The following is a 44,315-nucleotide window of genomic DNA, read 5'->3' as shown; positions in this document are numbered from 1 at the left end:
GTCCATGGCCTTGGCCTTGCCCACTGCGCGCGGCAGCCTCTGCGTGCCGCCGGCACCGGGGATGATGCCCAGCTTGATTTCGGGTTGCCCGAATCTGGCGTTGTCGGCGGCGATGATGAAGTCGCACATCATCGCCAGTTCACAGCCGCCGCCCAAGGCAAAGCCGCTGACCGCCGCAATGACGGGCTTGCGGATTGAGCGAATCTGTTCCCAGTTGCGTGTGATGTAGTTGCCTTTGTACGCGTCGGCAAAGGTGAAGTTGGCCATGGCGCCAATGTCGGCCCCGGCGGCAAACGCCTTTTCGCTGCCGGTAATGATCATGCAGCCAATGGCAGGGTTGGCATCAAAGGCTTTGAGGGCGGCACCCAGCTCGTCCATCAACTGGTCGTTCAGCGCATTGAGTTGCTTGGGGCGGTTCAGTGTGACCACGCCGACTTTATCGGCTTCGATGCGGACCGTGATCAGTTCGTAATTCATGGGGTTCTCCGGATTTTTGCTAGAGAGCCACTATACCCAAGGGAAATCGTGGCGGGGGAGATGGCAAATTGCAGCGCTAACCAAGGCATTCGTCGCCACCCGTCACCTTTTGCGTGACAGCAGCGCGCGCCGCAGTTCAAGGGGCGCTGAGCCACTGGTCAAGCAGTTTGCTGTCACGCGCCACCAGCCGCCAGGTGGTGACCGACTTGGGCAGCGTCAGTGACAGTTTCAACAGGCGTTTGTCGCGAGCCACCAGCGCGCCAATCTTTGTGGCCGGTCCCGCATAAAGCAGTAGATCGTCCAGCTTGGTCAGACGCCAACTGGAGGCCGTCTTGCCGGTGCCGGTCTCCAGGCCCAGCCATTCGTCTCCCGCCGCGAAACCGGCGCGTTCGGCAGCACCGCCGCGCAAAACAATTTTGATCTGAATCCCAGCGCTCTCGGCCACGCGCACACCCAAGCGCTGGGCGAGCTGGGCCGGTTCTTCCAGCACCGCGATGCCTTGCCCCTCCAGCAGCGGCTTGAGCGGCAGGTGGGTGGTACTGTGAACCCAGCGCGCTAACTCCTTGGCAAAAGACCGACCAGAGAGTTCCGCCAGCACGGTGGACAAGTCGCTCTCAGTCATCGGCCCGCCCTGGCAACGCAGCCACAGGGCACGCATCACCGCGTCGAGCGTGGTCCGTCCTTCCTGGCGCAGCGTCAGGTCGAGGCACAGGGCGACCAGGGCGCCCTTGGTGTAGTAACTGACGGTGGCATTGGGCGTGTTTTCGTCCGGCCGGTAGTACTTCACCCAGGCGTCGAAGCTGGCTTGTGCCACGGTCTGCACCTCACGCCCGGGTGTCTGCAGCACCTGGTTGATGGTTTTGGTGAGCAGTTTCAGGTAGGTGGTGTCATCAATCAGTCCGCTGCGTCGCAGCAGCAGGTCGTCGTAATAGCTGGTAAAGCCTTCAAAGAACCAGAGCAGTTGCGTGTAGTTTTCACTGGCGTAGTCGTAACGGGCAAACTCGGCCGGACGCAGCCGCTTGACGTTCCAGGTATGAAAATACTCGTGGCTGATGAGGCCCAGCAGCGTGGTGTAGCCCTCGTTTTGTCGGGTTTTTGTCTCTGTCGACTTACCGGTACTGGGTGCGAGCGCCGGGTTGCCGAGGCGCGGCAGATCTTTGCGGGTGCAGATCAGCGCGGTCGAGTTGCGGTGCTCGAGGCCGCCATAGCCGTCGTCCACGGCGTTGAGCATGAAGAGATAGGTCATGTGGGGTGGCCTGACGCGTGAGCGGGCATCGGTCTTGGCACCATGCCAAAAATTGATTTCAGCTTCGCAAATCAATTTCGTGTCGGCCAGCAGCCGGGCGCCGTCAAAACTGGGGGGTGCACCCGTTACCACAAAACGGTGCGTTATGCCGCTCGCCACAAAAGAGCCACGCCAGAACTGGCCCATCTCCACAGGGCAATCCACCAGTTCATCGTAGTTGGCGGCGAGGTAAGTGCCAAAGCCGTTTTTCGTGGTTTTTTTTGGCGTCAATCCGGTCGCCACCTGCCAGCCGGAAACTGCCTTGTCCCCCACCAGCTCCAGCGCGTGGACAGACGCTTCCTGGCCTTCAACCTGCAGGAACATGCTGGTGCCGTTGAAGAAGCCGCGGGACGCGTCCAGCCAGGCGGTGCGTACCGAATTGTCAAAGGCGTAAATCTCGTAACTCAGGACCAGTGGCTGGTCGGTCGCGCAGGCGGCTTGCCAACTGCATTTGTCGGTCTGCGTCAGTTCAAGCGTTTTGCCGCCTTGATGCGCCCGCAGCCGCTGCAGATTCTTGGAAAACTCGCGCACCAGATAGCTGCCCGGAATCCAGACCGGCAGACTCACACGCTGCAAGGCGGCGGGCCGCGCGATGGTCAGTGTGACCTGAAACAGATGGGCCTGCAGGTCCTGCACCCGCACTGTGTAGCCGACCGCAGCGGCTGCCATCAGTTCTTGGCCGCTGTCAGATGTTTTTCAACTTCCGCCGTGCTAATCGCACCTGGCACTCGGGAGCCGTCGACAAAGATCAAGGTGGGGGTACCTGTAATCTTGTATTTGCGACCGATTTCGAGGTTGCGTGCGATGGCCGCGGTATCGCAAGTCGCCACGGCGGGCAACTGGTCACGCACCATCCAGTCTTGCCAGACTTTGCCTTTGTCTTTGGCACACCAGATGTGCTTGGATTTGTCGTTCGAGTCAGCGCTGAGAATGGGGTAGAGGAACATGTGAATCGTCACGTTGTCCACTTTTTGCAAGTCCTGTTCGAAGCGCTTGCAATAGCCACAGTTCGGGTCTTCAAAGACGGCCAGCTGGCGCTTGCCATTACCCCGCACGATGGTGAATGCGTCCTTGACCGGCAAGGCGTAGAAACTGATGGCGGTCAACTTGTCCACGCGCTCTTCGGTCAGGTTGCGGCGCTGTTGGGTGTCAATCAGATGGCCTTCAATCAAAAAATTTCCCTTGGCATCGGTGTAGAAGATTTCCGTGCCGTTGACGCGAACCTCAAACAGGCCCGGCATCGGGCTTTTGGTGACTTCGTCGATTTTTTGAAGTTGCGGAATCCGCTCGCTCAGATTTTTGCGAATGGTGGCCTCCTGGGCTGCGGCGTTCAAAGTCGCCGCCACCGCGGTGGCGAGCAACACCGTCTTCGTCAGTTTCATCATCATCATCATCTTCTTCTTCATCCATTCAATCATTAAAAACCCATGGCTTGCCGTGCAACCCATTGCTTGATCAGGCCACTGCGTTCAAACCCGTTCATGCCCCAGTTGCGCATCGCCTGCCAAGGCGCGCTACTCTGCGAAAACAACTGCTGCAGGCCATCCATCGTGGCGCCCATGGTCAGCACCTCCGCCTTGCGTGACCGTTCGTAGCGCCGCAGCAGCTTTTCATCCCCCACCGGACGCCAGTACTCGCGCTCGCGCAGAATCGCCGCCAGCGCCGCGACATCGCCCAGCCCCAAATTCAGGCCTTGCCCGGCCAGCGGATGCACATTGTGTGCGGCGTCGCCTGCCAAGGCCCAGGCCGTGCCCGCGTGGGTTCCTGCCCAACTGGCCGCATGCGCCATTTGCAGCGGCCACGCACCTCGCTTGCTGGTCAGGGTGAGTTTGCCCAGGCAACCCGCACTCGCAGCTTCCAGCTTTTCGCAAAACTCGGCGGGGCTGGTCTCCAGCAGAGATTGAGCCCGGCTCTCATCAACAGACCAGACAATAGCGACAGAGTTCCCTTGCGGCCCTCCCATCGGCAAAAAAGCCAGGATGTCGCCTTGCGAAAACCACTGGCGCGCGGTTTGGCCATGGGGACGTTCGCACGTCAGACGGGCTGCGATGGCTTTTTGGGCGTAGGGCGTGACATCAAAATCAATGCCGAACTCGGCGCGCGTGCTGCTGGCCTTGCCCTCGCAGATCACCGTCAAGGCGGCGGGTTGGGGGCTGTCCAGCAGTTCGATTTGTGGCTGAAAGCGCACTGCTTCGGCCAGCTGGGCTTCGAGCACCGGCACGTCGACGATCCAGGTCAAGCCGGGAACCTTGAGCTCGGTGGCGCAGAAGTTCACTTCGCCACCGTCGTCGCCCTTGACCTGCATGGCCAGGACTTCGGTCGCGTGCAGCACATCGGGCCAGCAGCGCAGCGACTCAAGCAAGGCGCGGGATTTGGCGTTCAGGGCATAGGCCCGCACGTCGCCAGTCTCCGGTGAAACAGCGCTGGCAGCCGGTGGCGCGGGCGACACCAGGCCAACGTGCAGGCGCTCGCGTGCCAGCAGCAGGGCCAGCGTGCGACCCACAATGCCGCTGCCGCGTATGCAAATATCAAAGGGTTGAGTCATGGCCGGGATTGTAGAAGGCAGGGCAAAATCCACTTTACTTACTTGTCTGGAGACCACGCCGTGAACGCAAGCCCCTTACCCGTTGGCGATGTCAGTGCCATGATCGCCCGTCTCTTCGTGTACCCGGTCAAGTCGTGTGCCGGGGTCGAGCTGCAGCAAGCGCTTCTGACGGAAACTGGTCTGGCGCTGGACCGCGCCTGGATGGTGGTCGATGCGAGGGGCGAATTCGTGACGCAACGCGAGCGCTCGCGTCTCGCGCTGGTGCGACCCCAGCTCAAAACCAAGGAACTGGTGCTGCGCGCGCCCGGCATGCTCGCCTTGCACATGGCGCTGGATGCCGTGGCGCAGCCGGCCATGGTCAAGGTCTGGGACGACGTGGTGCCCGCTTACGACATGGGGGACGTGGCGGCGCAGTGGTTCACGGATTTTCTTTCACTCTCTGAAGACGGCACACCGGCGCCGAATGCAGCGCGCTACCGGCTGGTGCGCTTTGATCCGCAGCACCGGCGTCTGTCCAGCTTGAAATGGACCGGCGGTGTGCAGGCGCTCAACCAGTTCAGCGACGGCTACCCCGTGTTGGTGATCAGCGAAGCCTCGCTGGCGTTCTTGAATGACAAGCTGATCGCCGCTGGCCACGGCGCGGTGGGCATCGAGCGTTTTCGACCCAATCTGGTCTTGTCGGGGCTGCAGGCGCACGACGAGGATCGGCTGGCGTTGATGCGCATTGACGCGGGCGAAGTACCCGTGCTGCTGAAGCCGGTCAAGCCTTGCCCGCGTTGCCCGATCCCGAATATCGATCCGGTGACGGCCTTGAGCAGCCCCGAAGTGAGCGACACCTTGCAGACGTACCGGCAGGATGCCCGCGTGGCAGGTGCGGTGACCTTTGGCATGAATGTGATTGTGGTGGGCGGTGTCGGCGCGGTTCTGCGCGTCGGGCAGGCGCTCTCGGCGGACTTTGATTTTGGCTGAATCCGGGGCAAACTGACGCATCGCATACACTCAGCGGCTTGTTTTTTAAGGTTTGCGGGACAGACCGTCGTTACGCGACGCGTCAGCGCTGTCCCCAACTGTCTAGGAATTTTCATGAGTTTGAAGTGTGGCATTGTGGGCTTGCCCAACGTCGGTAAATCGACTCTATTTAACGCCTTGACGAAGGCCGGCATCGCGGCCGAAAACTATCCTTTTTGCACCATCGAGCCCAATGTGGGCATCGTGGAAGTGCCGGACGCACGGCTCGATGCGCTCTCCGCCATCGTCAAGCCGCAAAAGGTGCAACGCGCGATCGTCGAGTTTGTGGACATTGCCGGCTTGGTGGCTGGCGCCAGCACCGGCGAGGGCCTGGGCAACAAGTTTTTGGCCCACATCCGCGAAACCGACGCCACCCTCAACGTGGTGCGCTGTTTTGAAGATGACAACGTGATCCACGTGGCCGGCAAGGTCGACCCGATCTCCGACATCGAAGTGATCCAGACCGAGTTGTGCCTGGCGGATCTGACGGCGGTTGAAAAGGCCTTGCATCGCGTCACCAAGACCGCGCGTTCGGGTGACAAGGAATCCATCAAGCTGGTGGCGATTCTGGAAAAATGCCAGGCCGCGCTGAACGAAGCGAAACCGGTGCGCACGCTGGACTTCAGCAAGGAAGAGCTGCCGCTGCTGACGCAGTTTTTTCTGATCACCGCCAAGCCCGCCATGTTCGTGGCCAACGTGGCCGAAGACGGCTTTGAGAACAACCCCTTCCTGGACCGCCTGACGGCCTACGCCGCCGCGCAGAACGCGCCGGTGGTGGCGATCTGCGCCAAGATGGAGGCCGAGATGGCCGACATGGAAGAGGACGATAAAAAGATGTTCCTCAGCGAGATTGGTCAAAGCGAACCCGGCCTGAACCGCCTGATCGTGGCCGCCTACAAGCTACTGGGTTTGCAAACCTACTTCACGGCCGGTGTCAAGGAAGTGCGGGCCTGGACCATCCACGTCGGGGATACCGGTCCGCAGGCGGCCGGCGTGATCCACACCGATTTTGAGAAGGGCTACATCCGTGCCCAGACCATCGCCTTTGACGACTTCATTACCTTCAAGGGTGAGCAGGGCGCCAAAGACGCTGGCAAGATGCGCAGCGAAGGCAAGGAATACGTCGTCAAGGACGGCGATGTGATGAACTTCCTGTTCAGCTCCTGATTTATAAGAAATAGGGCTGTAGCCCCCGTGGAATATGCGCAAGCAGCTACTAAATTAATAGCGATGCAAGCGTCGACGAGAGCGTTGCGCTAGCTGCCAAACAGGCCCACGAGCGATGAAGTCATCACCAGGTAGCGGCCAAACTTGCCAATCGCCATGTAGATCAGGCAGGGCCAGAACGGCAGTTTGAGCCAGCCGGCCACGGCACACAGCGGGTCGCCGACGACGGGTAACCAGGCCAGCAAGCAGGCTTTGGGGCCGATGCGTTCCAGCCAGTCCAGCGCCCTGAGATGGTGCTTGGCGTGCTGGTGCCGTTCGACAACTTTGTGCGAAGCCAGGCCCATGGCCCAGGTTACCGCGCCGCCCAGGGTGTTGCCGAGGGTGGCGACCCCGATCGCCGACCAAAAAAGTTCCGGATTGAGTTTGACCAGTCCGAAAACCACGGGCTCGGAACCCAGCGGCAGCAGCGTGGCAGAAATGAATGACACCACGAACACCGTGCTCAAACCGAATTTCGGCAGTGCGAGCAGTACGAGCAGGTGTTCGATCCAGGCGTCCATGGGTGGGTGAGTATAGGTTTGCGTTTCAATTGCTGAAATATTGGGCAGTTAGAATCATCAGCTGGCGTTCTGCCTCCCCAAATTCCAACACCTCGTTCCAACCCGCTCCTTCGATCTGTTCGCATGAACATCGGCCCCTTTATCCTCGCAAATTCTTTCTTTGTTGCACCGATGGCGGGTGTGACGGATCGGCCTTTCCGCCAGCTTTGTAAAAAGCTGGGGGCCGGGTATGCGGTCAGCGAGATGGTCACCAGCCGGCCGGACTTGTGGAACACGCTCAAGACCTCCCGCCGCGCCAACCATGAGGGCGAGCCCGGCCCGATCGCGGTGCAGATCGCCGGCACCGAGCCGCTGATGATGGGCGAAGCAGCGGCCTACAACATCGACCGCGGCGCGCAGATCATTGACATCAACATGGGCTGCCCGGCCAAGAAAGTGTGCAACAAGTGGGCCGGCTCCGCGCTCATGCAGGATGAGACCCTGGCCTTGTCGATTGTGGCGGCGGTGGTGGCGGTCTGCGCACCGCGCGGTGTGCCGGTCACGCTCAAAATGCGCACGGGCTGGTGTCAGTCGCAAAAAAATGCGGTGGTGCTGGCGCGTGCCGCCGAGCGTGCCGGCGTGCAGATGATCACGGTGCACGGGCGCACCCGCGAGCAAGGCTATGGCGGGCAGGCGGAGTACGACACCATTGCCGCGGTCAAGGCGGCGGTGGGCGTGCCGGTGGTGGCCAATGGCGATATCGATACGCCCGAGAAAGCGCGCCAGGTGCTGGCGGCGACCCAAGCCGACGCCGTGATGATCGGCCGGGCGGCGCAGGGTCGGCCCTGGATTTTTCGCGAGATGGCCCATTTCATGGCAACCGGCACCCAGCTAGCGCCGCCGCTGGTGGCCGAGGTCAAGCACTTGTTGCTGGACCACCTGCAAGACCATTACGCCCTGTACGGCGAGTTCTCGGGGGTGCGGACCGCGCGCAAGCACATTGGCTGGTACGTGAAATCCTTGCCGGGCGGCGAGGATTTCCGGGCGCGCATGAATTTAATCGAGGACTGTGGCCGACAGGCGAGCGCCGTGGCTGATTTTTTTGACGGCTTGAACGAACAGTCGGATCGCATTCCGAAGCTCGTTGCGAATAGTTTGGCAGATGATAAGAAACAACAAAGAGAGACAGCAGCATGAGTAAAAAGCACATCGAAGAATGCGTGCGCACCAGTCTGGAAGGCTACCTCAGGGATTTGCGGGGAACCGAGCCTGATGGCATGTACGACATGATGGTCAATGTGGTGGAAAAACCCCTGCTTGAAGTGGTCATGAACCATGCTGACAACAACCAGTCCAAAGCGGCCCAATGGCTGGGCCTGAACCGCAACACCTTGCGCAAAAAATTGCTTGAGCACAAGCTGATCAAGTAGCCAGAATGTGGCCGGTGGCGGCCATGACCTCATTCACTGACTTTTTAGATTGAACCCATGAACGCACTCCTATCCGTCTCCGACAAAACCGGCATCGTTGAATTTGCGCAGGCCCTGCACGCCCTGGGCATCAAGCTTATTTCCACCGGCGGTACCGCCAAACTGCTGGCAGGCCTTGGATTGCCGGTGACCGAAGTGGCCGAACTCACGGGCTTTCCCGAAATGCTGGACGGCCGTGTCAAGACCCTGCACCCCAAGGTGCACGGCGGCCTGCTGGCGCGTCGCGACCTGCCGGAGCACATGGCGGCACTGAAAGCCCACCAGATCGACACCATCGACCTGCTGGTGGTCAATCTGTACCCGTTTGAGGCGACGGTCGCCAAGGCCGGCTGCACCCTGGAAGACGCGATCGAGAACATCGACATCGGAGGCCCCGCCATGGTGCGCAGCGCCGCCAAGAACTGGAAAGACGTGGGCGTGTTGACCGACGCCTCGCAATATGAAGGCGTGCTGGCCGAGCTCAAAGCCGATGGCAAACTCACCGACAAAACCAAATTTGCACTGTCGGTCGCAGCCTTCAACCGCATCAGCCAGTATGACGGCGCCATCAGCGACTACCTGTCCTCGCTCAATTTCGAGGAAGGCAACAACACGCCGTCGCGCCAGTTGTTCCCGGCCCAGGCCAATGGCCGCTTCGTCAAGTTGCAGGATCTGCGCTATGGCGAAAACCCGCACCAGCAGGCCGCCTTTTACCGCGACTTGTATCCCGCGCCCGGCTCGCTGGTCACGGCGCAGCAGTTGCAGGGCAAGGAGCTGAGCTACAACAACATCGCCGACGCCGATGCTGCCTGGGAATGCGTCAAGAGCTTTGATGGCGCGAAAGATGGCACCGCCTGCGTCATTGTCAAGCATGCCAACCCCTGCGGCGTGGCCGTCGGTGCCGACCCGCTGGAAGCCTACAGCAAGGCCTTCTCGACCGATCCGACCTCGGCGTTTGGCGGCATCATTGCTTTCAACCGCCCACTGGACGAGCGTGCCGCGTTGCAGGTGTCCAAACAGTTTGTGGAAGTGCTGATGGCGCCCGACTACACACCCGAGGCGCTGGCCGTGTTCAAGAGCAAGGTCAATGTGCGCATCCTGAAAATCAGTCTGCCCGCCGGTGGCGCCAGCGATTGGGACAATGGCCGCAACGCCGTGGACGTCAAGCGCATTGGCTCGGGCCTGTTGATGCAGACCGCTGACAACCATCAGTTGGGCTTGTCCGATCTGAAGGTGGTCACCAAGAAGCAGCCCACGCCGGAACAGTTGCAGGACCTGCTGTTCGCCTGGAAAGTGGCCAAGTTCGTCAAGAGCAACGCCATTGTGTTCTGCAAAGGTGGCATGACGATGGGCGTCGGTGCCGGTCAGATGAGTCGTCTGGACTCGGCCCGCATCGCCAGCATCAAGGCGCAGCACGCCAACCTTTCGCTGAGTGGCACGGCGGTGGCCAGCGACGCCTTCTTCCCGTTCCGCGACGGCCTGGACGTCGTGGTCGACGCCGGTGCGAGCTGCATCATCCAGCCCGGCGGCTCCATGCGCGACCAGGAAGTGATTGACGCGGCCGACGAGCGCGGTGTGGCGATGGTGTTTAGCGGGGTTCGGCACTTCAGGCATTGAGCCACTGAGCCATTCACTTCACGCCAGATCAAAAAAAGCGGCCTTGCGCCGCTTTTTTTTATGACAAACCGGGCTCTGGCCCCCGTGAAATATGCGTATGCCGCTCCTATTTCAGTAGCAACTGCGGCGCGCGACGGGCTTAACGCCAGTGACGGTGCGAGCCACCGTAAAAGCCAAAACCCAGGTTAATACCCACGGGCGGGTAGTAGGGTTGGGCGTAATAGCCTGGCTGCACTGTGACATAGCCCGGCTGGGCATAAACCTCCTGCACCGTTGTCACGGGTTGAGCGGCACTGATGTTGACGCTGGGTGCCTGGGGCAGGGTGGCGCTTACTGGCGTGATCTGCAGTTGCACAAACTGGCCGGGGTCGCTGGGCGTTTGCATCGAATATTGTTTGTTGGCATATTCGTAGACCACGTTGTAGCCGACAGTGCGGTTTTCATAGAAGGTCTGGGTGCTGCAGCTTTGCACGTTTTGAACCTGTTGCTGGCCGCCGCCTTCCACCTTGTCGCCCAGGATGGCGCCACCCACCAAACCAATCATGGTGGCCAGTGCCCGCCCGCCGCCATCCCCTACTGCGTTGCCCATGGCACCTCCCGCAATCGCACCCATGACCGCACCCGCCCCTGACCTGGGAGCCGACGTGACCATGGGCTGTGTATTGCACACCTGGCGCGGTACGCCCACCTGTTGCACCACGGGGGTGGAGGAAATCACGCGCCCCATCTCCTGAGCGGCGCACAAGCCAGCGGCGAGGACCAGCATGGCTGGTAAAACGATCTTTTTCATGGCTATCCCCTAGTTCACGTGTTGAATGAGACAAGTTTACGTGCGCAGACCCGTTTTTTCGATGTACGTCGGGTAAAGCAACGGTAACAGTTGGAATACCGGCCCGTCGCCGACGATGGCATTTAAAATGAATCCAGCCCCCGTCAAATGGTCATTGGCAGCTATTATTTTTATAGCGACTTGAAAACATCGCGGGCAATGTCGATGGTGGTGGCGATGTCGGCATCGGTGTGTGCCGCGCTCACAAAGCCAGCCTCGAACAAGGCCGGCGCAATGTACACGCCACGGTCCAGCAGGCCATGGAATAGTTGGTTGAAGCGGGCGCTGTCGGTGGTCATGACCTTGGCGTAGTTTTGCGGCAAGGCGTCGAACAAGAAGAAGCCGAACATGCCGCCTTCGCTGTCGCCACAAAAAGGGACGCCTGCCTGGTGGGCGGCGCTGCTCAGACCGTCCACCAGCAAACGGGTTTTGCGCGACAAGTCCTCGAAGAAACCCGGTTTTTGAATTTCGCGCAGTGTGGCCAGGCCGCAGGCGGTGGCTACCGGGTTACCCGACAGCGTGCCAGCTTGGTAAACCGCGCCCAAGGGCGCCAGGTGTTCCATCACCGCACGCTTGGCGCCAAAGGCTGCCAGGGGCATGCCACCGCCAATGACTTTGCCCATGACCGTGATGTCGGGCTCGAAACCGGGGATGTCGCGGGCGTAGACGCTTTGTGCGCCGCCCAGCGCCACCCGAAACCCGTTCATGACCTCATCAAACACCAGCAAGGTGCCGTACTGGGTGCACAGTTCGCGACAGCGCTTCATGAAGGGCACCGAGGCGCGCACGAAGTTCATGTTGCCGGCAATCGGCTCGATCATCAGGCAGGCGATGGCGTCGCCGTGCAAGGCAAAAGCTTCTTCCAGTTGTCCGATGTGGTTGTATTCGAGCACCAGTGTGTGCTGCACCACTTCGGCCGGCACGCCAGCACTGGTGGCGTTGCCAAAGGTGGCCAGGCCTGAGCCGGCCTTGACCAGCAGCGCATCCGCGTGGCCGTGGTAGCAGCCTTCAAATTTGATCAGTTTGCTGCGCCCGGTAGCGCCGCGGGCCAGGCGGATGGCGCTCATGGCGGCTTCGGTGCCGGAGCTGACCAGGCGCACCATGTCCATGGAGGGCATCAGACGCAGAATTTCTTCGGCCAGCTCGACCTCGCGTTCGGTGGGGGCGCCGTACGAGAAGCCTTCGAGCACCGCCTCTTGCACCGCTTTGACGACCGCCGGATGGCCGTGGCCCAAAATCATGGGGCCCCAGGAACCGATGTAGTCGATGTAACGCTGGTCGTTGGCGTCCCAGAAGTAAGCACCTTGGGCGCGTTTGACAAAACGCGGGGTGCCGCCGACCGCCTTGAAAGCCCGGACCGGCGAATTGACGCCGCCGGGGATCACCCGCTTGGCGCGTTCAAACAGCGTGTGATTGTTATCAATGTTTTGTGTCATGGGGAGGGAGTTCCAGGTTGGAAAAAGAGGAGCTTGGATCGATCTCGGCTTCTGGCTCGTCGTCAGGTTGTGCCCAAAAGAGCCGATCCGGCACGATATGACCCATACCGGGACGAAAACCACCCGCCAGGCAGCGATCCAGATAGCTCAGTGCTTCCGTGAATGCTTCCGGCAGGTCGTCGCCACTGGCGAGCAAGGCGGCGAGCGCGGCCGACAGGGTATCGCCGGCCCCTGAAAAAACCGCTTCGAAGCGCTCAAATTTCTCGCTTGCCAGTACGGCCTGCGGGCTGGCCAGCACGTTGTCAATGAACTGATCCGGCAGTGGGATGCCTGTCACCAGCGTATAGGGAACGCCCAACTCGTGAGCGGCGCGGGCGATATCGTGCGCACCCGGCGAGCGTTCTGTGCTCCAGTCGGGAAGCAGCCAGCGCCACAAGGTACTGTGGTTTCCTACCAACACAGTGGTCTGGGGCAATATCAATTCTTTGAAGGCGTCCAGGTACAGGTCAATCTCGACTTCGTCCCACCAGGACAGGTCGGGCATGTAGGCGATCAAGGGAACATCGGCGTAGTCGGCCGCGATGCCGGCCACCGTGCTGAGGTTTTCCGGTGAACCCACAAAACCCAGCTTGATCACCTGAACCGCGACGTCCTCAAGGACCGCGCGGGCCTGCTCTGCCACGGCCTCCTCGTCGAGTGAGAAGTGATCGAAAATCTCGGCGGTGTCACGTGCGTAAGCCCCGGTCACGATCGGCAGGGCATGCGCGCCCACCGATGCAATCGCGGCCACATCTGCCGACAAGCCGCCCGCGCCGCTGGGGTCGTTGGCATTGAATACCAGGACGCATGCGGGACGTGTCGTTGATTCCTGGTCTTCGGCTATTAGGGAAACCGTGGGGGGGGGCATAGGCAGGCCTGTGTTTTTCTTCAGGCAGAATATCGCACGTTGTGGCGTGCGGCGCGTATATCGCGAATGCCGTCTTTATTCAATGATTGCATTCTATTCGAAGGCCCTTTAAGCTGTGACTGAGAGCAAAACATGGATGTGTCTGATTTGTGGCTGGATCTATGATGAAGGTACAGGGGATCCTGATCATGGTATTGCGCCAGGCACAATGTGGCGTGACCTGCCAGTCAACTGGGCATGCCCCGAATGTGGCGCCCGCAAGGAAGATTTCGAAATGGTGCAAATATGAGTTTCCACGGCATTGAGGATGTGCATCATCGCTAATGATAAATGTCAATTCAGGAGCATTGTTTTGTGAATACGACTGGATCGACTTTCAAAGTTCTGGTGATTGACGACAGCAACACCATCCGACGCAGCGCCGAGATTTTTCTCAAGCAAGGTGGGCACCAGGTCACGCTCGCTGAGGATGGTTTTGATGCGTTGGCCAAAGTCAATGACTACCAGCCCCATCTCATTTTCTGCGACATTTTGATGCCTAGGCTGGATGGTTACCAGACCTGCGCCATCATCAAGCGCAATGCCAGGTTCTCTGGGGTGCCCGTTGTCATGCTGTCTTCCAAGGATGGTGTTTTCGACAAGGCGCGTGGGCGCATGGTCGGGGCGCAGGATTATTTAACAAAACCGTTTACCAAAGACCAGTTATTGCAGGCTGTACAGCAGTTTGGTGCAGCGACGCAAGGAGAAAATTAATGGCTATCCAAAAAGTACTGATCGTGGACGACTCAAAAACTGAGTTGATGTTCATGACGGATTTGTTGCAAAAAAACGGCATGTCGGTCCGCACGGCCGAGGGCGCTGATGAAGCGTTTCGTCGGTTGTCCGAAGAGAAGCCCGATCTGATCCTCATGGACGTGGTGATGCCGGGTCAGAATGGGTTTCAATTGACGCGGTCCATTAACCGCACGCCTGAGTACTCGGACATTCCTATCATCATGTGCACCAGCAAGAATCTCGAGACGGACCGGGTGTGGGGTATGCGTCAGGGTGCGCGTGATTACGTCACCAAACCGATCGATGCGGCTGAGCTGCTGGTCAAGATCAAGGCTTTGGGCTGAAATCCTCAGGACCGCATGGCTAATCGCGAAGCTCTCCGAGAACTCCAGACCCGCCTTGCCAGCCGATTGAAAGCCGCTCGTTCAGAGGGCGTTTCAGTGTCGTGGCTGGCCGTCAAGGTAGGCGAAGCAAATTACCTCTTTCCGCTGGCGCAATCTGGCGAGATATTCCCGCTCGCCAACATCCAGGTTGTGCCTTACGCCCGCCCCTGGTTCATGGGCGTGATCAATCTTCGCGGTGGCCTCTATGGCGTTGTTGATCTGGCAAGTTTCATGGGTGACGGGGCGACACGGGCCAGAACCGAACAATCGCTTGCTGAGTCCAGCGTCATTACCTTCAATGCAGCGCTGGAACTCAACTGTGCTTTGCTGGTGGATGGTTTGGCGGGACTTCGCAAACGTGAAGCGTTCGCCGACGTAGCGCTGCCGCCTGAAGGTTCCCCCGTTTTTTTTGGAAGCCGGTTTACTGACCTCAATGGGGAGCACTGGCAGGAAATCAACCTTCAGTCTTTGTCTCAACTCCCCGAGTTTCTCAGCATTAGCGCTTAAGTTTCTTCCTAAGGTTTCACCATGTCCTTCGTCGATCAACTGAAAAATCTGTTTACCAAAAAAGTGCCTGAGGCCGAGCAGGATTCCCGGTTGAGTCTTGGTATGCCGGACGCCACGGTGGATCCGATGGTGACCGAGCAAATGCAGGGCGAAGTAAACCATGCAGTCCTGACCCCGGCCACGCCAATCAAGTCCGATCTGGACAGCAGCGACAGCAGCGACCGCGCCACTGAAGAATCGATCGACCTGATTGCCTTGCCTGTATTCGGCAAAAAAACGGTGGTCCAGCATCAGCGACGCTTGTCGATTTTGCTGGGCTTGGCGCTGGTCTTGCTCGCTGTTGTGACCCTGTTTGCGCTCGGCCAGGCGGACCGGGTGGCGCAACAGTTGGGCGCTACGGGACAGTCCCTGATGCAGTCGCAACGACTGGCAAAATCCGTTTCACAGGCGCTGGTGGGCGGTGCACAGGCATTTCCGGACGTCAAGGAGAGCTCGGATGTTCTGTCCAGGTCGGTTCGTGGTCTGAAATCCGGTGACGAACGAATGGGTCTGAATGCCTTGACTGCAGACTACCAGCCGGAGCTGGACAAAATCACGCCCTTGATGGAACGGGCCGAAAAAAATGCGGCGATTGTGATGTCGCAGCAGAAAATCCTGACGCAGGTGAGTGCAGCACTTCGCCTTATCAATCGGCAGTCTTCAGATCTGCTGGAAATTGCCGAGACCGTGTCATCCCTCAAGTTGCAGCAAAATGCCCCGGCCACAGAGATCTCGGCGGCCGGGCAGTTGGTGATGTTGACGCAGCGCATTGGCAAGTCGTCCAACGAGTTCCTGACGGTGGAGGGTGTCAGTCCCGAGGCGGTTTTCCTGCTGGGCAAGGATTTGAACTCGTTCAAGGAAACGGCTCAGGGCATGCTGGATGGCAGCCCCGAGTTGCACTTGACAGCCGTGAAAGATCCGCAAACGCGTGAGCAGCTGACTGACTTGATCAAGCTTTACGAAGAGACCCGCACACAAGCAGGCGCCATTCTGGGCAATCTTCAGGGACTTGTTTCGGCACGTGAGGCGCAGGTTTCCATTATTGCGGACAGTGAGCCTCTGCGTCGAGATCTTGAAGCGCTGCAGGTCAAACTTTCCTCACACACGGGCCTTGGCGCCGCCGCCTTGGCAACACTGGTGGGCTCGGCTTTGTTGGCGCTGCTTAGCGCGGGTGGCCTGTCCTATGTTCAGCTGTTGGACAGCCGTAAGCGCCAGGTAATTGCCGAGACGCAGCGGGTGGATGCCGAGCGCCAGGAGCAAGAAGCCAAGCGGGTGAACGATGCCAACCAAGCGGCCATTTTGCGTTTGATGAATGAATTGCAAACGGTCGCCGAGGGGGATTTGACACAGGAGGCGACCGTCACCGAGGACATCACCGGTGCGATTGCCGATTCAGTGAACTACACGGTGGAAGAATTGCGATCCCTGGTGGGTAACGTACAAAACACGGCAGCCCGCGTCGCACAAACCACGGCTGATGTGGATACCACGTCGACGGAGCTTTTGGCCGCATCCAACGAGCAACTGCATGAAATTCGGGAAACCGGCCGCTCGGTCGTGGAGATGGCTTCGCGAATCAATGAAGTGTCCGTCCAGGCGCAGGAATCCGCATCAGTGGCCCGCCAGTCACTGCAAGCGGCGGAGGTGGGCTTGCAGGCGGTGCAAAATGCCATTGGTGGCATGAACTCGATCCGCGATCAGATTCAGGAAACCTCCAAGCGGATCAAACGCCTGGGTGAGTCGTCCCAGGAAATTGGTGAAATCACGGAACTGATTTCCGACATTACCGAACAGACCAACGTGCTGGCGCTGAATGCGGCCATTCAGGCCGCTTCCGCCGGCGAGGCAGGTCGGGGTTTCTCGGTGGTGGCCGAGGAGGTGCAGCGGCTGGCTGAACGATCCGCCGATGCAACGCGCCAGATTTCTGCACTGGTCAAGGCCATTCAGACCGACACCCAGGATGCCGTGGGCGCCATGGAGCGCTCGACCCAAGGGGTGGTGGAGGGCGCCAAACTGTCTGACAATGCCGGTACAGCACTGACTGAAATTGATCAGGTGTCGCGTCGTCTGGCCGAGTTGATCGAACAGATTTCCAACTCAACCTCGCGCGAGGCGAATCTGGCCAACGTGGTGGCTGAAAATATTCAGCACATTTTTGCGGTGACCGAGCAGACCGGCGAGGGTACGCGTTCCACGGCAGCCCAGGTCCGCGAGCTCTCGAAAATGGCTGAAGAATTGCGTCAATCTGTGGCACGGTTCAAGATTGCCTGACCCTTGGCAATCTGAATTTGCTATCCCCAGGAGTGCACGAACCCATGCAAGCAAATGCTGCCCTGACTGGCGACAATGAACTCGCAACCAATGATCTTGGGCCTTTGGCCTGGGTGCTCGACGAGTTGCGCAAATCGCTGGATGGCGCGATCAAAGCGCTTCGCCGCTTTGTGCGGGATGCCGAATTGGCGCGTGGTTCTGATCTGGCGGCGCTCGACGCCAGCCAGTTGCGCATTGCCCGGCAGCAGCTCCATCAGGCGGTTGGTGCCCTGGAGATGGTGGGTATGGAGGCCCCGGCCAAGGTTTTGCGCGCGATGGAGGCCCTTGCCCAGAGGTTTGTGCAGCGCCCTGAGCTTTGCAGCGACGATGCGGCCAATAAGGTGGAGCGTGCCAGCTTTGCGTTGACGGAGTATCTGGAAGGGGTTCTCAAAGGAAAAAACGCGTCCTCTGTGGCCTTGTTCCCACAGTATCGCGACGTGCTGGAACTGGTTGGCAATGATCGCGTGCATCCGGCGGATTTGTGGCCGCTCGAATGGCGCTGGATCGACGTTGTTTTGCCGCAAGAGACTGAGCCACTTGTCTATGGCGCATCGGTTAGGGCTCGTCTTGACCGGTTTGTCCTGAAGGTCGTCAAGTCGGGTGATGCAGTCGCCGCAAAAGCCATGTGCGGTATCAGTCTGGGTTTTGCAGCGGCACAAAGTGCGCTGGAACCGCGGGTTTTCTGGAAAATTTGTGCCGCTTATTTTGAAGCCGTGTCCCTCGGTCTTTGCCCACCGGATGTCTACGGTAAACGTGCCGCGTCCCGAATTCTTCTTCAATACCGAACGCTGGCGCGTGGCGAGCCGGGCATCTCTGAGCGCCTGGTTCAGGATTTGCTGTTTTTCTGTGCGCAAGCGGTTCCGGCACGTGCCGCCGATGCGCCCGTGCTCGCGGCCGTCCGTTCTGCCTATGGCTTGACCCAGCCCCAATCGTTTGATTACGAGACGCCCCAGTTTGGACGTTTCGACCCGGCGCTGCTGGTTCAAGCTCGCAAGCGTATCGCGGCGGCCACCGAGACCTGGTCGGCGCTCGCCGGGGGCGATACCAATCGCTTGAAGGTTGCAACGGATCAATTCAGTCTGGTGACTGATTCGGTATTGAAACTGCACCCTGCGGGTGGCGATCTGGCGCGTGCATTGACGCGGGCCATTGACATAACAGCGCGTTCCGGTGAGGCGCCCACGCCCTCACTGGCCATGGAAGTGGCCACCGCCGTGCTGTATCTCGAGGCCGCCTATGAAGATATGGATCCGACAGATTCGCACATGACTGAGCGCAGTGCCAGTCTTGCCAGGCGACTGGAGCATGTCAATGCGGGCGGGCAACCTGAGCCACTTGAGGGGTGGATGGAGGAGCTGTACCGCAGGGTCAGTGATCGGCAGATCATGGGTAGCGTGGTTGAGGAATTGCGAACGACGCTCGGGGAAGTTGAAAAATCGCTGGACGTGTTCTTTCGCAATCCCCTTGATAAATTGCCACTGCATGAGGTCCCCAGCCAGCTGGCTCAGATGCGGGGGGTGTTCTCGGTATTGGGGCTTGATCAGGCCGCGCTTGCATCCTTGCGCATGCGTGACAGTGTCGATAAATTCCTGGTTGACGATATAGACCTCGCATCCGCGCGCACCGGTATTTTCGAGAAGTTGGGCAATAGCCTGGGCGCCCTCGGGTTTTTGATTGACATGCTGAGTTATCAGCGCGAGCTGGCCAAGAAGCTCTTTGTGTATGACGATGAATTGGGTGAATTCAAACCCGTCATGGGGCGTGAGAAGACGGCAGTGATGGCTGAGGATGTTGAAGGTGTTGCCGCGGAAAATCCCGTCGACGTGGAGATGCCGCTGATCAGCCTGCCGGCGGAGCTTCCGGTTGAAATGGCCGTTCCGGCGCCCGCTGTGACACCAGAAGTGCTGAAGGAGGTCCCTGCCGAGCTGCTGGACGACGACGAGTTTGACCTGAAGGATATCTTTCTGGAAGAGGCTCGTGGCGTGGTTCGCACCGGCTTGGAGGTGACTCGGGACTTGGCCGAAAACCCCGCCGATTTGGGGCAACAGACCACGCTCCGCCGGGCGTTTCACACGCTCAAGGGGAGTTCCCGCATGGTGGGTCTCAATGAGTTTGGTGAGGCCGCCTGGTCCATGGAGCAGTTGCTCAACACTTGGCTGGCAGAGCAAATGCCTGTAAGCCATGCGTTGATCAGCCTCTCGGATAAGGCCCTGCAGGGATTTGGCCGCTGGGTGGAGGACATCGCCACCGGAAATGACGCGCAGTGGAGTGCACAGGCATTTCGCAAGGCCGCAGACGGTCTGCGCGTGGACAATGCCCTTGTTGACCTTGTGTTTCCGGGCGAGGAGGTGCAGTTGTCAGCGCCGGATGACGCCGTGCAACCTGATTTCACTTCAACTCAAATACTTGATTTCGATGCGACCCAGGCCCTGGATGCCAGTCCCGACCAGGCGGTCGATGGCGATGCGGCATCGCCATCGACGGCTCTGGCGGAGGAAGTGCCGCTGGACCTGATTGATTTCGATTTTGGTGACTTCTCTGAAGCAACGGAATCACCTGCCATGGCAACAGCTGCCTCCGACGACGCGGAGGAGGCACTGTCATTCGAACTGGCAGAGCCGGTGAGTGTTGCCACCGACAGTGAGCCGGAGCCCGAACCAGCCAGCCTTGTGGAGCCGGATCTGGAAGAGCAGGTCAAGGTGATCGGAACCCTGCGAATCGGTATTCCTCTTTACAACGTTTACTTGAATGAGGCGGATGAATGGTCTCGCCGCTTGCTCACGGAGCTGAGCGAATGGGCTTTGGAGTTGCACCGCCCGGTTTCTGATACGACGGTTGGACTGGCTCATTCCTTGTCCGGTAGTTCGGCAACCGTGGGGTTTATGGCCCTGTCCGAGATTGCCCGTGCACTGGAACAGGCCTTACGGCATGTGCAGCTTCACGCGCAAGGGTTTGCGGAGCACGCCAAGGTATTCATTGAGGCGGCGGAAGATATTCGTCGCCTGCTGCATCAATTTGCGGCCGGTTTCCTCAAACAACCTGATCCGGCGCTGCTCGATGCGCTCAAAGCCATTCTGGAAATTGAATTTCCCCCAGTGGCGGGGGGCGTTAGCGACAGCCTGTACATCGAAGAGTTGATTGAATTGGAAATTCCCGCCGAGTCCGGTGTTGATCAGAGCTTGGATGTTGAAGTGGCTGGCGTGGCTGAATTGCCTGAATGGCCTGAGGAAAGCGAACTGCCAACGCCCGCTTCTCTGCCAAGCCCCAGTGTTGCTGAACAGACCCCCGCGTTTGATTTGGACCTCCCGGCGGCGCCCGTGTCGTCGTTTGATGCTGATGTCGGTGCGGGCGTGGCGCACGCGCTCATCGATGACGAAGATGATGACATTGACGTGCTCGATGCACTTGATGTTGACCTTTTCCCTATTTTTGAAGAAGAGGCGCTTGAATTGCTGCCGCAGCTTGGCGGTGCCTTGCGGCAATGGACGGCTCGCCCGGATAACCTGGGGGCGCGCAATGAAGTGTTGCGGGTTCTGCATACGCTCAAAGGCAGCGCACGGCTGGCCGGCGCCATGCGCCTGGGCGAGATGACGCACCGTATGGAATCGGCCATTGAGCATCTGGGAACCGAATTTTTGCAGGCTTCCCAGTTGGAGTCTTTGCTGACCCGATTTGATTCGATTCAAGCCAATTTTGACCAACTGCGCGCCAATCCTGAACAGGTCTTGAGTCTGCCGGAAGCAGGCCCGATGGCAGAAGAGGTGACTCCTTCCGGCCTCTCTTCCGACGGGCTGGCGCCAAGTGCCGAAACCTTGGTACTTCCCCCGGCGATCACCTTGCCGACGGTCGCGCCCCTGGCGCCGTTGCGACAGACATCCAACCAAACCGTGCGCGTGCGTTCGCAGTTGCTGGACCGGCTGGTCAACCAGGCGGGCGAGGTCATGATCACGCGCTCGCGGCTGGACGCGCGCTTGGGGCAGTTGCGCGGGTCCCTGGATGACTTGACCGGCAATTTGAACCGTTTGAGAAACCAGTTGCGCGATATCGAGTTGCAATCCGAGTCCCAGATGCAGTCGCGACTGGCGCAGGCCAAGGACTCCGCGCAGGGCTTTGACCCGCTGGAATTTGACCGCTTCACACGGGTTCAGGAACTCACCCGAATGATGGCCGAATCGGTGCATGACGTCGCCACGGTGCAGCGCAATCTGCAGCGTACGGTGGAGGGGGCCGAGGATGATTTGATCGCCCAGGGGCGGCAGGCCCGCGAGTTGCAGCGCGACCTGCTGCGTACCCGGATGGTGGAGTTTGACAGCATCTCGGAGCGTCTGTATGGCGTTGTTCGCCAGGCATCCAAGGACGCCGGCAAGCAGGTCAAGCTCGACATCAAAGGCGGTTCACTGGATATGGATCGCGGGGTATTGGAGCGCATGGCGCCCGCGTTTGAGCATTTGCTGCGCAATGCGGTGGCGCATGGCATCGAGGAGCCGGCGGTTCGCGCTGACGCTGGGAAACCGGTTGCAGGCATTATTACCGTTCATCTGCATCAGCAAAGCAACGATGTGACGGTGGAGTTCAGTGACGATGGTGGCGGTCTGGACCTGGACCTGATCCGTGAAAAAGCGCGGACCGACGGTCAGATTTCCGAGCACCAGTCGTTGACGGATTCGGAGGTGGCCAATCTGATTTTCACCCCCGGTTTCTCAACCGCGTCGCAGGTCACCGAGCTTGCCGGTCGTGGTATTGGCATGGATGTCGTATTGTCCGAGGTCAATGCACTCGGGGGTCGCATTGAAACTTCGACTGAACGCGGACAGGGAACGAAGTTCAAGCTGGTGTTGCCCCTCACCACGGCCGTGACGCAGGTGGTCATGCTGCGCATGGGCGACCTGGTGATCGGTGTGCCGGCGAATCTGATCGAGATGGTGCGTCGGGTGCCTGCCGCGGACCTGGAGCGCGCGTACCAGGACCACGTGTTTGAGTTCGGTGGCGCACAAGTTCCGTTTTTCTGGGCCGGGGCCTTGTTGCAGGCCTCAGCCCATAGCAGCGAGACAAGAACCAAAACCTTGCCAGTCGCCATTTTCCGCAGCGCGGGTCAGCGTTTGGCCGCGCATGTTGACGAGGTGCTGGGTAACCAGGAGGTGGTTGTTAAAAACCTCGGACCTCAGTTGTCCCGCCTGCCCGGTCTGGCCGGTATGTCGGTGCTGGCGTCGGGTGCCGTGGTCCTGATCTACAACCCGGTGGCACTGGCTTCCGTTTATGGCGAACAGGCGCGTCAGCTCAAGCTTCATGCTGGTGTAGCGGGTCAGATCGGAGGCGTATCGTCTTCCCCAACCGCCACGCAGCATTCCCTGATGGCCGGTGTCAGCCTGGCGCCCTTGGTGCTGGTGGTGGACGACTCGATCACGGTGCGCCGGGTTACCCAGCGCCTGCTCAAACGGGAAGGGTTCCGGGTCGCGCTTGCGGCAGACGGCCTGCAAGCGCTGGAGCGTTTGGCGGAGGAAAAACCGGCCGTCGTGCTGTCTGACATCGAAATGCCGCGCATGGATGGTTTCGATCTGACGCGAAATATTCGGGGAAATGCGAAACTGCGTGACCTTCCCGTCATCATGATCACCTCCCGTATTGCCGAGAAGCATCGCGAGCATGCGCGCGAGTTGGGGGTTGATCACTATCTGGGCAAGCCGTACTCGGAAGATGAACTGATAGGCCTGGTGCGGCAGTACTGCGCTGCCGCTGTTGAGGCCGCAGAGTAAGCCTGACGCTCGTCGGTGTTGAATCGTTTGCTACTGAACAGGTGGCAAACGATGCTTCTCAAGCGCTTGGATTGACTTCTTGACCACCGCATAGCGTTGCAGCGTGCGCGCCCGAGCCTCCTCGTGCGCCACGAGGGGCTTTGGGTAGGTTTGCCCTAGCGTCACACCCGCAGCCTGCAATTCCAGAGGCTTGGCGGTCCAGGGTGCGTGCAGCACCTTGTTGGGCAGTTTCGCAAGTTGAGGCAAATAGCGGCGGATGAACTTGCCCTCGCCGTCAAACTGCTCGCTCTGGCTCACCGGGTTGAAGATCCTGAAGTAGGGCTGAGCGTCGCAGCCGCTGGAACTGAGCCATTGCCAGCCGCCGTTGTTGGCGGCCAAGTCAAAGTCGTTCAGGTGCTGGGCGAAGTATTTTTCACCCCAGCGCCAGTCGATGCCGAGGTCTTTGACCAGAAAGCTGCCTGCCACCATGCGCAGACGGTTGTGCATGTAGCCGGTCTGGTTGATCTGGGCCATGGCGGCATCCACCAGCGGGTAGCCGGTGCACCCCTCGCACCAGGCTTTGAAAAGAGTTTCGGCGTGCTTGCCATGCTCCCATGAAATAGCGTCGTACTCGCGCTTGTAAGCGCCCTGCGCCACGTGCGGGAAGTTGGCCAGGATTTGAAAATAAAAATCACGCCAGATCAGCTCACCCAGCCAGACCGCCGCACCCCGGCTGCCCTGCATCTGCCGCTGCAAAGCCGAGGCCGCCAGTTGGCGGATCGACACGGTGCCAAAACGCAGGTGCACGCTGAGGTAGCTGGGGCCTTTGACAGAGGGGAAATCACGGGTTGCATGGTAGTCGTCCATGCGCTCGAAGAAGTCTTCAAACAGCTGGCGCGCACCCGATGCGCCGGTGGGGATTTTGAGCGCGCCAAGATTGGTTGTCTCAAACCCAATAGCGGCCAGGGTTGGCACCGCCTGTTGCAGGCCTTCGGGTCGCGGCGCCAGGGCGGGTGCGAACGGTGCTGCATCAAATCGACGCAAATGATGCGGTGTCACCGTTGCCAGCCAGCAATTTTTGTAAGGGGTGAACACGCCATAGGGTGTGCCGCTTTGGGTCAGAATCTCCCGCCTTTCAAAAACCACGTGATCTTTGCAGGTGTGCATGGCAATGCCCGCCGCCGCCAGCGCACCCAGCACGCGCGCGTCGCGCGCCAGCGTCTGCGGCTCGTAGTCATGGGCCGCAAAGACCGCCTGCACATGCAGCGCTTGGGCCAGCGTCACCATCTCCTCGGTGGCCAAGCCATGGCGCACGATCAGGCCTGCGCCCGGTAGCCCACTCAGTTGGCGCAAGCCCAGGTCGAGCTCGCACAATGACTCACGGATGAACTCCACGCGTCGATCAGCGCGCGGCAGGGCGGCCAAAATTTCCTGGTCAAACACAAACACGCAATGGAGTTTTCGGCAGGCTTGCAAGGCCATGCACAGTGCGGCGTTGTCCTCCACGCGCAAATCGCGGCGGAACCACATCAAGCCTGTTTCGAATTGTGGGGTCATGATCACCGTTAAAATCATCAAATGCCCGGAGATTTTGCCCTGACCAACCTGACGAATCACTTTTTGATCGCCATGCCCGGATTGCAGGATGAGATTTTCTCCCGAAGCGTGGTCTATGTGTGTGAGCACAATGAGCGCGGCGCGCTGGGGCTGGTCATCAACAAGCCCGGCGATATGGACATGAAGCGCCTGTTTGAAAAGGTGGAGCTGCCCTTGCACCGTGAAGATCTCTCCAACGCCCCGGTATTTCAGGGCGGGCCGGTGCAGACGGAACGGGGTTTTGTCTTGCATGAACCCTTCTTTGCGGGCGCTGACAAACCGGCTGAGTCCGTTTACGCCTCGACCATGACGATCCCGGGCGGTCTGGAGATGACCACCTCCAAAGACGTTCTTGAAGCCCTGTCCACGGGCGCCGGGCCACGCAAAGTGCTGGTGTCGCTGGGTTATTCCGCCTGGGGCGAAGGGCAGCTGGAGTCCGAACTGTCAAACAACAGCTGGTTGACCGTTGCCGCCAGTAACAGCGTCATCTTTGATACGCCGGTGGCGCAGCGCTATGACCAGGCTTTGCTGCTGCTGGGCGTTGAGCTGTGGATGCTGTCGCCTGACGCGGGGCATGCATGAGCGAGTTAACCAGGCCCGCTCCGGCGTCCGTGGCTGCGCCGGTATCTGGCGCGGTGCCTGTCCCTGCGGGACTGCAGACCTTTCTGGCGCTTGATTTCGGGATCAAGCGAACTGGCTTTGCGGTTGGTAACCGCTTGATGCGCACGGCCCAGCCGCAAGGCACCATCAGCGCCGAGGGGGACGCGCGCTTCGTCAAGATTGCGCAGCACATCAAGGAATGGCAGCCTGATGCGCTGGTAGTGGGGGTACCGTTTCACCCCGATGGCGCGGCCCATGAGAACACCTTGCGGGCACGCAAGTTTGCCCGCCAGCTGCACGGCCGCTTCAAGCTGCCGGTGTTTGAGGTGGACGAACGCTACACCACCACCGAAGCGTTGTCCATGGGCGCCAAAGACGCCGATGCCGCGGCCGCCTGCATTATTCTGGAACAGTTTTTGAGGAGTATTCCATGAGCACACTCGCATTGGATGCCGAGGCGCTTTACCTTGAGTTGCTGAGCGGCGTGCGCGCTCTGTTTCGCCCCGGCATGCGGCTGGTCGGCGTGACCTCCGGTGGAGCCTGGCTGGCCGAGCGTTTGCAGCGCGACATGAACCTGACGGAGCGCGCCGGCGTGATTTCCTCGTCGATGCACCGCGATGATTTCGCCCGGCGCGGCATGACGGTTGGCGCGCAGACGCAGATTGATTTTGACGTGAATGAGGCGCACATCATTCTGCTGGATGACGTGCTTTATACCGGGCGCACCATCCGCGCCGTGATCAACGAACTGTTTGACTTCGGCCGCCCGGCCAGCGTGAAACTGGCGGTGCTGGTGGACCGGGGTGGCCGCGAGTTGCCGATTCAGGCCGACTTGTGTGCGGCACGCATCGTCCTACCGGCCACCCAGTCACTGGCGCTGGCGCGCGACGAGGCCGGGGTGTTCAGTTTCAACGTGAAGGCCCGCTAGCCATGCTGTACAAACGCAATCCCCAGCTCAACAAAAACGGTGAACTGATTCACCTGCTCTCGATCGAGGGCCTGCCCAAGAGCATCCTGACCCAGGTGCTGGACACCGCGACCAATTTCGTAAGTGTCAATGATCGCGAAGTCAAAAAAGTGCCCTTGTTGCGCGGCAAAAGCGTGTTCAACCTCTTTTTCGAGAACTCGACCCGCACCCGCACCACCTTCGAAATTGCCGCCACCCGGCTCAGCGCCGACGTCATCAACCTGGACATCGCCCGGTCATCGGCCTCCAAAGGCGAATCGCTGCTCGACACCATCGCCAACCTGAGCGCCATGGCGGCCGACCTGTTTGTGGTGCGGCACAGCGAGTCGGGCGCGCCCTACCTGATCGCGCAGCATGTGGCGCCGCACGTGCACGTGATCAATGCCGGCGACGGGCGCCACGCGCACCCGACGCAAGGCTTGCTGGACATGTACACCATCCGGCATTTCAAGAAGGATTTTTCCAACCTGACGGTGGCCATCGTCGGCGATGTGCTGCACTCGCGCGTGGCCCGCTCCGACATCCATGCCCTTACCACCTTGGGCTGTGCCGAGGTGCGGGTGGTCGGACCCAAAACCCTGGTGCCGTCCGACATGGCGCAAATGGGCGTGCGGGTCTGCCACACGCTGGAGGAGGGCATCAAAGACTGTGACGTCATCATCATGCTGCGCCTGCAAAGCGAGCGCATGAACGGCGCGCTGCTGCCGTCCAGTCAGGAGTTTTTCAAGAGCTACGGCCTGACGCCTGAAAAGCTGTTGCTGGCCAAACCGGACGCCATCGTGATGCACCCGGGGCCGATCAACCGGGGTGTGGAAATTGACTCGGCCGTGGTGGACGGCAAGCAGAGCGTGATCTTGCCGCAGGTGACCTTTGGCATTGCGGTGCGCATGGCGGTGATGAGCATCGTGGCGGGGAACGAGGCCTGATATGAAACCCCCACGCTCATCACTTTGTGTATTCGCTGCCCCCCGAGGGGGCGCAGGTCTCCCTTGGGGCGGCCCGGCGGGAGACCTGATATGAACCTGTTGATCAAAGGCGGCCGGGTCATCGATCCAGCCAGTGGTTTCGATGAAATTGCGGATGTAGCCCTCGCCAATGGGGCGGTGATAGCTATTAAAAACATAGCACCCGACTTCCAGCCCAGCCAGACCATCGACGCCACTGGTTGCATTGTCGCCCCCGGCTTGATGGACCTGGCGGTGCGTCTGCGCGAGCCCGGCTATGAGCACGCCCGCATGCTGGAGTCCGAGATGGCCGCAGCCGTCGCCGGTGGCGTGACCAGCCTGGTCTGCCTGCCCGACACCGACCCGGTGCTCGATGAGCCCGGTCTGGTGGAGATGCTGCGCTTTCGGGCCGAAAAACTGAACCAGGCCCGCGTCTATCCGCTGGGCGCCTTGACCCGCAATCTCGCCGGTGAAGCGCTCACCGAGATGGTGGAGCTGACCGAGGCCGGCTGCGTTGCTTTCAGCCAGGCCGAAGTGCCCCTGGCCAACACGCAGGTGCTGCAGCGTGCGTTTCAGTACGCCAGCACCTTTGACTATGCCGTGTGGCTGCGACCGCAAGAGTTTTTTCTGGGCAAGGGCGTGGCGGCGAGTGGCGCGCTGGCCACCCGGCTGGGCCTGAGCGGCGTGCCGGTGGTGGCAGAAACGATTGCCCTGCACACCATTTTTGAGCTGATGAAGGCGACCGGCGCGCGGGTGCATCTGTGTCGGCTCAGCAGTGCCGCCGGGGTCGCCCTGGTGCGCCAGGCCAAGCTGGACGGCTTGAAAGTCAGTTGTGACATCAGCATCAACTCACTGCATCTGACGGACACCGACATCGGCTACTTTGACAGCCACGCCCGGCTCAACCCGCCCCTGCGCCAGCAGCGCGACCGCGATGCCCTGCGTGCGGCGCTGGCGGACGGCACCATCGACGCGCTGGTATCCGACCACACGCCGGTGGACGAAGATGCCAAAGCCCTGCCATTCGCCGAAAGCGAGGCCGGTGCCACGGGCGTCGAGCTGCTGTTGAGCCTGGCGCTCAAGTGGCGCCTGGACAGCGGCGTCAGCCTGGCGCGTGCCCTGGCGGTGATCACCAGCGGACCGGCCGATGTGTTGGGTGCGTCACTCGGCAAACGGCAAGGCCGTGTCGGGCGTCTGCTGGTCGGCGGTGTGGCTGACCTGTGCGTGTTTGATCCGCAGGCTGCGTGGGTGGTTGAGCCCGCTGCCTTGCGCAGCCAGGGCAAGCACACGCCGTTCTTGGGTTTGGAGCTACCGGGACGGGTGCGCTGCACGATTGTCGGCGGGCAGGTGGCCTTTCAGGCTTGATGCACCGCATCGGCCTGCGTGCCCACGCCAGCTGGAAATGCGTGCGCGTGCTGCTGCACATCGTGACGGGTTTGTGCAGCGCCGCCTTCGTTTTCCCCAGACTGTCTGCAGCTCAAAAAGAAGAGCGAATCAGGGCCTGGGCCCTTGTCCTGATTGCGCGACTAGCTATTAAATTGATAGTAGTTGGCGAGCCACCAACGCATGGCCCCGTGCTGCTGGCGGCCAACCACATCTCGTGGCTGGACATTGTGGTGATGCTCGCCGCGCGCCCTTGCCGTTTTGTCTCCAAAGCCGACGTGCGGCACTGGCCCCTGGTCGGCACCCTGGCGACCGCCGCCGGCACCCTGTTCATCGAACGCGAGTCCCGGCGCGACGCCATGCGCGTGGTGCACCACATGGCCGAGCGCCTGCAGACCGGCGACATACTGGCGATTTTTCCTGAAGGCACCACCAGCAATGGCGTGGACTTGCTGCCCTTTCACGCCAACCTGTTTCAAGCCGCCATCTCGGCCCATGCACCGGTGCTGCCGGTGGCGCTGCGCTTTGCGGACGCCGCCAGCGGCGAGCGCAGCCTGGCGCCGTGTTACATCGACGATGACACCCTGTTGGGCTCGATCTGGCGCACGCTCACGGCGCCGCCGCTGTGCGCCGTTGTGACATTTGGCGAACCACAGTCAGCTCAAGGGCGAGATCGCCGTGCCTGGGCCGCCGATGTTCGCATGGCGGTAGCAGGGCTGCGGGCCGGTTCCTAACAGGCCGGATTCTTTGGTCGGCCAGCCCCATAGAACCGGATGGAATTTCGCCCATTTTCTTTCGCTTCATACATGGCCAAATCGGCCCACTTGAGAACTTCTTGTGCCGTGGTCTCCTGACCGACAAACATCGCGACGCCGATGCTTGCGGTGCAACGATGTTCGGCGGTGCGTGATACACCCATGCCATCACGCGTGAGTTGAAGCAAATACGGACTGGACAGCGTTTCTTGAATCTTCTCGGCAACAATTTCGGCCTGCGTTGTGGACTCAACTCTGTCCCGCGTCAGTTCGCTGAGCAGCACCACAAACTCGTCGCCACCAAACCGCGCCAAGGTATCCATTTCCCGTACGCAGCTTTTCAATCGGCTTGCGACTTCAATCAATAGCAAGTCGCCTGCAAGATGCCCATGCACATCATTGAGCGGCTTGAAATTATCCAGGTCGAGAAACATCAGGGCGCCATAGTGGTCACTGCGCTTGCTCGCGACCATCGCCTGGCTTAAACGGTCATTGAGCAAACGCCGGTTCGGTAACTCGGTGAGCGTGTCATAAAAAGCCAGTTGGCGCACTTGGTCTTCCATCTGCTTGCGCTTGGTGATGTCGACCAAGCCCCAGATCGACTCTTCGTTGCCAGGGCTGAGCAATCCGCCACTGATTTCATACCACCCGAGTGATCCATTCTTGCGCTGCAACTGAATTTCGGACCGGAAGATTTCACTTTCGTGGATGGTGGGATAGGCCACATCGCCGAAATCGGCATGCGCCTGATCACTCGGATAGAGGACGCGGGTCGATTGTCCGATTAGTTCTTCTTTTGTGTAGCCAAGCATCTCTGCAAATGCCGCGTTGGTCCAGACGAATTTTCGGTCCCTGGCTTTGAAAATGCCGACGATGTGGCTATCCAGGATGGCTTTCTGGTCCAGTGTCAGACTGGCCAGCTGCTTGGCGTCGCGCATCCGTTCTGTGATGTCATAGACAATCAAAATCAACAGGGAGCGGTTCCCCATGGAGATGGGTGTGGAATGAATTTCCACCGTTCGGGTTTCACCGTTGGCCAGACGGTGCGCAAAAATGAGGTAGTTGCGATTTTCTGTTGCGGCTGTCGTGCATTCCGCTGCGACTTGCTCCGGGTTCAACGCGTTAATGTCCTGCAGGGTCTTGCCGCACATCTGCGCATGCGACCACCCGTAGAAGTCGCAGGCGGACGCGTTGGCGTCCAGAATGTGGCCACCGGCAGGATCAATCTGGAGAATGGCCGCGTTGTTGCGGTCGATCAGGTTGCGAAAACGCTGTTCACTGTCGCGCAGCTTGATTTCGCTCCCGTTGCGCCGTGACTCGGCGACGGCGAGCGTGGCGAGAAATAGCAATGCGCCGATCAACAAAAAAGAGGAGTCTCTGCGCCATTCGGCCAAGTAGTCGTTTTCCGCGATGCCGACCACGCTGTAGAACGGAAATGTACCAACCCTTCGATAGCCGTACAGACGCTGAACCCCGTCAACGGGCGATGTGGTTTTGATGACGCCATGGGGCCCACCCTTGAGAATTGCCTGGCGGATAGGGAGATCGGGGGCGGGTTTGTTATCGACTTCAATGGCACCGGGGTAGCGCACAACCAAGGCGCCGCTATCGAGACGCCGCAGCGTTACCGCGCCATCTTTTCCAAGTTCAAGGTTATGGAACTGTTCGTGCAGAGAGGTGAGATCAATCGAGGTTACCGCGGCGCCCAGGAAAGAACCTTCTCGATCGTGAACCGGTTTCGCCACCCACATCAGTACCCGTCCGCTGACACGCCCTACTGACACGTCGGAAAAAATAGTGGTGCTTGCAGAATCACTCTTGAGCTGTTGAAAATAAGGCCGGTCAGCGACGTTCATGGGTGGGTCATTGTCGACGCTGGAATACAGCCAATTGCCGTTGGCATCGACGAACCGCAATGCCGAAGCCGACGAGATGTTCTGAACGCGAGATTTGAGCCAGCGGCTTATTTGAGGCCGATATTGCCCCGCCATCTCCGAGCGCATGGCTTCTGGGGGGATTTCTTCAACCAGACTTGCAACCGTGCGTTCAGCGACCTGGAATTCGGTGTTCAGCCTGGATTCCAGCAGCAGCGCGAGATTGCGCGTGTTCGTTATCGCGGATGACTGGGCGGTCCGCAGCGATGCATACAACTGCCATGCGATCAATGCCAGGAAAAGAACGGCAATGCCAAGAAAAATGAGTCTGTATTTGCCCCAGCGATGCCAATTTTTCGAACTTTTGAGTTGATCGTTGGGCCTAGTCATGAGTTTGAACTTGGATGAAAAGCGTTGGAAAAGAACAATGAATTTCGAGACCAAACAAACCCTGCGCGTCATGAACACCAACAGAATAAATGATGCACCCGTTTGTTGTCGTCGGATGTACGCCAAAACAGCAGAACTCACTTATTCGCAAACGGGTTGATTCAGCGCAACTGCGAAAAAAGGATTTTTGCGAGCAGGCAGGGCAGATACGGTGCCAGATTGGGACTGTCAGACTCCCTGTTGGCACGGAAGGCGAGCCAGCGGCCAAGCACTTCTACACAATTTTCTTGCACGTATTCAGCCATTTTTTGACTTAAGTGCTTGCTTTTTGTTTGAAATTGCCACAAAGACCCTACGTGTTTACCCGGTAGCAACACACGGGGTCGGGGGCTTAGCATCATCTCCAAAGAAAGGAACGGGCGTTCTTTTTTTAACTCAGGGGCACATCGATGAGAAATATCAGGTTCAAACTGGCTGCGCTGGGCGCCGCCACCATGCTCGTTTCTTGCGGCGGCGGCGACCCTGCCCCTGCGGTTGCGCCCGAGGAAACGCGCGCGCAGGACGCACTCACGTTCACCGCCGATGCCACGGCCACAACCTTTGCCGCCATGGCCGCCGCTGCTGGCGACGTCACCGACATGAGCACGACCAGCCGCTGGGCCGGTGTGCTCGACGGTGCGGGCTATCGCGTCGAGGTGCCGGCCAACTGGAACGGCAAACTCGTGATGTACGCACACGGTTTCGCTGGCTCCGGCGCCGCGCTCGGCATCTCGAACCCATCTATCCGCCGCTACCTGATCCAAAACGGGTATGCCTGGGCAGCATCCAGCTACAGCAAGAACAACTACGATGTGCGCGCCGGCGTCGAGGATACCAATGCACTCGCACTCAAGTTCAACGACATCGCCGCAACCAACTTGCACCCCCTGGCCGCGCCGAGCAAGCTGTACATCACGGGCCACTCCATGGGCGGCCATATTACCGCCGCGGCGATCGAGGACGAGGCCTTTGCAACGGCCAAGCACAAGGTGAAGTACAACGGCGCCGTGCCGATGTGCGGCGTGGTGGGGGATACCGCTTTGTTCGATTTGTTTGCCGCCATGCAAGTCTCGGCCATGGCCGTGGCCGGGGTTCCGAGTTATCCGTTCACCAAATGGTCCGAAATTCAGGCGCTGGTGACCGGCACGCTGTTTGCGACTTTCCCGTCAACGGCGACACCCCAGGCCCAGATCACGACCACAGCCACCGGCGCCAAGTACGCCTCCGTGCTGAAGAACCTGACCGGTGGCGAACGCCCCTTGTTCGCCCAAGGCCTGGCCTTTGGCGGTAGCTTCCCGTCCGCCTATGGCACTTTTGGCGGTGATGGCACCATATCGGGCATCTTGAACAAGAGCGTGGTCGACACCAACGGCTTCACCTACACCATTGATGGCGACGTGGCCGGGTCGACTGCGCTGAACGCGGCGGCGCAAAAGCTGACCGCGGTAACCGACGCCAACCGCCTGCGCACAGACGGCCTGCGCTGGATTCCCAAGGTCAACGGCGAGTTCAAGATCCCGGTGGTTTCTATCCACACCTTGGGTGACCTGTTCGTGCCTTTCAGCATGGAGCAGGTCTATCAGAAGCGAGTGGCGGCCAAGGGCAACAGTGCCTGGCTGGTGCAGCGCGCGATCCGGGGCGCGAGTCATTGCGATTTCACGGTTGCCGAGCAAGTCGACGCTTTTGACGCCATGATCCAGTGGGAGCAAAACGGCGTCAAACCCGCGGGCGACGATGTCGTGACGGCCGCCACTGTGGCCAACGTGAACTACGGCTGCACCTTCACGAAAAACACGCTCGGACCTGACGAAAGCGGGACGACCAACGCCCTGCGTCCGACGCTTGCCGCCGTTGCCCCGTGCGCGGTACCTTGACCCTTTCCATTGGGCCGTGAACAGGAAGGGGGCTTTGCGGCCCCCTTTTTTTCATCGCAGAAAGTGGCCAGTTCCAAACAAGCCAACCAAGCCGACCATGATCAGATAGACGGCCACGATCGTTGACAGCAGGCGCGGCATGATGAGGATCAGGATGCCGGCGATGAGCGATACGATCGGTATCAGATTTAAGGTGATGTTGATGGCGAGCCCCTTTCGGTGATGAACCACTGAAACCAATGCACGCCGCAATTAGCTTAGCGATACAGCGAGATTACAGGAAATGACGCGCCTCTTCTGTGCGTTGACGCACAAGACCCGATTTCCAGAAAAGACCTAATGCGGGCACGCACCCAGCGCAAAATTGACCAATGTTGCGCAGAAAAATCACTCGCTCAGGGCATGATCTCCACGTACTCATAAACTTCGCAGTCCGTGATCTGCTTGCGCACCGGCAGCGTGGCTTGTTCAAACCAGGCTTGCGGTTTGTGCTTGTCGATCTCCCGGCCCATGAAGCGAATCAGTTCGCAAATCGGTTCCACCACATTGCTACGGTAGCGCGCATCTTGCTTGATGTAGCCGAGGTACAAGTTTTTCATGCAATTGCCGCGGCACCATGAATAGGCCTCGCAACGCTCGCACGGCATCTCGGGGTTGAGCTGCAGCGGGCTCTTTCGCAGCCAGTTGGTCTTGACATCGCCCATCTTCATGGCCGGAGCGTACAGCAGGTCCGGGCAGGGGTAGATCTCGCCGTTGGGCATGACATTGAGCAGGTGGGTGGAGACCCGGCATTGGGTGCGGCCGGCATAGAGCTCCTGCGCGCGCGTCGGAAAGAGCTTGTTGCGCACCATGCCCATCAGCGGAATGAGCGGGTACAACACATCGGTGCGCGAGAAGAACTTGTCGATCATTTGCACCAGCACGGCCTGGCGTTTGGCGACCGAGTCACCGGCATACATTTCATCGGCCACGAATTGCCAGTACAGATAATCAAACGGCGTGCCTTCGCCCACCAATTGGTCCAGCTCTTCAAAGCAGGTGTCGGGGTTGCCCCAGGTGACACGGGCCGTGACCGTGCCGCCGATCTTCTCGCGCACCTCCTTGAGATTTTTGATGACCTGGCGGTAAATGCCGCGTCCCCGGTAGCCGTCGGTGGTGGATTCGCCGCCGTCAATGGAAGCCAGCACATTGGACAAACGGTTCAGGGCCCAATCCGGCAGATTGTCGATCAGCGTGGCATTGGTCTGCAGTTGAAAGCGAAAGCGCGGGAAGCGCTGCATCACCTCCAGCATCAGAGGCTTGTTCAGCGTCGGCTCACCACCGTAGAAGGTGACATAGACCTCCTTGCCTTGCAGGTGCTTGTCAATGAAGGCACTGAGCTGCTCGATGTCGTACTCCACGTGGACCTGCGAGCCCAAGACCTCGCCCACGCCCAATGAACAGTAGCTGCACTTGAGGTTGCACTTGAGCGTGGTGAGCAATTGCAACTCGACCCGACCGCCCACAATGGGGTTGAGGTCTGACTGCGGGATTTCTGTTTTTGCCGTGGCGGGGTAGAAGTGAATAGGTGTTTCAGTGTGCATGGTGTCGCGCTTGGGACTGCAGGAAGTTGGGGGCGGTCTGACAAAAGTCTCGCGAGCACGGTTCAGTCGGCATCGATCGCGGGCGCCGATCATAAGCGCTGCGTTCGAAAAACATGCACAAGCAATGCGGTTTTGACGATCCTGAAGCCGGAGAATGCAATTTGTTTGACGCAGTCGGGGTTGCAGCTGGCATGAATGCCAGGCGCCGCGTTCGATGGGTTAGCGTTAAGCTCGCCGTGACAGCATCAGCGGTCAATCAACAAAGCCATCCAAACGCATGAATGAACTGAAGAATCTTGAATCACTCGGGCTGGTGTTGCCTAGCCCGGCTTATATCCTGGGCGCGCTTGTGTTTGGCCTCATCGGCTATGTGGCGTTTCGCCGGGGAAGGAAAACATCACGCGCCGCGCTCACATGGGGTGGTGTTGCCTTGATGCTGTACCCGTATGCCATCGCGCAAACCTGGTTGCTGTGGCTCGTCGGTATCGCTCTTTGCGGCTGGCTGTATGTCAAATGGGATTGATCCGGCAACAAAAACCCGGTATTTGGTCCCCTCGACAGGAATCGAACCTGTATCTAGCGCTTAGGAGGCACTCGTTCTATCCATTGAACTACGAGGAGGAGCGGGCATTGTAGGGCCCTGTGTTGTTGCCCACGGGCGCTCAGTCGTAGGGCACGGTGAAAATCAGGTCAATCGTGCTTTGCTCGCCGGTTTGGGCGCGCAGGGTGAAGCGCCTTGAGAGCTCGTAAAAGATATAGACCGTGCCCAGGGTGCCGGCCATGCTGCGCTCGTAGGCGACGTAGAAGTTGCGCGACAGGCGCTTGCCCAGCGTGACGGCAGCGGCGCTGGTGCTGCCATCGGCGTTGCTGGTCGATCCGCGCAAAGACAGCTCATCGAGCCCCAACGCCGCGCTCAATCCGCCCGACAGGCCACGGCCTTTGCCACCGAGCAGGGCCAGCGCGGCTTGTTGCAATACGGCGGCCTCGGCGCCACCGTTGGCGCCGGAGCGGCCCAGCACCAGCCAGGCCAGTTTCTCCGCTTCCGCCATCTCGGGCTCGGCGTACAGTCGCACGCGCGGTGACAGCGCGGTGCCGCTGATCTGCACGCCCACGCGGACTGTCAAATTGGGCCGTATGGCCAGAATGTCGAGCGCGGGATTGTCGTACGGGCCGGTGAAGCGCAACACGCCTTCTTCAATGTCGAGCAACTGGCCGTAGGCTTTGTAACTGCCGCGCACGGTGCTCAAGTTTCCCGTTAGACGCGGGACACCGCTGGTGGCGGCAGTGCTGGTCAGGTCGAGCGTGCCGGCCAGGCGCGTGATGAGGCCGCGGCCCTGCACACGAAAGTCGGGTCCCATGTCCAGTGTGATGGCGACGTCGGGCACGATGCGCTGGCTATTCGACACAGGGGGTGGATTCTCAATGTTGCTGCTGGGCACCGGCGCTGGATTTTTGTTTGAGGATTTCACCACCACGTCAGTACCGAGACTGGGGCTGTTTTCGTCGGGCAGGATGAAGAGCGCCTGATCTGCCTTGAGCGCGCCGCGTATTTCCAGTTTTGCCTCCCGCAGTTTTGCCTGAAGATGGCCCGAGACCGCCAGGCGCCGGTCGGCGCGTGCCGTCAGGCGCAGGGCTTGCGCCTGCGCGTCCAGCTCGATACGAATTTTGGACAGACCCGGCGTGGCGCCCGTGCCATCGGGCAACCACTGCGCGAAGCCGGTTGCGTTGAGCAAGCCGCCACTGCCACCGCCACCGGTGGCGCCCCGCAAGCTGAATTCATGGATGTCAAGTCGCTGTCCGCTCAGCGTGCTGCGCAATTTGCCGTTGCTGAATTCAATGCCGTCTGCGATGGAGCGCAATGCCAGGCTGTCGGCATTCAGCGTGCCGCTCCACTGCGGTGCCTGGCGTGTGCCGCTGAGTGCGATGTTGGCGTCCAGCGTGCCGCGAATTCGCCAGCCGGGGGGGGGCAGCACCGACCAAACGCCGACTTGCGGCAGCTGTGCCCGCAATGAGCCGGTCAGCGGCGCATCGGCCGGCCAGCGCCAGCCGTCAGCGCCGCTGGTGATTCTGGTGCTGAAATCACCCTGGGCCAAGCCTGCCCGTTCGCTGTCCCAGCGGGCACTGACACGCAGTGCATCGCCATCCGCTTTCATCGTGACGCGGGCGTCCCGGACCCCGGCGCTGACCCCGGCGGAGCCTGCCTCACCCTCCGCCTGCACACGGATATCGCCGCTGCGGCGCACCAGCGATACGGTCGCCTGCAGCTTGTCGGCTGCCAGCACATCCCAATCGCCATCAAAGACCAGATCGCCGCGCAGGCCCATCGTGGTCAACTGGTTGCCGCCCAGAAGTGCAAGCCATGCCAATGGCACGCCTTGCAACTGACCTTGGGTTTTCAGTTCGCGGCGAGCCCCCGTGTGGCTCCAGCGAAGGGGTCGCCACACCAGGCTGGCGGCGCCGGGGCTCGGACCTGTCAGAGAGGATTCACCGGCGCTGGTTTCCAGCACACTGCCCGCCGCATTGCTTTTCCAGCCGATGCTGACCGGTTGGCGGATTTGAGCGGTCCAGGTGCCGGCTTGCAGGCTGCTCTGCGCTTGCAGCCGGGCGGCGTTCACCAGCGCCTGCCAGGCACCGCCGGCATTGCGGCTGCCCGTCGCCTGCGCTTGCAGGTCGAACCGGCGTGGTCCGCTTTGCAACTTGCCGCCGACCTTGAGCGCCAGGGCGCTCAAGCTGCCGGACAGTTCCGCTTGCAGCTGGCGCACGCCCCAGGCCTGGTCAGGCGTCTGCTGGCCGGTGGTCAGATCAAGCTGTGGCACGTTCAAGCTGCTGCGCACGGTCAGATCTGGGCTTTGCCAGCCGCCGACCCAGGTCCCGGTGAGTTCCCCTTTGCCCTGAACGGTGTTGCCCGCCAGCAGGCTGGATGCACCGGGCAGCGTTTCCAGCCAGCGCGAGGCTTTGGCCGCATCCAGCACGTGCAAGGCTAACTCTCCGCCGCCGGCGCGCGCACTCAGTTGCCCGTGAAGCTCTGCTTGTCCGCCCGGCAGCGTCAACTGCAACTGACCGCGCGCGGCTTTGCTGGCCAGTTGCACCTCGATCTGGCCTTGCAGAACGGCATCGGTGCTTTGCAGTTGCAGCGTCTGCAGACTCAAGGTGCCATCGGCCCAGCGCCCTTTGGCGGATGCGTTTGTCAGATGCAAGCCTTGAAGCCGTGACGAATCGGGTTGTTTGGCAGAAGGTTGCAAACGGGCGTCAAACTCAATCGCTTGCTTGACCGACGCGGCGTTAAGTTGTCCGTCAAGGCGTGCCGCCGCCAATTGCGTGTGCAGGGCCGCCGGATTGATGTTTTGCAGCGTCGCCTGCGCGTGCCAGTCTGAAACAGCAAAGGCTTGCCCGTGTTGGGCCGTGGCACCCGTCAGCCCACCTTGCGCAACCACGTGACCGCCCGCGATGTCGGCGCTGAGTGACTGAACACGCCACTGGCCGTCGCTGAAACTCAAGCGCGCCTGCGCCGCGTCTACCGGCAGGCGGCTCATATTCCAGGGACCACTCAGGCGGTTGGTCACGCTGCCGTGCGCTTGCCAGCTTGGGCTGCTTGCTGTGTTGGGGGGCGTCGCCCCAGGCTGCACCTCGGCGCTGCCGGTGAGCAGGGTTTGCGGTGCATCGGGCCAGAGTGCGGCCAGGTTCAGATCGCGAAAGGTGGTCTCGGCTTTGACGACGGGCTGCGCCGCCCAGGGGCTGATCCGGGCGGCCAGTGTGGCCTGCATCGGCGGTGGCGCTTTGGATGCATTGCGTGAGGTGACAGGTGGAGCGACCGCTGGCGTGGCGGGCATGGTCGGCGTGGCAGGACGCAGCACGGCCTGCACCTCCAGCAGCGCATGGGGCGCCGCCAAATTGCCGTGTGCCGAGGCGGTGGCGGCCAATGGCAGGGGCTGCGCATTGCCGGGAATGGGCGCTTGCACTGTGCCTTGCAACTGCATATCCAGCGTCAAAGGCGCGCGTGCCAGCAAGCTGGCCTGGGCCTGGTAGTGGCCTGCTGCGAGCTGGGCGCCGTCGAGTTGGAGGGTGTGGCGCGTGCCCTCAAACTGGTAGCGGCCCGACAGGCCCGTAGCTTGTAACGCACTCGGTCCTGCCCAGTGCAGCGCATCGATGGCAAATGTCAGATCCACCTGGAACGGTAGCAGCAGGTTGTCCAGCGGCGCCGCAGCGCTTGCCGGGCTTTGGTCATCCACGCTGAGTTGCACCACGTGCAGGGTGTCCAGTTGCAGGCGACGGTCCAGCAGGGCCCTTGGTTGCCAGACCAGGTCGATCTGGCGCGCCTCAATCACCAGTCCGTTTTTCTGCCAGCGCAGCAAGCCAATGTGCCCACCCTGGCGCAGGGTGCCCCGCACGTCCTCGGCCACCAGAGACTGTCCTGCAGGCAGGTAGCGCGCTGCCTGTCCCAGTGCGGTGGCCAGTGACGTGTCGGTGGCGGTCCAGACCCACAAGGACGTCAGCAGGGCGCCTGCCAGCAGTAGCAACGTTGCCAGCACCCCGACGAGCCAAGTGAAGAACTTGCGCGGTTTCATCAGAAAGTGAACCCCACGCTCAGGTGCAGACGCACCCGCTGGGTGGCCACCCCATAGGCCAAATCAATTTGCAGCGGCCCCACCGGGCTCTTCCAGCGCACACCGGCACCCACACCGACCTGGGCGCGCAGCGCCGAGGGTTTGTCGGCCACGGCCCCGGCATCCAGAAAAACAGCGCTCTCCCAATCGGTTAGTTTGTCGTTGATGACGATGGGGCGCTGCCACTCCACACTGCCGACGGCCAGATAGCGGCCGGCTGCGATTTCGCCATTGGCCAGTTCGCTGCCAATGCTGCGGTAGGCATAACCGCGCACCGAGGTGTCGCCGCCGGTCAGGAAAAGCTGCGTGCTCGGCAGGTCTGCGCCGGTACGTGCCAGCACCATGCCGCCCTCCGCGCGCGTCGCCAAGCGGCCTGAGCGCATGGAGGCGCGCATGCCCGCCTGCTCGCCCGCCAGCGGCCACAAGGCCAGCCAGCGCACCTGAGCGCGCAGATAGGGTTCTTTGCTGCTGCCCAGCGTGACGCCGCCGCCCAGTTCCGCCCCCAAACCGTAGCCACTGGTAGGAAAAGGCAGGAGGTCGAAGTTGCGCTGAGTCCATGCGTAGTTGGCGCTGAGCGCATCGGCCGTGGCCGGCACGCCAGCGCCCGAGACTTTGGCACGGTCATACTGCAAGTAGTAATTGCGGTCAATCCGCTCGCCTATCTGGGTGCGACCGGCCCGATAGCGCTGGCTGTTCACCTCGGCGCTGCCCGCCACCTGGTTTTGAAACAAGACCGAAGTCACCCAGCGCCAGCCGGTGTCATCCGGCGGCGCCGTCAACTCGGTGCCCAGGGACCTGGTTGCACGGTCCAGTGAGAGTTTCGACGCCGCGCGCCAGCCAATGCCCGGCACTTTGTTGTGCAGGTGCTCCATCGACAGACGCGCCCCGCCGTCGGTGCTGGCGCCGACGCCGAGCACGATTTTTTGCAGCTTGGCCTCGCGCAGTTGCACCAGTACCGGCGCGGCCATCGGATCTCCCGAGGTGTCCAATGAAACAAATACGGCGTCGAAGAAGCCACTGTCTGACAGACGTTGCTGCGCTTCCAGCATTTGGTTTTGACTGTAGTCTGTGCCCGGCGGCAGGCGTGCTAGCCGGGTCACCAGTTGCGTGTCGTAACGCTGGGTACCGCTGATCTGCATGAGCCCCAGACGGTAGGCGGGGCCGGAATCCAGCGTGACGCTCAAACGGGCCGTTTTCGTATCCGGGTCAATGTCGGCACGGCTGGACAGAATTTGCCCTGTGGGATAGCGCTGGCCGATCAACAGCCGCAGTGCCTGTGTTTTCGCGCCGTCCCAATCGGCCTGGGTAAACGTCATGCCCTGGCGCAAGGCCCAGGTGGCGCGGATGGCCGTACGCTGGTCCTGGGTGGCGTCATTTTGCGAAATCGGGCCTGTGAATTCGATCGTGACATCGCTGATTTTGACAGGCTCGCCCGGCTGCACGGTGATCACGACGCGGCGCGCGGCCTTGGGGTTTTGTGGCGTGTCATGCGCAGCCAGCTGGATCGCTGGCGAAAAATAACCCAGCGTGCCCAGCAGGTCTTGCACATTGCGCTCGGCGGCGGTCAACAACCGCGCCAGCTCACTGGCATCGAGATCGCCCAACTCGCGGTAGCGCTGCAGCTCGATATGACGTTGCAGGTAGGCCTGAATCACTGGCGGCGCCTGGATCTCAATGTCAAAGGCGAGGAGGGTGGGCGTGGGCGCCGCGGTCGCTGGGGTCGCGGTGGCCGCGCTGGCGGGCGGCGTTTGGGCTTGAAGGGCGCCGGCGAATCCTGCCATCAAAACAAGCAACACCGACCACAGGAACAGTTTTGGTGTCAGCTTGTTTTTTCGTAGCGCATACATTCGGCTATTTTGTCAGCAAGCGCATCGCTTCTTCAAGTCCTTTCAGCGTGAGCGGAAACATGCGTTGATTCACAATTTGCTGAATCACGCTGATGCTCTGGCGGTATTGCCACACGCCTTGCGGCTCCGGGTTGATCCAGGCGAACTTGGGGAAGGCACTGGTGAGCCGCTGCAGCCACTCGACCCCGGCTTCCTCGTTGTTGTATTCCACGCTGCCGCCGGGCTGCAAAATCTCATAGGGGCTCATGGTGGCGTCGCCAATGAAGATCAGTTTGTAGTCCTTGTTGTACTTGCGGATGATGTCCCAGGTGGCAAATTTTTCGCTGAAGCGACGGCGGTTGTTCTTCCACATGAAGTCATAGACACAGTTGTGAAAGTAATAGAACTCCAGGTGCTTGAACTCGGTTTTGGTGGCGCTGAACAGCTCCTCCACACGCTGGATATGCTCGTCCATGGTGCCGCCGACGTCCATCAGCAGCAGCACTTTCACGTTGTTGTGGCGTTCGGGCACCATTTTGATGTCCAGATAGCCGGCGTTGGCTGCCGTGGACTTGATGGTGTCGTCCAGGTCCAGTTCGTCTTCATGGCCTTCGCGGGCAAATTTTCGCAGGCGGCGCAGCGCGACCTTGATGTTGCGCGTGCCCAGCTCCTGGGTGTCATCGTAGTCTTTGTAGGCGCGCTGGTCCCACACCTTGACGGCGCTCTTGTTGCGGCTCTTGTCCTGGCCGATACGAATACCCTGCGGGTTTTGGCCATAGGCGCCAAACGGGCTCGTGCCGCCGGTGCCTATCCATTTGCTGCCGCCTTCGTGACGCTCTTTTTGCTCGTCGAAGCGTTTCTTGAGCGTTTCCATCAGCTCATCCCAGCCCATTTTTTCAATCTTGGCGCGCTCTTCAGGACTGAGGTTGAGCTCCAGGTTTTTGCGCAGCCACTCCAGCGGGATGTCCTTGGTGAAGTCGGCAATCATCTCCACGCCCTTGAAGTAGGCGGCAAAGGCACGGTCGAACTTGTCGTAGTGCTTCTCGTCCTTCACCAGCGTGGTGCGGCTCAGGTAGTAAAAATCGTCAATCTTGTAGCCGCTGGGTTCGTCGTCCCCCTCGGGCTCTGGCGTGTTAGGGCCGACCACACCTTCCTTGAGGGCTTCGAGCAGGGTCAGGTATTCCTTGACGGACACCGGCAGTTTGGCGGAGCGCAGGGTGTAGAAGAAGTCGAGCAGCATGGTGTTTCTCCTAATCGCGCGACTTGTCCAGCAGATACAGCAGCTGGGCTTTGGCTTCCGGCCATTCCCCGCTGCGCATGCTGTACATCACGGTGTCGCGAATGGTGCCGTCACGGCGCAGGGCGTGGCCCCGGATCACGCCGTCTTTCTTGGCCCCCAGCCGCTCAATGGCAGCTTGGGACGCAAAATTGAAGTTGTCGGTGCGCCAGCCCACCACATGGCAGCCCAGCGTCTCGAACGCATGCGTCAGCAGCAGTAGCTTGGCCGCCGTATTGACGTGGGTGCGCTGGCAGCGCCTGGCGTACCAGGTGTAGCCAATCTCCACTCGCTTGACCGCGGGCAGGATGTCGTGGTAGCTGGAGCTACCCAGCACCGTGCCGGTGACCGCGTCAAGCACGGCGAAGGCAAAACGGTTGCCCGCTTCGCGCATGTCCAGTGCATCGGCGATGTACTGACGAGTTTGTTCAGGTGTGGGCACGCCAGTGATGCGCAGCTGCCACAACTCGCCATCGGCGGCGGCGGCGCGCAGGCCGCCTTCGTGGGTCAAGGCCAGCGGGACCAGCTCAATGCCGCGGCCAGCCAGGGTGACGGGCTCAACGTAGGCCATGTTCAATCTCTCTCAGTCTTTGTTTTTGACGCTGCTGCGTTTGCGCCAGCGCCGGGCCAGTTGCAGGCCGACTCCGCCACCCAGGCCGACCAGCACGATGCCGATCATGCTGGCGTTGCCGTAGCCCTGGCTAAAGATGTCCAGGCTAAAAAGGCGGCCGATCCAGTAACCCAGCAAGGCGCCGCCGACAAAGCCGACGGCATCTGACAGGCCTTCGATCAACAGCGATTTGTCCATGACGCGGGGGCTTTAGTGTTCAACGGTTGTGCCGTTGCATGAACACCAGTTTTTCAAACAAGGTCACATCCTGCTCGTTCTTGAGCAAGGCGCCGACCAGCGGCGGCACCGCCACCTTGTCGTCCTTGCTTTGGAGCGCTTCCAACGGGATGTCTTCGGCCAGCAGCAGCTTGAGCCAGTCCAGCAGCTCACTGGTGGAGGGTTTCTTTTTCAGGCCCGGCAGGTTGCGCACGTCATAAAAGGTTTTCATGGCGGCGCTCAGCAGCTCTTTTTTCAGGCCGGGAAAGTGCACGTCCACAATGCTCTTCATGGTGTCGGCATCGGGGAACTTGATGTAGTGAAAGAAGCAGCGGCGCAAGAAGGCGTCAGGCAGTTCTTTTTCGTTGTTCGAGGTGATGAACACCAGCGGACGATTCTTGGCCTTGATCAGCTCGCGGGTTTCGTAGCAATAAAACTCCATGCGATCGATTTCGCGCAGCAAGTCGTTGGGGAACTCGATGTCGGCCTTGTCGATTTCGTCGATCAGCAGCGCCACCGGTTGCTCCGCCGTGAAGGCCTGCCACAACACACCTTTCATGATGTAGTTGCGGATGTCCTTGACGCGCTCGCCGCCCTCCACATCCGCCAGCTGCGAATCGCGCAGGCGGCTGACGGCGTCGTATTCATACAGACCCTGCTGCGCCTTGGTGGTGGACTTGATGTGCCATTGCAGCAGCGGCATGTTCAGCGCCCCGGCCACTTCCTCGGCTAGCATGGTTTTGCCGGTGCCGGG

At 60.4% G+C, this 44,315-nt stretch carries 38 protein-coding genes and 1 tRNA gene; 19 read left to right on the top strand and 20 right to left on the bottom strand.

Annotation, left to right across the window (positions count from 1 at the left end; genetic code table 11):
* The 4 genes from B3V69_RS09275 to B3V69_RS09260 form a co-directional block, all read right to left on the bottom strand.
* Positions 1-477, bottom strand: a 477-nt coding sequence (locus B3V69_RS09275; RefSeq protein WP_296445869.1) for an enoyl-CoA hydratase-related protein, incomplete at its 3' end; no start/stop codon positions are given.
* A 136-nt stretch (positions 478-613) separates the two neighbouring features.
* Positions 614-2,431, bottom strand: coding sequence for a M61 family metallopeptidase (locus B3V69_RS09270; protein WP_296445867.1), 1,818 nt, complete (start codon positions 2,429-2,431; stop codon positions 614-616).
* A complete protein-coding gene (locus B3V69_RS09265) occupies positions 2,431-3,144 on the bottom strand; it encodes a DsbC family protein (RefSeq protein ID WP_296445900.1) in 714 nt (237 codons plus the stop codon). Before B3V69_RS09265 ends, B3V69_RS09270 begins: the two co-directional genes overlap by 1 nt.
* A gap of 35 nt (positions 3,145-3,179) precedes the next feature.
* Positions 3,180-4,307 carry an FAD-dependent monooxygenase gene (locus tag B3V69_RS09260; protein WP_296445865.1) on the bottom strand — a complete coding sequence of 376 codons (1,128 nt, stop codon included), beginning with the start codon at positions 4,305-4,307 and terminating at the stop codon, positions 3,180-3,182.
* Positions 4,308-4,406: 99 nt separating this feature from the next.
* On the opposite strand from B3V69_RS09260, the gene B3V69_RS09255 reads away from it, so the two are divergent.
* Both B3V69_RS09255 and ychF read left to right on the top strand, forming a co-directional pair.
* Entirely contained in the window at positions 4,407-5,276 is an 870-nt protein-coding gene (locus tag B3V69_RS09255; RefSeq protein WP_296445898.1) for an MOSC domain-containing protein, read from the top strand.
* A 114-nt stretch (positions 5,277-5,390) separates the two neighbouring features.
* Positions 5,391-6,482 (top strand): redox-regulated ATPase YchF, encoded by a 1,092-nt coding sequence (gene ychF, locus B3V69_RS09250; protein ID WP_296445863.1) that lies wholly within the window; start codon positions 5,391-5,393, stop codon positions 6,480-6,482.
* A gap of 89 nt (positions 6,483-6,571) precedes the next feature.
* Here ychF and B3V69_RS09245 read toward each other — a convergent pair whose 3' ends face one another.
* Positions 6,572-7,042, bottom strand: coding sequence for a YqaA family protein (locus B3V69_RS09245; RefSeq protein ID WP_296445861.1), 471 nt, complete (start codon positions 7,040-7,042; stop codon positions 6,572-6,574).
* Between the two features lie 123 nt (positions 7,043-7,165).
* Between B3V69_RS09245 and dusB the strand changes: the two genes are divergently transcribed.
* From dusB to purH, 3 genes are read left to right on the top strand one after another with little or no spacing between them, the layout of a single operon-like run.
* Positions 7,166-8,218 (top strand): tRNA dihydrouridine synthase DusB, encoded by a 1,053-nt coding sequence (dusB, locus tag B3V69_RS09240; protein WP_296445859.1) that lies wholly within the window; start codon positions 7,166-7,168, stop codon positions 8,216-8,218.
* Entirely contained in the window at positions 8,215-8,451 is a 237-nt protein-coding gene (locus tag B3V69_RS09235; RefSeq protein WP_296445858.1) for a helix-turn-helix domain-containing protein, read from the top strand. The genes dusB and B3V69_RS09235 overlap by 4 nt, the downstream gene beginning before the upstream one ends.
* Before the next feature lie 57 nt (positions 8,452-8,508).
* Entirely contained in the window at positions 8,509-10,107 is a 1,599-nt protein-coding gene (purH, locus tag B3V69_RS09230) for a bifunctional phosphoribosylaminoimidazolecarboxamide formyltransferase/IMP cyclohydrolase (RefSeq protein ID WP_296445856.1), read from the top strand.
* Between the two features lie 139 nt (positions 10,108-10,246).
* Here purH and B3V69_RS09225 read toward each other — a convergent pair whose 3' ends face one another.
* The 3 genes from B3V69_RS09225 to thiD all read right to left on the bottom strand — a co-directional run bounded on the left by B3V69_RS09225 (position 10,247) and on the right by thiD (position 13,279).
* Positions 10,247-10,897, bottom strand: a complete 651-nt coding sequence (locus tag B3V69_RS09225) for a glycine zipper 2TM domain-containing protein (RefSeq protein ID WP_296445854.1) — start codon at positions 10,895-10,897, stop codon at positions 10,247-10,249.
* 170 nt (positions 10,898-11,067) lie between these two features.
* Positions 11,068-12,372, bottom strand: a complete 1,305-nt coding sequence (gene hemL / locus B3V69_RS09220; RefSeq protein WP_296445852.1) for a glutamate-1-semialdehyde 2,1-aminomutase — start codon at positions 12,370-12,372, stop codon at positions 11,068-11,070.
* Positions 12,356-13,279 (bottom strand): bifunctional hydroxymethylpyrimidine kinase/phosphomethylpyrimidine kinase, encoded by a 924-nt coding sequence (gene thiD / locus B3V69_RS09215; RefSeq protein ID WP_296445850.1) that lies wholly within the window; start codon positions 13,277-13,279, stop codon positions 12,356-12,358. The genes hemL and thiD overlap by 17 nt, the downstream gene beginning before the upstream one ends.
* 136 nt (positions 13,280-13,415) lie before the next feature.
* Here thiD and B3V69_RS09210 point away from each other — a divergent pair, with 136 nt between their 5' ends.
* From B3V69_RS09210 to B3V69_RS09185, 6 genes are all read left to right on the top strand, one after another.
* Positions 13,416-13,568, top strand: coding sequence for a rubredoxin (locus B3V69_RS09210; RefSeq protein ID WP_296445896.1), 153 nt, complete (start codon positions 13,416-13,418; stop codon positions 13,566-13,568).
* Positions 13,569-13,633: 65 nt separating this feature from the next.
* A complete protein-coding gene (locus tag B3V69_RS09205; RefSeq protein ID WP_296445848.1) occupies positions 13,634-14,032 on the top strand; it encodes a response regulator in 399 nt (132 codons plus the stop codon).
* A complete protein-coding gene (locus B3V69_RS09200) occupies positions 14,032-14,397 on the top strand; it encodes a response regulator (protein WP_296445846.1) in 366 nt (121 codons plus the stop codon). Before B3V69_RS09205 ends, B3V69_RS09200 begins: the two co-directional genes overlap by 1 nt.
* Positions 14,398-14,412: 15 nt before the next feature.
* Complete coding sequence (locus B3V69_RS09195; protein WP_296445844.1) at positions 14,413-14,943, top strand: chemotaxis protein CheW; 531 nt, start codon at positions 14,413-14,415, stop codon at positions 14,941-14,943.
* 21 nt (positions 14,944-14,964) lie between these two features.
* Positions 14,965-17,253 (top strand): methyl-accepting chemotaxis protein, encoded by a 2,289-nt coding sequence (locus tag B3V69_RS09190; protein ID WP_296445842.1) that lies wholly within the window; start codon positions 14,965-14,967, stop codon positions 17,251-17,253.
* Positions 17,254-17,297: 44 nt separating this feature from the next.
* Positions 17,298-23,045: an Hpt domain-containing protein gene (locus B3V69_RS09185; protein ID WP_296445840.1), complete on the top strand. Its 5,748-nt coding sequence runs from the start codon at positions 17,298-17,300 to the stop codon at positions 23,043-23,045.
* A 30-nt stretch (positions 23,046-23,075) separates the two neighbouring features.
* On the opposite strand, the gene B3V69_RS09180 is transcribed toward B3V69_RS09185, so the two are convergent.
* Complete coding sequence (locus tag B3V69_RS09180; protein ID WP_296445837.1) at positions 23,076-24,581, bottom strand: cryptochrome/photolyase family protein; 1,506 nt, start codon at positions 24,579-24,581, stop codon at positions 23,076-23,078.
* Between the two features lie 21 nt (positions 24,582-24,602).
* On the opposite strand from B3V69_RS09180, the gene B3V69_RS09175 reads away from it, so the two are divergent.
* The 6 genes from B3V69_RS09175 to B3V69_RS09150 all read left to right on the top strand — a co-directional run bounded on the left by B3V69_RS09175 (position 24,603) and on the right by B3V69_RS09150 (position 29,248).
* A complete protein-coding gene (locus tag B3V69_RS09175; RefSeq protein ID WP_296445834.1) occupies positions 24,603-25,202 on the top strand; it encodes a YqgE/AlgH family protein in 600 nt (199 codons plus the stop codon).
* Positions 25,199-25,654, top strand: coding sequence for a Holliday junction resolvase RuvX (gene ruvX, locus B3V69_RS09170; RefSeq protein ID WP_296445832.1), 456 nt, complete (start codon positions 25,199-25,201; stop codon positions 25,652-25,654). Before B3V69_RS09175 ends, ruvX begins: the two co-directional genes overlap by 4 nt.
* Positions 25,651-26,148 (top strand): bifunctional pyr operon transcriptional regulator/uracil phosphoribosyltransferase PyrR, encoded by a 498-nt coding sequence (gene pyrR, locus B3V69_RS09165; RefSeq protein WP_296445830.1) that lies wholly within the window; start codon positions 25,651-25,653, stop codon positions 26,146-26,148. The genes ruvX and pyrR overlap by 4 nt, the downstream gene beginning before the upstream one ends.
* A gap of 2 nt (positions 26,149-26,150) precedes the next feature.
* Positions 26,151-27,113, top strand: coding sequence for an aspartate carbamoyltransferase catalytic subunit (locus B3V69_RS09160; RefSeq protein WP_296445829.1), 963 nt, complete (start codon positions 26,151-26,153; stop codon positions 27,111-27,113).
* A gap of 90 nt (positions 27,114-27,203) precedes the next feature.
* Complete coding sequence (locus tag B3V69_RS09155; protein WP_296445827.1) at positions 27,204-28,496, top strand: dihydroorotase; 1,293 nt, start codon at positions 27,204-27,206, stop codon at positions 28,494-28,496.
* Complete coding sequence (locus B3V69_RS09150) at positions 28,496-29,248, top strand: lysophospholipid acyltransferase family protein (RefSeq protein ID WP_296445894.1); 753 nt, start codon at positions 28,496-28,498, stop codon at positions 29,246-29,248. Before B3V69_RS09155 ends, B3V69_RS09150 begins: the two co-directional genes overlap by 1 nt.
* On the opposite strand, the gene B3V69_RS09145 is transcribed toward B3V69_RS09150, so the two are convergent.
* Both B3V69_RS09145 and B3V69_RS09140 read right to left on the bottom strand, forming a co-directional pair.
* The gene (locus tag B3V69_RS09145) at positions 29,245-31,674 is read right to left on the bottom strand and encodes a diguanylate cyclase domain-containing protein (protein WP_296445825.1); all 2,430 of its coding nucleotides are present in this window, start codon (positions 31,672-31,674) and stop codon (positions 29,245-29,247) included. The two genes, B3V69_RS09150 and B3V69_RS09145, sit on opposite strands and share 4 nt — an antisense overlap.
* Positions 31,675-31,694: 20 nt before the next feature.
* Positions 31,695-31,838, bottom strand: coding sequence for a hypothetical protein (locus B3V69_RS09140; RefSeq protein ID WP_296445823.1), 144 nt, complete (start codon positions 31,836-31,838; stop codon positions 31,695-31,697).
* 144 nt (positions 31,839-31,982) lie between these two features.
* Between B3V69_RS09140 and B3V69_RS09135 the strand changes: the two genes are divergently transcribed.
* Positions 31,983-33,446, top strand: a complete 1,464-nt coding sequence (locus tag B3V69_RS09135) for an alpha/beta hydrolase family protein (protein ID WP_296445821.1) — start codon at positions 31,983-31,985, stop codon at positions 33,444-33,446.
* 51 nt (positions 33,447-33,497) lie between these two features.
* Here B3V69_RS09135 and B3V69_RS09130 read toward each other — a convergent pair whose 3' ends face one another.
* Entirely contained in the window at positions 33,498-33,650 is a 153-nt protein-coding gene (locus tag B3V69_RS09130; protein WP_296445892.1) for a DUF3096 domain-containing protein, read from the bottom strand.
* A gap of 191 nt (positions 33,651-33,841) precedes the next feature.
* Positions 33,842-35,029: a radical SAM/SPASM domain-containing protein gene (locus B3V69_RS09125; protein WP_296445818.1), complete on the bottom strand. Its 1,188-nt coding sequence runs from the start codon at positions 35,027-35,029 to the stop codon at positions 33,842-33,844.
* A gap of 277 nt (positions 35,030-35,306) precedes the next feature.
* Between B3V69_RS09125 and B3V69_RS09120 the strand changes: the two genes are divergently transcribed.
* Positions 35,307-35,552, top strand: coding sequence for a hypothetical protein (locus B3V69_RS09120; protein WP_296445816.1), 246 nt, complete (start codon positions 35,307-35,309; stop codon positions 35,550-35,552).
* Positions 35,553-35,575: 23 nt separating this feature from the next.
* On the opposite strand, the gene B3V69_RS09115 is transcribed toward B3V69_RS09120, so the two are convergent.
* From B3V69_RS09115 to B3V69_RS09085, 7 genes are all read right to left on the bottom strand, one after another.
* Positions 35,576-35,650: transfer RNA gene (locus B3V69_RS09115), tRNA-Arg, on the bottom strand.
* A gap of 41 nt (positions 35,651-35,691) precedes the next feature.
* On the bottom strand, positions 35,692-39,594 hold the full coding sequence (locus tag B3V69_RS09110; RefSeq protein WP_296445814.1) for a translocation/assembly module TamB domain-containing protein: 3,903 nt from the start codon (positions 39,592-39,594) through the stop codon (positions 35,692-35,694).
* Positions 39,594-41,480 carry an autotransporter assembly complex protein TamA gene (locus B3V69_RS09105; RefSeq protein WP_296445812.1) on the bottom strand — a complete coding sequence of 629 codons (1,887 nt, stop codon included), beginning with the start codon at positions 41,478-41,480 and terminating at the stop codon, positions 39,594-39,596. The genes B3V69_RS09110 and B3V69_RS09105 overlap by 1 nt, the downstream gene beginning before the upstream one ends.
* A 4-nt stretch (positions 41,481-41,484) precedes the next feature.
* Positions 41,485-42,699 (bottom strand): vWA domain-containing protein, encoded by a 1,215-nt coding sequence (locus B3V69_RS09100; RefSeq protein WP_296445810.1) that lies wholly within the window; start codon positions 42,697-42,699, stop codon positions 41,485-41,487.
* Between the two features lie 10 nt (positions 42,700-42,709).
* Positions 42,710-43,306, bottom strand: coding sequence for a GNAT family N-acetyltransferase (locus tag B3V69_RS09095; protein WP_296445808.1), 597 nt, complete (start codon positions 43,304-43,306; stop codon positions 42,710-42,712).
* A 12-nt stretch (positions 43,307-43,318) separates the two neighbouring features.
* On the bottom strand, positions 43,319-43,543 hold the full coding sequence (locus B3V69_RS09090) for a hypothetical protein (protein ID WP_296445806.1): 225 nt from the start codon (positions 43,541-43,543) through the stop codon (positions 43,319-43,321).
* Between the two features lie 19 nt (positions 43,544-43,562).
* Positions 43,563-44,315, bottom strand: a 753-nt coding sequence (locus B3V69_RS09085) for an AAA family ATPase (protein WP_296445804.1), incomplete at its 5' end; no start/stop codon positions are given.

Source organism: Rhodoferax sp. UBA5149 (assembly GCF_002413825.1).
In the GTDB taxonomy this organism is placed as follows: Bacteria; Pseudomonadota; Gammaproteobacteria; order Burkholderiales; family Burkholderiaceae_C; genus Rhodoferax.
The sequence above is the reverse complement of the archived record's forward strand: the minus strand, read 5'-3'. Positions and strand labels throughout refer to the sequence as shown.

Coding starts and splice junctions, on each gene's coding strand:
- B3V69_RS09245 (WP_296445861.1), bottom strand. CDS start 7,042: ATGGACGCCTGGATCGAACACCTGCTCGTACTGCTCGCACTGCCGAAA.
- B3V69_RS09095 (WP_296445808.1), bottom strand. CDS start 43,306: ATGGCCTACGTTGAGCCCGTCACCCTGGCTGGCCGCGGCATTGAGCTG.
- hemL (WP_296445852.1), bottom strand. CDS start 12,372: ATGACACAAAACATTGATAACAATCACACGCTGTTTGAACGCGCCAAG.
- B3V69_RS09225 (WP_296445854.1), bottom strand. CDS start 10,897: ATGAAAAAGATCGTTTTACCAGCCATGCTGGTCCTCGCCGCTGGCTTG.
- B3V69_RS09090 (WP_296445806.1), bottom strand. CDS start 43,543: ATGGACAAATCGCTGTTGATCGAAGGCCTGTCAGATGCCGTCGGCTTT.
- B3V69_RS09195 (WP_296445844.1), top strand. CDS start 14,413: ATGGCTAATCGCGAAGCTCTCCGAGAACTCCAGACCCGCCTTGCCAGC.
- B3V69_RS09120 (WP_296445816.1), top strand. CDS start 35,307: ATGAATGAACTGAAGAATCTTGAATCACTCGGGCTGGTGTTGCCTAGC.
- B3V69_RS09210 (WP_296445896.1), top strand. CDS start 13,416: ATGTGTCTGATTTGTGGCTGGATCTATGATGAAGGTACAGGGGATCCT.
- ychF (WP_296445863.1), top strand. CDS start 5,391: ATGAGTTTGAAGTGTGGCATTGTGGGCTTGCCCAACGTCGGTAAATCG.
- B3V69_RS09155 (WP_296445827.1), top strand. CDS start 27,204: ATGAACCTGTTGATCAAAGGCGGCCGGGTCATCGATCCAGCCAGTGGT.
- B3V69_RS09100 (WP_296445810.1), bottom strand. CDS start 42,699: ATGCTGCTCGACTTCTTCTACACCCTGCGCTCCGCCAAACTGCCGGTG.
- purH (WP_296445856.1), top strand. CDS start 8,509: ATGAACGCACTCCTATCCGTCTCCGACAAAACCGGCATCGTTGAATTT.
- B3V69_RS09150 (WP_296445894.1), top strand. CDS start 28,496: ATGCACCGCATCGGCCTGCGTGCCCACGCCAGCTGGAAATGCGTGCGC.
- B3V69_RS09105 (WP_296445812.1), bottom strand. CDS start 41,480: ATGTATGCGCTACGAAAAAACAAGCTGACACCAAAACTGTTCCTGTGG.
- B3V69_RS09175 (WP_296445834.1), top strand. CDS start 24,603: ATGCCCGGAGATTTTGCCCTGACCAACCTGACGAATCACTTTTTGATC.
- pyrR (WP_296445830.1), top strand. CDS start 25,651: ATGAGCACACTCGCATTGGATGCCGAGGCGCTTTACCTTGAGTTGCTG.
- dusB (WP_296445859.1), top strand. CDS start 7,166: ATGAACATCGGCCCCTTTATCCTCGCAAATTCTTTCTTTGTTGCACCG.
- ruvX (WP_296445832.1), top strand. CDS start 25,199: ATGAGCGAGTTAACCAGGCCCGCTCCGGCGTCCGTGGCTGCGCCGGTA.
- B3V69_RS09140 (WP_296445823.1), bottom strand. CDS start 31,838: ATGGCTGAATACGTGCAAGAAAATTGTGTAGAAGTGCTTGGCCGCTGG.
- B3V69_RS09255 (WP_296445898.1), top strand. CDS start 4,407: ATGATCGCCCGTCTCTTCGTGTACCCGGTCAAGTCGTGTGCCGGGGTC.
- thiD (WP_296445850.1), bottom strand. CDS start 13,279: ATGCCCCCCCCCACGGTTTCCCTAATAGCCGAAGACCAGGAATCAACG.
- B3V69_RS09110 (WP_296445814.1), bottom strand. CDS start 39,594: ATGAAACCGCGCAAGTTCTTCACTTGGCTCGTCGGGGTGCTGGCAACG.
- B3V69_RS09270 (WP_296445867.1), bottom strand. CDS start 2,431: ATGGCAGCCGCTGCGGTCGGCTACACAGTGCGGGTGCAGGACCTGCAG.
- B3V69_RS09190 (WP_296445842.1), top strand. CDS start 14,965: ATGTCCTTCGTCGATCAACTGAAAAATCTGTTTACCAAAAAAGTGCCT.
- B3V69_RS09185 (WP_296445840.1), top strand. CDS start 17,298: ATGCAAGCAAATGCTGCCCTGACTGGCGACAATGAACTCGCAACCAAT.
- B3V69_RS09265 (WP_296445900.1), bottom strand. CDS start 3,144: ATGAAACTGACGAAGACGGTGTTGCTCGCCACCGCGGTGGCGGCGACT.
- B3V69_RS09260 (WP_296445865.1), bottom strand. CDS start 4,307: ATGACTCAACCCTTTGATATTTGCATACGCGGCAGCGGCATTGTGGGT.
- B3V69_RS09160 (WP_296445829.1), top strand. CDS start 26,151: ATGCTGTACAAACGCAATCCCCAGCTCAACAAAAACGGTGAACTGATT.
- B3V69_RS09125 (WP_296445818.1), bottom strand. CDS start 35,029: ATGCACACTGAAACACCTATTCACTTCTACCCCGCCACGGCAAAAACA.
- B3V69_RS09235 (WP_296445858.1), top strand. CDS start 8,215: ATGAGTAAAAAGCACATCGAAGAATGCGTGCGCACCAGTCTGGAAGGC.
- B3V69_RS09200 (WP_296445846.1), top strand. CDS start 14,032: ATGGCTATCCAAAAAGTACTGATCGTGGACGACTCAAAAACTGAGTTG.
- B3V69_RS09180 (WP_296445837.1), bottom strand. CDS start 24,581: ATGACCCCACAATTCGAAACAGGCTTGATGTGGTTCCGCCGCGATTTG.
- B3V69_RS09135 (WP_296445821.1), top strand. CDS start 31,983: ATGAGAAATATCAGGTTCAAACTGGCTGCGCTGGGCGCCGCCACCATG.